The organism is Methanomassiliicoccus luminyensis B10 (assembly GCF_000308215.1).
Lineage (GTDB): Archaea > Thermoplasmatota > Thermoplasmata > Methanomassiliicoccales > Methanomassiliicoccaceae > Methanomassiliicoccus > Methanomassiliicoccus luminyensis.
In genome coordinates this window covers 1-53,083 of sequence record NZ_CAJE01000019.1, presented here as the reverse complement: position 1 = coordinate 53,083, position 53,083 = coordinate 1, and the positions used below count along the sequence as shown (strand labels likewise).

The following is a 53,083-nucleotide window of genomic DNA, read 5'->3' as shown; positions in this document are numbered from 1 at the left end:
TTTCTGCACCTGGGGTGGACCTGTGGATATCGGACTACGCCCAGGTGCAGTACAGCGAGATCGTGCTGCTCATCAACTACCTGGACACGCCGGTAGTTCTGCAACTCCGAGAGGCAGCTAGCGGAGAGAACGTCACCACGTACACGCTGGCCCCAGGATCTAGCGAGGTCTACGAGCTGGTCTACCCTAATCTGGGCCAGTATACTGTGGTGGTCGGCGATCTCTCCGCCGCGCTCATCGAGCTGCCGAGGGAGCGGCCGGCCACGTACCTGCCGCCGCCCAGGGATAGCGGATGGAGCTGGACGCGTCCTGACAGCTCGGAGCCGAAGATCTACACCGCGGCCGATGTCGCGGAGATGATCGCAGACACCATCTCCCGCATCACCATGGAGGTCTGGATACTCACGTTCATCACCGCCATAGGCGGATTCGCGGCCGGCGCGGCGGTCAAGAGGTCCACCCTGTTCCTGGTGCCGGCCGATGTGATCTCCATCTTCATCTACGCATTCGTGGCCACCGATCTGCTGTTCGACTGGACCGGCCTGGGCATCGGCCTGTACTACGTTCCGTTCATCGCTGGCTACCTGATCGGGTTCTTCGTCGCACATGTCACCTATGTAATGGTGCAGCAGGACGATCTTGGGAACAAAACGAGCACCAAGCGGCCGGTGGTCCTGTACTCGCCCAACGAAGAGATCGGGTACTGCATTCAGCAGCAAAGCAACAAGGCCCTGATCAAGCGGTGGATGGGATACCATCACCGCCTGGGCACCGACGCCGGCCTAGCCCCGGACTGGGCAGACTCCACCAAGTACCCATACTTTCCGAAGTTCCGCCGCATGGTGATCATGGTGGAGGAATCGGTCACGGAGTATGAGGATAAACCGTTCATGAAGTGGTTCACCGTCCGGACCTACACGACATACTGGCAATTGTCCAACGCCAGCAAGTTCCCCAAGGGGATGTGGAAGAAGAGCAGCGCGGCGATCATCTGGGCCAGGGACCTAATCAACAGGCTGTACGGGGACCTCATCACCGAGCGGCAGAAGGGGCAGATGGTGGCCACGCAGGTGGCTGCCGAGATGCATACCTACACGATCGGCAGGTCGACGCACCGCGCAATATTCGACCAGTTCACCGGCGCGGTTCCACCGCTCAACATCCCGGAGACACAAGAGAACGTGATGAGGCCGGTCACCAGGGCGACGGCAGCGCCGCAGCGCATGCCAGAGGACGTCGAGCCGGAGCAGACCGAGAGGGAGGACAAGGACGAACTGGAAGAGGAATCGGAACCGACAATGGAAAAGAAGAATCGGAGGAAGAATTAATGGCAACGGGAGAGACAGGACTAAAGGCCAGGGTACTGGAGGTAGTGAGGTCGACCAAGGCCCAGCGCGAACCGCTGTTGACCGGCTCGCAGTACAGCGATACGAAGAAAGTCATCCAGCATTATGAAGAGCAGCGCAAGTACCTGCTGGACCGCCTCGCGGAAGCAGAGGGTGAGCTGGAGGCGTGCAAGGGGGTGAGCCGCCAGGGCATGATCGTGAAGGAGGGCTTCCAGGTCAAGGGCTACGGGCTCCTGGTGCCGCTCCGGGACGACCTGGACATATGCGCAGAGCTGGACAAGGCCATCAATTCGATGCAGCACGCCTATGGCCTGGGCCTCTACATGGAGGGCGCGCACGAGGGCAAGATCGTGCTGTATCCCTACCAGGTGCGGGAGCTGTCGCTGTGGTTCCCTGAACCATTGATCTACGACCTGACGGCCGAGATGGCCACGTGGAAGAGGTCCTTCAAGGCCGCGTACGCGGTGCAGGTGTACGCCGGCGCGGTGAAGAGCGTCGAGCAGGCGATACGCTGGGAAGAGAATGCCGCCACGATCGTGGGGAACGTCGAGCTAGCCGAACGCCTGAAGGAGAGCGATACCACGCTGCTGGTGTCCCTCGCCGCGGCGGCTCAGGCCGATGAAGAGAAGCGTACGGCGGCCAAGCTGCCGGCCGAACCTACCCTTGCTGAGGTGGAGAAGACCATCCAGGAGATGGCGGCCGGCGACCTGGAGATAAGAACCCCCTCGGCCATCGCCGGGGGCTCGCCGCTCGACGCGAAGGACCAGCTCACCGGGATCGACGTGGTGAACACCAAGAGCCCCCGGAAGAAGATCAAGAGCGGCGAGAGGGCCAAGCCCCGGAAGAAGGGGAGCAACGCGTGAACGGCGATCTGCTGACCGGGGGGTTCACGGCCGGCCTGCTCTCCACCAGGGCTATGTGCCATCCGTGGGAGCGGGCCGACCTCACCGACCTAACGTATCAGTACCTGCTCCCGCCGCTGAAGGCCGGCAAGGTGGCCTTACGCCACGGGGCGGTGGTCGCTCTTCCGGAGGCCGGCAAGACCGAGATGATCAACGATGTGGCCTATCACGTCCGGGACTTCTATGGCGAGGATGCCGTCAATATCGTATTCGTTGACTGGCTCCAGGATGCCCTGGACAACATGGACGATAGGCCGGTGCAGCTCCTCCTGGTGGACGATGCGGTGAAGAAGGCCAACTCCCGGAAGAGCGGCGGCAATGCCGATGACGCTGCCGACTACTTCGAGATACGCCACCAGTTCGAACGGCTCGCCCGCACCAGGACGGGGGTGATCATCCTGATCTACGTGACCCAGCGGTTCAAGTCCCTGGACATTGTGTTCAGGAACGCCATGTACCTCTGGTTCAAAACCAGCACCATCGACCCGGACGATCGGGACATCATCAAGAAGTATATCGGGGCCCAGGCATACAACGACCTAGAGGATGTATCCGCGAGGATCTACTACCATCACGATGACGAGGCCAAGGGCAGGAGCATCATCCATCTGCCCCTGGAGCGCCGCACCGGGTGGTTCCGCAGCACCATGCGCCCGCGCATCATTCACCTGGTGGGGGAGCAGGAAGCGCGGAGGCCGCCCGCGGAGATCTTCACCTTCGACCGGATGAAGGTCCTGGAGGATCTAGCCAAGGAACCGGAGTGGAAGAAGAAGGTCTTGGTCTACACACTGGCTGATAACGGGCTCACGTACGATCAGATCGGCGAGCACCCCGATGTGCAGCTGAAGAAGGCCCGCATCTCCACAGTGATCAACCAGGTGAGGGGAAAGCTCAGCGAGCTGTCCGGGCCGGCGTACGAGAGGTGGAAGGCCGCACAGCTCGCCAAAGAGGGATGGGAGGTAAAGCGCGACGGGCGGCGCGGCAAGCCTGACCTGGTGGCCACCATGGAGGAGGATGCCTTTGTGATCAACTGCAAGTGCTGCGAGTACCGTCGCCCGCTGATCATCGACCGGAGGGACCTCCGGCCAGAGATCGAGAAGGCGTTGCAGCTGAGGTCTTCCAATCCTAACGTGCGGGTATCGGTCAGCGTGTGGAACCTCTGGGACATGAGGGAGCAGAAGAAGACCTTCGACCCGGCCATTGTTCCGGAGCGGATCGAGTTCCTGCCCCAAACTAAGTGAAAAATCGGGGGCTCAGACACCACAAATCCCCCGATTTTGATGTGTTTCTCAAACTTCCCATGGCCAGCGGAGCGAGCGAACGGGACGGGGTGTTCGTGCCCGCCCCCGTTCTCTCTAGGAAAAATAGGATAATGTTTGTACTATTGGGCTACAAGCGGTCAGGGACAGGGGTGATAGTAATTATCATTGCCCAAATAGTACGTAGGTAGCTCCAGAAGGTTGTTCTCATCGAAGCGGTCTCCACGGGTTCTTAGGTATTCACCTCTCCTAGCGTCGTTGATGACCTCGACCTCCACTCGAGTGTAGGTCACTACCTGTCTTCCCCTGTAGACGTATGACCAGAACTTGTCGCCGCTTTTTATTCTAGAGATTACCCAGGCAGACGAGTAGATCTTGTTGTCCGGAGATGCTGTCTTCAGATGTGTGATTGGGGAATCGCTATCACACACTTTTTCCCTAACCGTTCCATCAACTTGATAGTCGCTCATATGGAAACGATTGAAAGGTTAGATTATAAACGCTACTTCCGGGTGATTGAAAGTACCACCAATATTTTTACATCCAGCAATTATCCATCAACTGAAAACACAACTAGGCTCACCAACGTGGTGATCGCCGCCATGGCGGCGATCACCGGGCAGGTTCTTCACCACCGTGTTCTTCACCACCGTGTTCTTCACCACCGTGTTCTTCACCACCTCGGTCATGCCCAAAATATGAAAACTCGAGTTTTCATAATTGGTCAATTTGAATTTTCAAAAATAATCGAAAAATCGATGAAACATCTGGGAGTGCTGGCTCATATTTTGTGCTAATTTTGCTCTGAGCATGTGCCCGGTGCCGGCGTCGAGGGACCCGGAGGGGGACCTGCTCGGCTGCCGCACCGGCGTCCGTCGATAAAGCGGTGGTCGACGTTAGTAGTCGCTCCGGAAACCTATCGATGTAAGGAGTTCAATCGTCTTCTTCCCCTGCCCCTCTGTCATCCTAATCCGCTGCTTACCGTGGTCGATGGAGACGCTGTAACATAATAATTTTGTAGGGCTATTTTTACGTTACAACTCCCTATTTTTCATCTATTTTCTTCCCTGTCATGCGCTTTAAACCGACCATTATTATTTACCGGCCGGGGAGAACATGACGGATTCGAACATCGATGCTCAGCAAGAGCCTAACCCTAAAGAGTCGTGGTGGAAAAGGAACGCGCACCCTATATGGAGCAAGAAGCTTTCGAAGAGGTCCCGGAACCTGTCCATTTTGACCATGATCATCTGCGCTGTGTTGGTCGTGGTAATGGTCTCAACCCTATTGGGGCAGGGAATATTCTTCCGCTCCGCGACGGTGTATGTGAACGCTCAGAGCAGCCACATAACCAACACCGTGACCCTTACTATCGAGGTGAACGACATTGAGATCTACAACGGGCCTCTCGGGCCTCTGGAGAAGAAAACGGTCGAATATGCACCCTTTTTCACAGCAGATAGTAAGGAGATAACCATCACATACCGGACCAGCGGCGGGGGCCTAGGGCCCACAGATGGAACCAAGACGATCACCATAGAACAGGGGGAGACAGTGAACATCAACCTCCTGGTGTGAGACACTTTCGGAGCCTGGAAAACAGTGTTATCTAAAATGACACTTCGGTGATTTCGTCGCGGCCAGGCTCCAATCTATTTTCTCTATTGTTTTTCGTCCCTCATCAGCGTTGATTTCCGGGCACCCCAGAAGCCAGCTTATAACGTCTGATAGTATAGCGCGAAATCCACAAAGGTGAGGGAGAATAGTGAAATATTGGTCCGATCTAGAAGTCAAACTGTTGTTGGAACATCTGTACACTAGGCAATCCGCCTACGTGTTGCCTGAGAAGAGAAGCAAATCCTGCTTGCTCAAGGAAACCTCCGACCTGATCATCGAGATGAATGAAAAGAGCCTCGATGAAATTGCCAGGCAGAGGGGCAAGGACATTCCCAGGATCTTGAACCAATGTGACGGTGATTGCTCTAACTGCGATCGCCAGAATTAACTATTTCCTTAATTTCGGCCAGCTTGGTGGCCACATTCTTTCCCTTTTTCGTCAGAGTGTATTTGTAGGTCAGGTATGGTTTCTCGATGATTGTTAGCTCTAACAACTTATTCTCAACCAATTCCGCTAAAACAACATCCCTGAGCCTGTAATAGTTACCAGGAACTTCTTTCACGTCCGAGCGGGCGATCTCTTTGTTTTTGAGCACGAGCAAAAGGACGTCAACAGCACCTTTGTCCGCGAACACATCATAGTCCTTCTTCTCATTGCTCAATGGTAATCCTCAATCAGAAATCAGTATTCTTTTATTGAACAATCGTATTTCTATTGCCTATTGTCAAATGCAAATCATTTTATAAATCACAGCGTGTTGCACCCTCAACCGATTGTCAATTGACAACCGGAATACGTCACTACCAGGCCAGGTCGTATTGAGTACCGACAAGCGACCCAGTAAGGAGAACAGACCATTCAACTGACAATGCCAGGGAGGCTCAACGCTTCTCTGTTCTCCACGGGCTGGTAACCCGCTCCCTGGCACCTAACGGAGGTATGAGCATGGAGGCCAACAACGAAACAATCTGCGCCTGTAACGGCGTGTGCCAGGCATTAGCGAACGCCATGATCGTGGACAAGAGCCCCGATGCCTACGTTGATCAGCGTATCAGCGTGCTGCTCGAGTGGATCGAGGCCGTGGGCATCGAGGAAGCTCTACAGGCCATTGAGCTGGAGGCCGGCCGGAAGATCATGATCGCCGGGAAGGACGGTATGTTCCTGGCCACCGGGCCCGGAGTGGTGTTCATCACCATACTGCCCCTGGAGGCATTCCAGGGACTGCGGAGGGCATGATCATGTCCCGCGACGCACCGAAAGACCCCCGCCTGGCCATCCCCGAATTCCGGGCGGCGCACAAGGTCCTTTGCACCGTCGTGCACGAGATCGACAAGACCCCGTACAAGAGGATCCCGCAGCTGAGGGAGGCTGCGAGGGACGGCGACCAGACGGCCGCCGCGCTGCTAGCCCGGTACGAGAAAGCCCTCGCCGATCGGCGCGCGACCACCAAGAGGGGGGCCTGAGAATGGACGACGCTCGGATTAAGGAGGAGATGTTCGCCCGCTGGAAAGAAGAGCGCTGCATCGTCTGCGGCAACAGCCCTGGGCTACTCCCGAACGGCTTCGGCATCGAGATCCCGTTAGAGAACGGCAAGAGGTTCACTGGCCTGAAGGTGTGTGACGGATGCCGCGATCACATCCTCGAAATCTGGGGGGCCTGAGCACATGCAAGGCCAGTTTTACGAGAACGGAACCCCGAACTCCGATCGGAAGATCACCGTTTCCCCGTCGGACTACGACGAGATGATCATGTTCAGCGCCCAGCGGTATGACGATGAGAAAGGCTGCGATGCGTGGATCGGCCTGGACCTGACATACGACGAAGCCGAACTGCTGGGCGAGACCGTGCTGCTCATGGTCGAGCAGATGAGGGGCAAGAAGCGGAAGGAGGCATTGATCGTATGAGTATAGAGCAGCACCTGACCTTCGATGACTCTGACGGAGCCATTGCCGAGGCCTTCAGACAGCGGGATCGAGGGAACGAGGGAGTGAGGATCAGTCGGGATCCCAAACCACCGCACAAGTGGCATGTGTGGGTGCCTGAGCAGGCCGCCGCGCAGGGGGCATGATCGTGGTCTACACTCCGATTAAAGATAAAGTGCCCACCATCACCGAGCGCACCAAGTTCCGGACCGGGAATGCCTTCTACCGTGAGACGGTGACGTTCCTAAGCGCGGAAGGCGATGTTTCCAAAACCATCTGTACGGCACTGTCCTATGGCGACTATCCTTGCTGGACCAGTGACGGGCGGCAGATCATAGCCAGCCTGGTCGAGTGTTCGGAGGGAGATTGCCGCAGGTGCGTCCTGGTGACGCCTGTCGCGGGGGAGTGCTGACCATGCCCGAGCCCATTTACATCCTCAAATGCAGGGGAGGCCTGAGATGAGTGCCGGATGCTCAACGGTATCGGTCGGAGCTGGTGGACGCTTACCTCGACAAGAAGGTGGAACACGGGCGGCTGTCCAGGAAAAACGCGGACAACTATCGCCCAAGGCTGCTGATGGCCCTGGACTCCCTGGAGGAGTGGGGGTTGGCCTACACTCCAGACAAGATTGGGGAAGCGGAGATTCTTCACCTCTTGAACGTGACATTTGCGCACGAGAAGGTCAGCTCACGGCGGTGGGACATGTCCATTGTGAGCGGGTTCCTGGAGGCCCACGACAACAAGATCATAAAGAAGATGGAGCTGGTGTGGCCGCAGGATGCCAGGGTACATGTGGACTGGCTCACCCCGGAGGAAGCGGTGGCCATGCTGGAGGCCGCCCGGCCGGGCGTGGAACGGCTGGTCATCCATCTAGAGCTACGGCTATGGCTCCGGCGCGTGGAGGTCAGGAGGCTCAGGCCGGAGGACGTGCAGCCAATCAGAATGCTGGACCCCATGACGGACCAGGTGTTCGAGGGTGTGGTAGACGTCCACGGCAAGGGGCGCGGCGGCGGGAAGTGGCGGACCTTGGCCTGGGCTCCGGAGTCGAAGGAGGTCCTGGAGGAGTACGATCGACAACGCGCGGCCATGATCGCCAGGGCCAGGCAGAAAAATCCCCAGGTGGAGGTCCCGCAGGAATATGTGATCTACGAGAAGAACGGGAAGCTGTCCGGCTACTCGGATTCGGGGCTGGACACGATAGTCATGCGGGTAGCGAAGAGGGCAGGCATCGTCAGGAAGATCCTGAACCACACGCTCCGCAGGACAGGAGCCAGGATGGCCTACTTCGCGAGGGTGCTGCTCGTGGAAATCATGGAGGGCCTGGGGCATTCGTCGGAGAAGGAGACGATCAAGTACCTGGGGCTGACGGTGCACGAGCTGGGTCGGGCGCAGGCGAAGATTCACAGCTTCCTGCAAGGAGTGAAGGAGCGCATGAAGAAGGGGCAGGGCCCGCAGGAACCGTCCGGTGCGTCGAGGGTGTCCAGTTGAACATTTCAAAAAATATTGAAGGGCAAAATTATGAGGTAGCCAGATGTATGGAGTGGGCCCACCCGGATTTGAACCGGGGACCTTCGCCGTGTAAGGGCAACGTCATAACCGCTAGACCATAGGCCCGTTGGAGGTCTCGTATGGATAAAACGTATTAAAAGCTAGTTATCATGGTGGCGCGCCGTTCTGGTCCTGGGGAGGCTTCTTGGCCGTGGCGATGATGGTCCTGGAGATCAGCTCTATGCCCTCGGCGGCCCTCCCTCCCTCCAGCTCCTGAACGACGTCCGCCTTCAGGCACTCCCGCAGGTCCGGGGGCATGAACCGCAGGAAGTTACCGAACGAGCTGGCATCATAGAACTCCATGAGGTCCTCCGCCGACGGGTGCAGCCGCTTCTTCTCCCTGACCTCCACCGACGGCTTGCAGAACCCCGCCTGAACGAGGAGCGATCCAAGCTTCTCCGCGTCGATCTTGCTGTTGCGCACGGTCCGGTCCACATGGCTGGCGTATGGCGGCCTCGATGCCACCCTCACGATGGCCGCTCTCAGGATGGCCATGCTCCCTGGGGCGGGCATGGTTATGCCGATGCGTCCGCCGGGCCGGAGGACCCTATGTGCCTCCTCCAGCGCCCTGTCCTTGTCCCTGACCCAGTGGAGGACCGAGGAGAGGTACACGCCGTCGAAGGAGGCGTTCGGGAACTGGCCGAGGTCCTCCGCCGCGCCGATGGAGAACTGCAAGTTGGAGCTTGTGCCGTCCGATAGCTTTCTGCTAGCCACCTCGATGCGGTGCGGCGAGGGGTCCACTCCCACAACCTTCCCGGACGGGCCCACCGAATTCGACACGCTAAGGGCCAACCGCCCGGTGCCGCAACCGATGTCCAGTATGACCTCCCCCTCCTTTACGTCCATCCGCTCGACGAGGTGGAGGCCCAGTGTGTATTGGGCGTTGCTGATCCGGTCATAGCGCTCCGCCAACTCCTCGGTGTCGCTCGTCACGTCGCTCAATGGTGCCCCCCTGGTCCGGTCGATTCATCGTTCATTATATCTCTGTTGCGAGAGATGGTTCAAGATCGCCCGCGTACCGGCGCTGGCCCGAAACATCGATATGCCACGACCTCAAAAGAAGGGACCGCTGGTGTGAAAAAGTGGTCAATGACGACGGGTTCATGAGCCGCATGAGGGCGGTGCTCGATGAGCCGGGAACGGGCCCCACCCTCCGCCGCTTCTTCGTGAACACCATATTCGACAGCACCTTCGTCATCCTGGGCATCTTAATAGCCTCGGCGTTCTCCAGCGAGCCGAACCTCCGCCTGGTCATCGTGACCATCACCACCAGCAGCGTCGCGCTGGGGATCTCGACCGGCATCTCGGTGTTCGAGGCGGAGACCATGGAGCAGGCCATCAAGATGAAGGACATGGAGAGGGCCATGCTCACCTCGCTGGAGGACACTCATATCTCCAAGGTGTCCAGGCTGACCATCATCCTGATCTCGGCGGTGAACTTCACCGCGCCCATCATCGCGGGGGCGATCACCCTGGCGCCGTTCCTCCTGGTGGGGAGCGAGGACATCAGGACCGCCGCGTACGTGAGCCTGGCCTTGGCCATAGCCATCCTCTTCGTGGTGGGGGCCGTCATGGGCCGGGCAGGGGAGAGGAACCCCCTGGCACAGGGGGCGCGCATGGCCGTGGCCGGCATCGGCGCGTTCATCGTCTGCTACTGGATTGAGTCGCTGCTGTGATCAGCAGATGCGGGGGACCGGGTCTCCCACGGGCGGTTCGAGTATCCTGTGCCCGCCGACCTCGGTGTGGAGGACGACCCTCTCGAAGCGCTTGGTGGCCTTGCCCACGATGGCGGCGTTCTTGCCCAGCGGGCTCTTCCTCAGTGCCTTGAGAATCTCCTCGGCCATCTCCGGAACGCACCCTATGACCGCCTTCCCCTCGTTCCCGATGGTCAGGGGGTCGAGGCCGAGCAGCTCGCAGGCGTTCCGCACCGGCTCGGAGATGGGCACGGCGGTCTCCTCGATCACCACGCCGACCCTGGACTTGAAGGACCATTCATTGATGGCGTTGGCGAACCCGCCCCGGGTGGGGTCCTTCATGCTCACCGCGCCGCCGACCTTCAGCACATCCTCGATGAGCTTGTTGAGCGGCGCCACGTCGCTCTTGACCTCCGTCTCGAAGCCATAGCCCTCGCGGAACGACAGCAGGGCGATCCCGTGATCGCCCAGGGTGCCGGTGACGATGATGGCGTCGCCGTCCTGTATATTGTCGTCGGTGAGCCACTTGGAGGTCACCGGACGGTACTCCCTCGCCACCTGCAGGTTGTGGTCCATGTAGGGGCTCCTCTTCCCTATGGCCGAGGTCGTGACCACCATGCTGTCCACCGCGCCGGGCTCCAAGACCTTGGTATCGCCCGTCACCACGGGAACGCCGGCCAGCTCGGAGTACTGGCCGATCGACTTCACCACTTTCTCCAGGACATCGATGTCCAGCCCCTCCTCGAGGATCAAGGACAACGCCATGGCCAGCGGGGTGGCGCCCATGACCGAGATGTCGTTCACGGTTCCGCACACCGACAGGGAGCCGATGTCCCCCCCGGGGAAGAACAGCGGCTTGACGGTATGGCCGTCGGTGGTGAAGACGACATCGTCCACGACCGCGGAGTCGTCGAAAGAGCGAAGCGGGACCTCTACGGGGAATTGAGGAAGGAAGGGGATGATGTGCAGGGACAGCAGCTCGTGCATGAGCTCGCCCCCGGCGCCGTGCCCCATGGTGACCCTGTTCATGCCCAGTGATTCTCAGGCCCCGGTTTAAAACCTTCCACACCTGTGTCGGTAGCCCTAAAGGTGCATTTCGGCGCAATTCTGGTCGAGGCGGCCCCGCCACGGAGGAAAAGCGTGCGGACCACTCCAACTGGACCGTCAGCGGTCGCTCAGGCCGAAGAGGGCGCGGGCAAGGTCCCACAGTCTCTCCCGGGACCGGGCGTTCGCGGCGTCCTGGCCCCTATCGGATCACTGCATCATGATCAGCGGCAGCTGCTTCGTATGTATCTGCTTATGGCATCGTTCGCATACCACCATCAGGTTCTTGGGATGGTCGGACCCGTTGTGGCATTTCCAGACGATGTGATGGACCTGAAGGTCCTCGGTCTCCTCGCCGCACACCTGGCAGACACGATTGTCCCGCTCTATCACATAGCTCCGGATGCGATGCCACATCCAGTCCCTTATCCATTCGTCCACACCCATGTATGGGTCCACGCGGCTGCCCCTGGGCGACCACTCCGTGTTGGAGCTCAAAATACGATCCAGGAGCACCATCCCTTCGTGCTCTATCATCTCCGCGACCAATCATCTCACCAACGATGGTCCTCGAGACCAATCTGAATAACATCCCGCAAATATAATATATGCACTCTCTGTCCGTAGAAAAAGGAGAATATGGACGTGCCCGCATGGGATGGCCTCCGGACCGTCCAGTAAATACAATTAAATGCGCGCATCACTTCGCGTGGTGCGGGCGGGAAGCGTTCAGCGACCTCCCAGCGGGCCCTTAGGGTAGTCTGGATCATCCTTCTGGCCTTCGAAGCCGGAGACCCGGGTTCGAATCCCGGGGGGCCCGCCACACGTTACAGCCAGTAATCTCTTCTACGGGCCAATAGACCTTAGATCAGGACCAGCCGGAGAACTGGGCCAGGTCTTCTCTCCTCGGATCCTCTTATGCATTATACTAACTACTTGCTATGTCCAGAAAGATAAGATCGGACGGCTCGCCGAGAGATCGAACGTCGTGAAGCCGCGCTGACCATGCACCATCGGAAGGAGGAAAGAACTCTGCTGGTGAATACGATCGGCAGGTCCATCGGTTCTTGAGGCGGGCCCTACCGGTCAGCTATTAATGGCATATGCAGATTGCGGGTGGTCTGGCAAATGACCTACATCATTGTTAGCATAGGCATCAAGCACCGGGATTGCTGGCATGCCAACCTCTCTAGGGCGCTGGAGGCGACGATAATCATCAACTATGTTTACACGCTTCCGAACGGACAGCTCTACAGCAACCAGACCATAATGTGCAAGAGGACCGAGGAGATCGAGCCTTTGCTTCGTCAAATGCCTGAGGTTCAAAAATTCCTCACACTCTCCCGCTCACATGGGAAAGCGGAAGTGATCACGTGGGCCGAGCAAAGCTCTGTCATGGACATCATCACCAGGGCGAATTGCGTGTTCGTTGGACCGATCGTCGTTGAGAATGGTGTGGAGAATTGGCATGTCATCGCGCCTACCCAGAAAGAACTGCAAGAGGCCATCCATGATCTGGAACAATGCGCTGACATCGCGTATATCCGGCATGGCTATATGTCCATCCACAAGAACGATCTGACGGAACGGCAGCTCGTTGCTCTTCAGGCCGCAACCGAGATGGGTTACTTCGATACGCCTCGGCGGGCCTCCATCAGGGAAGTGGCCGCCAGGATGCGGATATCCACATCCACCGCGAGCGAACATCTTCGCAAAGCGGAAGAGAAGATACTGAAGGGCCACGTCCAAGAGGTCATGAGGTTCCGGTAACGATAAAGGGGGCTTTTTGGTCCCAGAGGGACCTTGATGCCGAAAGCGGAATGGGCCGTTCATTCCATATGCAAGCGACCGTCGGTCTTTTCCCGAGCAGATCGAGGCTTTATATATTCAGGGCCGCACTCGGCCGGTATATGAATTTAATAGCAAATCGAAGTTAAGATGAATCCGCGCGAGGCACGTCATAGGTCCCGATCACCATGCACCATGATAAGAAAAGAGCACGCCGACCCGTGATGATCGGCGCCATTCTCGGCAACTCATCGCTGATGATGTTCGCCGCATTGGTCTTAGCCCTCTCCTTCGGAGGCTTCCCAGCGGACCTTCCGCTGAAGAGCGGCGACATCTCGATGATATCCCTGGTGGTGATGCTGACCCTCTCGCTCTCCTCGCTGGACCTGAAGAGGATGAGGATCGGTCCGCACGTGAAGGGCATCAGGAACGCTCTGCTGCTGTCATTCGTTCTGTCGACCGGCATCACCCTGGCCATGGCCTTCCTGTTCGATGGGGACCTGCGCCAGGGATGGATACTGGAGGCGTCCGTTCCGGCGGCCGTCTCCGTCATCACTTTCTCGTACCTGTGGGGCGGGAACACTGAGTCGTCGGCCGTATCCCTGGTGGTGATGTACTTCGTCTCGCTGGCATTTACCCCGCTGGTGACCCTGGCGTTCACGGGCGAGGCGGTCAGCGAGGTCACCCTGCTCTACTACATCGGCATGCTCATCGTCCTGCCCATGGCCTTCTCTCAGCTGGTGAAGCGTTTCATCACCTCCACCGCTCTCAGGGGCATGCTCATCAATATCGCCTTCTTCGTCCTGGTGGTGGCGGTGGCGGGAGCGAACCGGGACGTGCTTCTCGATGTCAACCCGGTGCTGCTGGCCCTGATCGCCGCCGCGTTCGTCAGGATCTTCGGCGTCGGCCTCGTGTTCTACTACTGTTGCAAAAGAAAAGGCATCGCCCGAAAGGACCTTGTCACCGGGACCCTGTTCGCTACATACAAGAACACCGGCATGGCGGCCTCGCTGGCGCTGGTGCTGATAGGGCCGGAGGCTGCCGTACCGGCGGCGGTGTGCATGGTGGTCGAGGTGTTCTGGCTGATATTCGCCGGCAAGGTCCTGTTCTCCGACGGCTACCTCATCGCGAAGGACCAGAAGCTGGTGGAATCGGGCGATCCGTGACCTGAGGGGGGAAAAGGGCCGCGGAGCTTGCGCCGCCCTGCCAGGGCCCCTGTTCGTCCTCTTTGTGGTATTCCAGGGCGGGGACCTGAAGGGATGCACCGGCAACCCGCGGTGGTGGGTTCCCGGGGGCCCCCGCCCCTTTAGGGCGGCCTCATGTTCCCGTGTAGGGGTAGTTGGGGGTGCCGGTCAGCACCATTGATGTGATGGCCTGCCCTCCGTTAGCGTAAATGGCCTGCTCGGCGAAGGTGTACCTGACCAGCGGGTACACCGAATTGTTGGCCAGCTCTCCCCAGTAAAGGGGCTTGTTGTTTCTCCTGGCCCACTGCTCGGGGCCGATGAAATTGTTGGCGTCATGGTTCGACGCGTAATAGTGGCGCGATGCGATCTCGAACGGCACCCTGCCGGCGCACAGGTCGAAGTCCTCCTGGCCCCACCCGAACATGTTGCCCAGCCCGGCCACCCCCATGGTCCGGGGGTGATCGCTGGCCCCTGTGGTGTCGGCGGCCACCCCGGATGCCCAGGAGAAGAAGGCGTCCTTGCCCCCGTGGCCCTGCCACCAGCCGGCGTGCGCGCTGTTGTGATCAGGCTCGTTGAACAGGTCGTACCATGCGATGCCCCGGCGGCCGCTCAGCGATGCCATAGCCGACCGCGCATAGGCGATGTAGCCGTCATATGCGCTGGTGCGCGCGTCGAACACCGATCCGGTGCCGCCGAAGGCGTACATGGGGTGCTCAGCCGAACCGGCTAGGGTGAGGACGACCCACACGCCGTGGGCCTCCGCCCTTGCCTCCATGGTCCTGAGGAGGTCCGTGAACTCGGAGCGGCGGTCGAGCCAGGCGTCGTGCATGATCCCGGTGCCCCAGGAGTCCCCGGCGCCGATCCGGACAAGGTTGCAGCGGTAGTAGCTTAGGAGGGAGAAGTACCGGTCCCAGAACTCCTCGGGAGCGGCGTTCGGCGCCACCCTGGTCTGGCCGGGATCGGTGTCCGGCCCGTTGAACAGCGAACTCTTGCCGGCGTATGGGGTCTCGCCCCGGATGTAGGCCAGGATGGCGAACGGCAGCGCGGTGGGGTCCACCGCCCCGAAGAACTTCTCAGAGGGCATTCTCCCGTTCACCAGGATGCTGGGGCCCTGGACGGTGACCCTGCCATAGGCTGATGCCGCCTCGTTCAGGGGTGTTTCCAGCATGGCCCGGGGCCCCGACAGGAGAAGGGTCGGTATCGAGAGCATTGCTGCCGTCCTCATTGCTTTTCCGCGCATTCCGGATCCCGCCCATCGAGCTTGCGCTCGGCATCGGAAAGATATATGGCTAGTGTCCCGTCCTGTGGACAGGGACGCTCAGCTTTCCTTGCTTGTTCGATTTATTCTCAACGTAGATAATGTCTCCCCCTCTATGAAAATGGGAATATGTTAATCCGTCTGATAGAACGGGAGCTCCGGAGTTCACTTGCTCTTCCTCTCGATCTTCCAGGTCTCCACCAGCCGGGAGATGAAGATGGCGAGATAGAACACCCCGAACAGCATCTCAAGGCCCGCCAGGTTCCTCGCCTCGGGGGTGAGGGGGTGAATGTCCCCATAGCCCACCGTGGTCAGGGTCACGAAACTATAGTAAATGAACGCCGAGAGGTCCAGGGCCGCCCCGGGGTTGGCGCGATCGGCAAAAGAGCCGGGGAACGCGGTGTTGACGAACATGAACAGGTTGGCCCAGGCCAGGCCGGTCAGAAGGTACAGCGTCATGCCCTGCCAGATGGTCTCGGTGGTGACCTTTCTCCTCCTGAACAGCAGAGTGTATATCATGGCCGAGATGAACGTCAGGGCCATCGCAGAGGAGAGGAACGACACCGATGTGAGCCCGCTCCCCCCGATGGTGTGGGAGAGGAGCCTGAGGGCCGCCGTGATCAGCACGAGCGCCACCGCCGTGATCAGCACCCTGTATCTCCCCCTGATCAGGATCAGGGACGAGAGCAGCAGGAGGGCGTATATGACCGTGAGAACGATGGAGCCCTCGGTGCTCTGTGACAGGGCGGGGGCGACCATCATCAGGACGAAGAAGGAGGCCCACAGCAGCAGATATGCCGTGCTCGGCGTGGACCAGTGATCTCTCTCGTCCCTCTTCCTGTCGGTCAAGCTCCCACCGTGCCCGGCCCCCCTCCCCGGTGGCCCGGAACGTGAGGCCCCGGGCACGGACGTTACTATGGCAGCCGCTCGGGATATGAGTTTATGCCTGGCAGCGGAAGCTGGCTTACCGGCCGGATGAGCGGTCGGTGAAGGTCCGGGGCCTCATCATTTTATCGGCCAGATGATGCGGGTCATCAATTTTTCGGGCGGGACCTCCTGGGGCGAGTTCAGGTAGAACTCCCACATGTACGGGGCCAGCTCCATCCCCTTTTCGCCTACGTACTTCTCAACCTTGGTGTAGGTTTCCACGATGGTCCCGTATGGGCCGACATGCACGGTCGCCGCCGCCTTGACCGCGGGCAGTGTCAACGACTTGACGTTGCCCTCACCGCTCGATGGGCCGGCGGAGGGGAACCCGCACTCCATGTCAACATCCTGGTCCGACCAGGAATGGTAGAGCGCGAACGGCGGCCCCGCCATCTGGACATTGTTCCTCTGCATGCATCCCGCGACCTCTCCGAACATGCGGCCGATGGCCGCAGACATGTCCGCGACCTTGACCCTCTCCCTGACAGAAAGGGCGGGCTGGGCTACGGTGTTGACGATCTCGATATCCCCGCTCATGGTGATCGCTTTGCTATCAGGCGAATATTATAAAAAAGCAGCCTAGGGGGTGGACGAAAGTAGTGGTGCGGGAGCGCGGTCCCAGGCGCCGAAGGGTGCGCCGAAATCGCCCCCGTTTCCGACCGGGAAGGACAAATATTTCCGCGTGAGCGGCCATCCCCGGCCCATGACCATCAAGGACACCGTAAGGACGGTAGGCGACCTCATGGAGCTGGCCGCCCGGACCGCCCCCAAGGGATTGGGGCAGGATTTCATCGAGATCAAGGTGCTGACCGACGAGGAGCGCATCGCCCTCGGCAACGACATGCTGGAGATATCCAAGGAGAGGAGCAACTACGGCTTCGAGAGGGACGGGAGGAACGTTCTGGGCTCCGATGCGGTCGTCCTCATCGGCCTGCTGCCGCACAAGGGCGCCGGACTGAACTGCCAGGCCTGCGGGTTCGCCTCCTGCGCCGAGTTCAACGAGAGGTCGTCCCACGGGGAGTTCGACGGCCCCAACTGCGCCATCCGGCTCCTCGACCTCGGCATCGCTCTGGGCTCAGCGGCCAAGATCGCCTCCGATCTCAACGTGGACAACCGCATCATGTACCGCATCGGCGTGCCGGCCAAGCGCCTCGGCATCAGCAAGGCCAACATCAGCCACGGCATCCCGCTGTCCGCCACGGGGAAGAACATTTACTTCGACCGGTCGAAGAAGTGAGCGGCCGGAACGTCACTTTCGCGCCTTGGCCATGGACTTGATCTTCGGGTCGACGGCTGCCTTGGCATCGTCCGGTATATCGTCCATGTCATGGGCCATCTTCATGTGCTCCCTCAGGTCGTCCATGGCATCCTCGGCCTTCTCTGCCGTCGTGTAATATTCGCACCCCGCTTGGGGACATCTGACCTTCCTGCTCATCCTCAGCCCTCGGCTCGACGTTCCAGCCGGTGGCATAAGTAGATTGCCTGTCGGGCTCGGCCGCCGAAAGACCTAACCCATATATATCGCCGGGTCCCAAAAAAGTAAAGTGGACGGCGACGGCATGAGGAAGGACCGCCAAGAAGGCACGGGACGGGCATGATGCTGCCGGACCTCGGCGCCTATCCCGCCCAGATATTGTGGGGCATCAATGCCATCGGTGCGGTCGCCATCATACACTTCGAGCGGGGCCGGCCGCGGTCGGCCATTTTGTGGCTCCTGCTGATGCTCCTGATACCGTTCTTCGGGATCCTGGTGTACATCTTCTTCGGGCACAGCATCCACTGGGTCCGGCCGTCCCTGAAGAGGAAGGAGGAGGGGGACATGCTGCGCATGGACCCCATCTCCCGCGGCCGCAAGATAGCGGACCCTCAGGCCGTCCTGCCCTGCCTCGGCATCTCCGAGTACCGCGGGCTGGCGGAGATGATCCAGAGCACCGGGTCCAACCTCACCGAGGGGAACAACATCACCCAGTTCAACTGGGGCAAGGAAAAGTTCGACAGCCTCTTCAAGGACATCCAGGAGGCCAAGGACCACGTGCACGTGCAGTACTACATCATCCGCAACGACAAGCTGGCCGGGAGGTTCGTGGACCTCCTGATCTCCAAGGCCCGGGAGGGAGTGAAGGTGCGCTTCCTCATCGACGACCTGGGGAACAAGCTGCCCGCCAAGACCGTAAAGCGCATGCGCGACGCGGGGGTGGAGGTGGACACCTTCTTCCCGTCCCTGCTGAAGCATATCCCTTTCCTCAACCTGCACGTCAACCACCGCAACCACCGCAAGATAGTGATCATCGACGGCCGCATCGGGTACGTCGGCGGGTACAACATCGGCGACGAGTACCTCGGCGAGGGAAAGCTCGGCCAGTGGCGCGACACCCACCTCCGGGTGGAGGGGCAGGCCGTCCTGGACCTGCAGTCGCGCTTCCTCCTGGACTGGGACTTCGCGTCGCCCCGGAAGCTGGACGTGCTGCCGCGCTACTTCCCCGACCTCCCCGCGATGGGCGAGGTGCCGCTGCAGATAATCTCGGACGGGCCGGACAAGAGGCTGGACCTCATCCAGGAAGCGTACCTGAAGATGATCGGGACGGCCCAGTCCAAGATATACCTCCAGACCCCCTACTTCATACCGGACCAGAGCATCCTGGACGCGCTGAAGGTCGCAGCGCTCTCCGGCGTGGACGTCCGGGTCATGATCCCGATGAAGCCGGACCACCCGCTGGTGCACTGGGCCAACCTCTCCTTCCTGAGCGAGCTGCTGAAATGCGGGGTGAAGGGGTACCTCTTTGAGCAGGGCTTCCTGCACGCCAAGACCATCGTGGTGGACGGGTCGGTCGCTTCCATCGGCAGCGCCAACTGGGACATCCGGAGCCTGGAGCTGAACTTCGAGACCAACGCCATGATCTACTGCCCCCGGGCGGCCCAGAAGCAGGAGGATGCGTTCCTGGAGGACATCGGGCGGAGCCAGGAATGGTCCTACGAGGCCAGCCTGCTGATGCCCCTCGGCCAGAAGCTCAAGTGCGGCTTCTCCCGCGTCTTCTCCCCGCTGCTGTGAATCACTTGCGCACCCGCTCCACCGCGCGCCGGCAGGCCCTCCGCACCCGGGGCATGTTCTGCTCATAATGGATGCGCAGCGACGGCACGGTGTACCGGATGTACTTGGTCATCACCACCGTCCCCATAGTGGCCTTCTTGAGGGCGTTCTTCTCCCTGCCCATGGCCACGGTGCGGCGCTCCACCACGTCGCCGAGGAAGCCCTCCACGTCATCGGACGGACCGACCGTGACAACGTTCCCGAGGTCGCCCAGCAGGTGGCCGTCGGTGCCGGCGGTCCGCGCCTTGGTGAACTTCTCGGCGAGCTTGCCGGCCTTGACGTTCAGCGACCTGGTCATCCCGCCGCAGATGACCTCGACACCCTCGAACGATTCCAGGATCTCCTGCTCCAGGTACTGGGCGTCGATGCACTTCTGCAGCCCCTTGTTAAACAGAAGGTACCCGTAGGGGTGGGCGGCCACGCGCACGCAGTCGTACCCGGAGGCGCGGTCAACGATCTCCTGGCTGTCCAGCTTGATGGCCAGGTAGGGGCTCTTGCTCTTGTACGGCTTAACGTGGCGCTCGTAGTGCTCCACCATGGCCCCCAGGTCGTAGAAGTACAGCAGGATGTGCGGCCCGTCAGCGGCGGAGACCTCCATCCCCGGGATGATGAGCACGTCGCTCTTGGCCTTGTACGCTTCCAGCACTCCCGAGATCTGGTTGTGGTCCGTTATCGCCACCCCGGTCCCCAGCTTGTGGGCGTACCGGAGGAGGGAGCGTATGGTGGTGGGCGAGTCCGAATGGTTGGTGTGGAAGTGCATGTCCACTGCGGTCTGCCCCTCCTCCCTGAGCTTCTTCCATGGGACCGGCCCGAACCGCACTCCTTCTACAGCTTCGGCCATGTAATGGTAACATCATCTGGACCCATGGGGATATGAAGGTTATCGACGCATGCCGCCGGGAGGGCGATGGGAGCCGTTTTCGACAGAGTGAAATACGTCGGGCTGGGTAGAAATACGGGGTGAGAGGGACTTGCCGTCACCGACCATGCAGCGCGAGATCGGAGCACTGAAGGTGGGCGTGGAGATCGGAGGCCTGGACCGGGAGGAGACCTGCGATGGACAGGGCTTCTCGCCGCTGGTGAGGCTGGAGGGCCTGAGGTCCCCGTACCTGGCCCTGATCATGGAGGACGCGGGGCCGCCCCACAGCACTTATTGGATGCTGTGGAACGTCCCTCGGCAGGAGGAGATCCCCCGCCGCCTTCCTCCCTCGGCCGAGCTGGAGGAACCCATCGTCGGCCGCCAGGGAAGGAATGCCCGGGGCGGGTTCGGGTACGCGGCGCCCTGCCCGTCGGACCGGGAGGGCCGCTATGTCCTCAGGGCCTATGGCCTGGACAGGGAGCTGGACCTGGACTGCGGGACCGCCACGCGCGAGGACCTCGTCAGAGCGGCGGAGGAGCACGCCCGCGAGTATGGCGAGGACGTGCTGACCTACTCCAAGAAGCACCGGTGGTCGTCGAGCGCGGACTGGTGATCACAGCTCGATGACCATGCCGTCGTAGGCCGCTTCCACTTTCGCACGCCCGCTGAGCGCCTCGATATGCTTCACCGATTCCTCGATGTCGCGGTAGAACCAGCTGCCGAAGTGCGTGACGACGATCCTCTCCGCCAGCGGGGAGAACAGCTCCACCAGGTCCGGGATGCCGGTGTGGCCGTGCCGCCTGCCCTGCTCGTCCCGGCGCACCAGGCCGCCGCGGCGCATGAAGCTCCCGTCGGCGATCACCAGGTCCAGGTCGGGGATGCGGTCCCGGTATCTCTCCTGCACCGACACCAGGTCGCCGGTGTACATCACCCGGGAGAGGTCCTTCTCCACCATGAAGGCGCAGGAGCGGACGGTGTTGCTGTGCACCGTCGGGATGGGAGTGATGCGGAATCCGTCCAGCTCCACGGTGCTCCGGGCCTGCGTCACCTTCGACGGCGGGCCCCTGGCCTGAGGCCCGAACATGGGGATGTCGATGGCCGCGTCCTTCTCCACGAAGAAGGCGTGGTCGGCGTGCAGGTGGGTTAGGAAGACCGCCCGAGGCCTCCTGTCCAGGTACGACCTCTCCCCCAGGTCGAACAGCAGGTCGTCGATCATCACTCCGGAGTGGAGGGCATGGCCCGGGGCGGATGGTTCGATGTGCCCCCTGGTGCCCAGTATCTCGATCCTCATTCCGTCCCCGAATTCCGCCGGACCGGCAAAAAGGTGGCGGTGCTACTTCAGTTCCTGGCACATCGGGCAGAGGTAGGCGGTCCGGCCGCCGATTGTCATAGTGGTCATCCGCCCCCCGCACTGGGGGCACGCCGCCCCTTTCCTTCGGTAGCGCAGCAGGAAGTCTTCCGGCAACCGGTCGAACTCGGTCCCCACCTCGATGGACGCCCTCAGCACCTTCCCGATGTTGCGGTGGATGGTCCCCAACTCCTTTCGGTCGAGCTTGCTCACGTCGGTCCGCGGATCGATGCGGCTCTGGAACAGGACCTCGTCCGAGTAGATGTTCCCGATCCCGGCGATCTTGTGCTGGTCCATCAGCGCGGGCTTCACCGCACCCCTGGTCCCCTCGAACCTCTCCACGAAGTCCTTCCTGCTGATGAGCAGGGCGTCCGGCCCGAGCCTCCTGGCCTTGACGAACTCCTCGACGGAGCTCGCCACCCCGATTCGCCCCAGCATGCGGGGGTCGTCGAAGGCGAGGCGCCCGCGGTCGAAGGCGAAGCTGACGCGCTCGAAGCGCGGTGCCTCCTCCCCGTCGCCATAGTACACCGGCTCCCCGGTCATCCCGAAGTGCCAGGTGAGGAACCCTCCTTTACTGAGTTCAAGGAACAGCTGCTTGCCGTGCCTCCGCGCCGATCCGAACGAGGAGCCTTCCGTCGCCCTCTTTATCTCCTCGGCGGGGGTCTTTCCGAGGACCACATGGTTCCTTACTTCGACCTCTCTGACGGGACGGCGCAGGGAGGTCCGCTCGATGTAGCGTCGGAAGGTCTCCACCTCGGGAAGCTCGGGCATGCGTCCAGAATACTCCTGTCCCTGGATATCTTTTGCTCCCTAGCTCATGGGCATATCGATGAGCACGAGGTCGCTGTCCCCGTCCGTCGATATCCTCAGCGGTCCGCGCCCCTCGACCCGGGCCTGGTCCCCCTCCCGGAGGGCATGGCCGTCGACGCGCAGCGAGCCGGAGGTGACGTAGATGAAGATCAGCCGGCCGGCGGCGTCGTGGACGATCTCCGTCCCCCCGTCCAGGGCCGCCCGGTACAGCGTGGCGGGCGAGTTGATATGCAGCACGCCCTCCCTCCCCTCCCCCGATGCCAGGGGCACCAGGGAGTTCCTCCTCCCCTCCATGGGGAAGCTGGCCTGGGCGTAGGACGGGCGGACCTCGTTGCGGTCCGGCAGAAACCACATTTGATAGAGATGCACCGGTCTCTTGCCCTGGTTCATCTCCGAGTGCAGGACCCCGGTGCCGGCGGACATGGCCTGGGCATCGTCGGCCTTGAGCATGCCCTCGTTCCCGGCGCTGTCGCGGTGCGTCAGCGCGCCGTCGAGCACCAGCGTCACGATCTCCATCTCGCTGTGCCGGTGCGCGGGGAACCCCTTGCCGGGGGCCACGACATCGTCATTGAACACCCTCAGCTCCCCGAACCCCATGTTGTCGGGGTCGAAGTAATCGTCGAAGGAGAACAGCCAGCTCGTCCTCAGCCACCCTTGGTCCTGGGTGTGCCTCTTCGCCGAGGGGACGATGTTGACGAGGTTCTCCACGGGCATCGCGTGATTAATCGCAGGACCGCCGTTAATTAGTTTTTCACGAACTGCAACGATAATATTGATTGGTCCTCGGGGAGAAGGCAATCTATATGTTGTGGGGGCGTCCAAACCCACCATATGGCCCGGGAACTGAGATGCAGGGTGTGCGGGGCGGCGATCCCGCGACGAGTTCCGATGCTGTACCTTACCTGGATCTTGGGGGGCCTCACCGCCATCATGCTGCTCATAATCCCCTTCATCGTGGGCCTCGCCACCATCGTGGGAGGGGTGGCCATCATCATCGGGATCTTCGTGGGCTTGGTGGCCCTTTATCTGTACATCAAGACCGAGGATACCTGCGAGGCCTGCCGGGCGGAGGGGAAAACCAGATGATGGGACCGGGCAGATCGCCCGACGTTCAGATCAGGGAGAGAACGGCCAGCACTGTCAGGACTGCCGCCTCGGCGACGCTGACGTACCCGCTCAGGCGAGCCGCTATCTCCACGCCGTGGCCCCGGGCCAGCCGATAATTCTTGTATGACAGCGCCGCCCCCGCCCACAGGATGACCATGGATGCTATGTACAGCGGCGGGGCATAGTCTGAGAGGCTCAGGCCGAACAGGAACAGGATTAGGCCCAGGTTGTTGCAGGCCAGGACCGCCAGGCGGGTCTTGTTGTATTGCCTTAGAAACGGGTTCGTCGAATGGGGCATCGGCTCTGTGCATGCTCGAACTGATATTAGTAATGTGAACAACGGACCGCAGCCGGGACTTCAAGGCGAAGGGGGCTGCGGGCGCTCTCATGCTCCCGCAAAGGAAAAGGAACGAGGCCGGGCCTCACCGGAACGGCCTGAGGAGGCCCAGGCGGGGCATCCGGGTGCGAAGCTGGGACACCCTGTCATAGACCCGATCGTACAGGCCGAGCTCGTGCTCGCTGAACCTCTCCACCAGCAGATAGGAGGCGGTGAAGCTGAAGTAGGGCAGGAAGTACATCCAGGGAAACACTCCCGCGAGCACCATGGCCAGGAGAGCGAGGTCGCTGAACGGGCGGTAGTTCAGGAAGATCCGCCACGCGCCGTGGACATCGTACTTGTCCACCATGCCGTCGGCCACCTCGTCAACGAACCCGGCCACCAGGAACACCACGACCGGCGCGATGAGCCAGACCACCCCGCTGCTAGAGTACATGGCCGCGAAGGTCGCCACTGCCAGGACCGTCCCGGTGGCGAAGGCGAAGTTATCGATCTTACGAGCCAGGACCAGCGAGATAAGCATCGCCGCGTAGAACGCGGTGGAGAACGGACTGTCCTGGGCCATCAGGTAGCCCATGAGCGCTCCCGAAAGGACCGCCAGGACCTTCGCCGAACGTATGGAGAACGCCTTTTCGTCGTAAGCCTGGTCGATGAACTTAATCGATCCGCCGAGAAAAGCATAGAACACTATCAAATGGACTAGGTCAACCATAACATCCCTGCCTGATCATAGATCTTCAGCAGCTACTGTCAGTTCTATTCCCATCCCCGATAAGGCAGAACTCTCTCACTATCAACCGAACGTCTATAAAAAAGTTAAGCGTGTAATTTCTCCCGCGCGGCAGCATCTACTGGACGTATTTTCCCGGGGCGATCTGGCCAATTTTTGGCCCCGACCCTCCCCCCGGAGGCGTCTTGTCCCCATCTCCCCGCGCCGGGGGCTTCGCGAGGACGGCCGCGAGCGTCGCCCTTCCCGGATTATCGTTCGTAAACATCTTGAGGTCGGACCGCGGCGTTAGGCAGATTTCTCTAGCCAGATAGTCACGGATGTAACTAATATCTGGCATGATTTTAACAGTCCAGTCATCGGGGTTGACCGACGTGTCAACGGCAAGATTGAGTATATGAGCCATGCACCCTTCATCAAGAACCATGGGTTCGCCGTCCCCGTCCGCCGCCAAAGCCTCCGCCTCACGCGAGGGAGAAGGCACTGTCACCGATGACGTCGAGGTGCGAGGTTTCAAGGCCCGGGAAAGCGTGGTAGAATCCGGTAAGACCATGAGGGTCGAATTGGACAAGCGGTCGCTATTCACCCTGGCATCGGAAACGCGCTTGGACATCCTCAAATCATTGCGGTCCAGCCGGAGGACGGTGTCCCAGCTGGCCGAGCTGCTGAGCATAGACAAGGCCGCGGTGCACCGTCACCTCAAGAAGCTGGAGGAGGGGGGTTTCGTCCACCGGGAGAAAGACCATGGCTTCGTCTACTACGGTCTCACCTGGAAGTCCCGGGGGATACTGTCCCCCACGGAGAACACCAGGATCGTGTTCCTCCTGTCGATGTCGATACTATGCCTGCTGGCGATCACCGTACTGATCATAACTTCCTCGGCTCCCGCGATGGAAGCGGTGCCGGGGATCGCGCTGACGTCCTCCGTCTTCGCCGACGGCACCAAGCCATCGTCGCTCACCGAGGCCCTCTATCCCGCCGCACCGATAGCCGTGTTCGGCGTGGCCGCCTTTGCCCTGCTGTATTCCGCATACCTATGCTGGAAGAAGCCTCGCCAGAAGCAGGAGGGCGCGGACGAGGCCGGCGAGGACCTACCCCCTGTCGGCGGCCCCCGGTCGGCGTGAAGGCCGGGGCCCATTCGAAATAATAAATTTTAAAATTTAAATAAGTCTACTTTAATATCCATCGCATCATGCCGCCGAAGGCGATCAAGATGCTCCTGATCGACGATGAGCCGGACGTTCTGGACGTGGCCCGTCAGTTCCTGGAAGGAACGGGCGGTTTCGAGGTGCATGCCTGCCGCTCCGGGCGGGAGGCCCTGGCCGCCCTCGATGCCGGCAGCTATGAGGCGGTGGTCGCGGACTATGCCATGCCTGACATGGACGGCCTTGATCTCCTGCGGGAAGTGCGGGCCTCCTTCGGCCGGATGCCCTTCATACTGCTGACCGGCAAGGGCCGGGAGGATGTGGCGATAGACGCCCTGAACAACGGGGCTGACTTCTACCTCCGGAAGGGCGGGGACCCCTCCTTGATGTTCGCCGACCTGGCCCGCAAGGTGCAGCAGGCGGCGGGAAGGCGGAACGCCGAGGAAGCGCTCCGCGGCATCGAGGAACGCTACCGGCTCATCACCGACAACACTGCCGACGGCATCTGGATGACGGACATGGACCTGAACGTCACCTACGCCAGCCGGTCCATACTGGCGATGCGGGGATGTTCCGAGGCCGAGCTCAAGAGCATGAAGCTGTCCGACCACCTGACCCCCCGGTCACATGAGAAGGCCATGAAGGCACTAGGGGATGAGCTGGCCCCGGAGCGGCTGAGCGATCCCTCCCTGAGGCCGTCCAAGGTCATCGAGCTGGAGTTCAAGCACCGCGACGGCACGGTGCACCTGAGCGAGGAGAGGATAACCCTCATAAGGGACGCCGAGGGGAGCCCCCTGGGCCTGCTGGGGGTGGGAAGGATTATCAGCGGCCGGGCGGCGCGGCGCAATGGGTTCGACGGTGAGGGACAGGATGGAACGGCCCCGGCAAGGACGGAGGCCGACCGCAGGATGGGCATATTGAGCGATATAACCAGGCATGATATCCTCAACCAGCTGACGGTGATAGGGCTGACCGCGAACATCCTCAAGCAGCGGGCCGGCGATGACCGGACCCTCCGCCAGCTGGAGATACTGGAGGGCGCGGCCGAGAACATCCATCAGCAGATCAAGTTCTGCCGCGAGTACGAGAAGGTGGGCTCCTCGGCCCCTTGCTGGCAATCCCTCGCCGAGGTCGCCCGGCACGCCCTGGGGGCTGCCGAGGAGCGGGACGTGGGAACGGCCGCCTCCCTGGGGCGATGGGAACTGTTCGCGGACCCCATGTTGGGAAAGGTCTTCGACAACCTCGTGGACAATTCCCTCCGCCACGGTGAAAAGGTCGGCAGGATCGCCATAGATGCGGTCCTGGAGGGAGGGGACCTCATGGTCGACTACACCGATGACGGCGTGGGGATAGCGGAGCGGGAAAAGGGCAGCCTGTTCACCAAAGGGTACGGGAAGAACAACGGCCTGGGCCTGTTCATGGTGAAGGAGATACTGGGCATCACCGGGATCGGGATCTCCGAGGACGGCGTCCCGGGCCAGGGGGTCAGGTTCAGGATCAGGGCCCCTCTCGGGAAGCACCGCGAGAGATCGGGTTGACCTGCCGCCCTCTCCCCACCTACGGCGGCGGGTTAGGATTATAAGACCCGCCGGGAGATGGGCGGGGACACTGGAGGATGAGCATGCGAGCACAGCCCCGAGGGGCCGAATGGATCGAGGAGCCCGGCAACTACATCGTGAAGCTGTTCCCGGCGGGGACGCCCAGGGAAGCGGTCGACAACGAGGTCGAGAGGACCGGCCTGGCGAGGCAGTACGGGCTGGAGGCGCCGCTGGTGCGCGAGGTGGTGGAGCGCGGCGGCCGCTTGGGCATCAGGTTCGACAAGGCATTCGGTCCTACTTTCACCCAGTGGATGCTGGAGCACCTCGACTCCATGGTCCGCCTCACCGCCTTCTTCGCCCACGAGCACCACGAGATACACCTGCACAAGGTGCCCGAGCTCCCGTCCCTCAAGGAGGCCCTGGCGAAGAGGATCGGGAGCAGCGACGGGGACCACGAGTCCAAGGCCGCTGCCTTGAAGAAGCTGGGCGAGATGCCCGACGGCGACTGGGCCCTTCACTGGAACTACACCCCCGAGGATATGATCAGCACCAAGGACGGTCCCGTGATCTTCAATTGGGGCGAAGCGATGAGGGGCGATATCATGGCCGACGTGGCGAGGACGGCCATGCTCCTGGAGCGGTGGGAGCCCCGGCCGGAGGGGAGGGAGCAGGCGGACATGGTCCGGGACCGCATCTACCATGACTACATCATCGAGTACCTCAAGATCAGCGGCCGGTGGGAGGACGAGCTGGAGGCGTGGAAGGAACTGCTGGCCTACTGGTGAGATGCGTAGCGGGGGCAGGGAGGCGTGATTATGTACACGGCGCTGCCTAGTCCACGTGATGTGCCGCCTGTTCGCCATCGTCGCCGAGCAGCCCAAGAGCCCCGAGCTCCCGGAGATCATGGCCCCATTCCGGGCCCTCTCCAGGCAGCACCCCCATGGCTGGGGCATCGCGTGGTATTTCCAGGGGGGAGCGCAGGTGGAGAAGAGCCCCACCCCGGCGTTCGAGGACCCCCGCTTCATGACCACCTGCGCCTCCGCCGACTCCAACATGGTCCTGGCGCACTTGCGCAGGATGAGCGCCGGCGTTCCGTCGCCGGCGAACACCCAGCCCTTCACCTATGGCAACTACGTGTTCGCGCATGACGGCACGGTGCGGACCCGGGAGGGGCTGGAGAGCCTGCTGCCGCCGGAGTACCGCGGCCGGCTCCGGGGGCAGACCGACTCGGAGCAGCTGTTCCACCTGATACTGTACAGTATCGACAAGGGTAGCTGCCAGTACAAGGTGGACTGCATCCGCGACGCCGTCTCTGCCGTCAAGGAGAACCTGGGGCCGGGGACCACCAGCTTCAATTTCGTCATGAGCGACGGGGAAAGGGTGTACGCGTACCGCTCGGTGCTGGAGGACCCCGACCGCTTCAGCCTCATGTACCGCGTCAGGGGACCGACCGACAAGTACCCCGGGCGGTCGGTGATCATATCCTCGCAGCGGCTGGGCAGGGGGAACTGGAACATGATCGAGGACGGCACCATGCTGACGGTGGACCGGTTCCTTAACATCGAGAGCTACTCGCTCTGACAACGTGCCGCGGCGGTCTACGTGACCTCTTTCTCCCGTCTTAAAATACATGTACCACTTTGCGGTAGCCCGATGTGCCGTCTGTTCGCTTTGGTCGACGGGACCCCTGACAAGTTCTCTGACCTCATGGTCCCCTTCCGCGCGCTGTCCTCCGAGCACGCCCACGGGTGGGGCGTGGCATGGTATGATGGCTCGGGGCTTCGTCTGGAAAGGTCGCCCCTGAAGGCCTCGGACGACCCTCGGTTCCTGGAGGCATCGGCAATGGCCGAGGGGAGGATCATCATGAGCCACATCCGCAAGAGCACCCGCGGCACCAGGACCGTCGAGAACACCCACCCCTTCCCGTTCGGCAGATGGGTGTTCGGGCACAACGGGACCATCGAGGGGTACGCTCGCATCCTCGACGGCCTCCCGCCGGAGTACCGCGCCCGGCTGAAGGGCCGCACCGACTCGGAGATGCTGTTCCAGTGGCTGCTGTGGCACATGGAGTCCAGAGGCGACGAGGTCGAAGGGCTGCGCGACGGCATCGCCGCGGTGCGCCCGCTGCTGGCGAAAGGGACCACTGCCATCAACTTTACCCTGAGCGACGGCCAGCGGCTGTACGCGTACAGGGAATCGCTCACCCGCCACGGCATCTATGATCTCCGCTACCTCGACGGGGACGGCGGCCTGGCGGTGTGCTCGGAGCCCCTGGGGTCCGGGGAGTGGGCCGCGGTGGACAACGGAGAGCTGCTCATCGCCTCTCCCGGGGGCCGGGCGGAGAAGCTCGACCTCTTCGGCCTGGCCTCCGTCGCCGAGGGCCAGTCACTGAAAAAATAGAACTAAATACTCGGTGCTGAATCACCGCATAAATCCGCCTCGATGCGTCATGAACCGACACCATCACCCGGCATCCGCCAACGGGCCTTCTTTCGCCCGCATCAGGGGGCGCCCTGAAGAGGTTAAACCATGAACCAGTTCACTTATGACCTTCTGACCAAGATCTGCATGAAGTGCGGCGGCCGCTGCTGCTATTACGCCAGGCCGCCCCTGACCGAGGAGCGCATCTCCATTTTGTTAGAGAACGGCATGACCTTTGACGACATCGTCTTCGGCTCGTACCGCAAGCTTGACTGCAAGCCCACCGGCTTCTGCGTGGGCTACCGGGACGGCAAGTGCCGCGTGCAGGGAGTGAAGCCAGAGACCTGCGTGGCCGGCCCCTTCACCTTCGACGTCCGCGAGGACAAGCTGGAGATCTACCTCAAGAAGGAGCGCATGTGCGACCTGGTCGCTTTCCTCCGGAACAACCCCGAGGTGTACCAGGAGCAGTACGACCTCGCGGTGCAGAACATCCAGAACCTGGTGAAGAACCTCCCCCGCGAAGAGCTGGAAGAGGTCTGCAAGGTCGAGGAGCCGGACACCGTGAAGGTGGGGGAGTACCCCCTTTCCGAGGTGTTGGCGAACGACTATCGGAACTGAGCACGAGTACTCCGTCAACGACCCCGAGCTGGCGCCGCTGCCGATAGTGGACTCCATAATCGGGGCACTGAACGGCGAGATCGTCAACGACCTCCCCTTCGGCGACGTGATCCTGGGCAAGGAGCTGCAGAAGAACGTCATCGAGTTCGTCCCCGCGGTGCCGCAGACCTCCATAGCCAACATGGAGCGGGTCCTCTGCGACGGCATGCTGCGCTTCCATCGGGCCACCGGCGATAGGTATGCCCTGATGGGCCTGGGCATGCACCCGCTGCTGACGCTGGACCAGACCTCGTACTGGGACCACGAGGACAAGGAGATCTACGACGAATATAACAGGCTCTTCGACCTCCGGCAGCACGGGTGGCTGAACATACAGGCCCTGCAGGTCAACGTGCACTACGACGCCGAGGAGGAGATGGTCCGGAACTTCAATCGGATGCGCTCCCTCATCCCCTACCTCGTGGCGGTGACCGCTTCCTCTCCTTTCGTGGAGGGCCGCGCCACCGGCGCGATGGACAACCGCCTCCTGTACTATCGTAAGAACCAGGAGCGGGTGCCGCTCATCTGCAACAACATCGTGCCGGAGAAGCTGAGGAGCGGGAAGCACCACGACGAGATCATCGAGTCCATTTTCACGGAGCTGCGGAAGATCGACGGGGAGGCGCTGTGCCAGGAGTGGATCGACTCCCGCGGGGTCATCATCCGCTACCACCGCCAGTGCCTCGAGCTCAAGGTGCCCGACGAACAGGAGTGCCTGCGCTCCGATATGGCCGTCACCGCGTTCGTGCTCGCCCTGCTGCGCGCCGACCTGGATCTGGAGGAGGACCACGACGCCCTTCTGGAGATGAACGAGGCCGCCATTGCCAAAGGCACCGCGGCGTTCCGCCCGGAGCTGCTGCGCCTGTACGAAAGCGCGCTCCGGACCGCAACGGCCGAGGAGCGCGCCTACCTGCCGCTGGTCAGGAAGCGCATCGAGACCGGCAGCCTCGCCGAGATAATGAGCCGGCGCGTGCGGGGCGGCGAGAGCGTCAGGGACGTGGCCAAGGACATGGCCTCGCGCCTCCGCGACAACCGGCCCTGCTGATGCACTATCTCGTGCAAACCGTTATATGCCTATGGCCGGCCTAGTCACGTCATCATGGCCTCGGAACTGACCTTTGACAGGGACATCAGCATGGCCAAGCGGAGCATAGCCGAGATCACCGGGGACACCGGGCCGGAGGTCCTCAGGTACGGCTTCGACCACGGGTCCATCATCTTCACCTTCCGCACCCGCATCGGTGTGTTCTCCACCGCCATCGGCATGGACGGGAGCATCACCGAGCGGCGGGAGGAGCCCCGGTCGTTCCTTCCGACGGTGACCGCCGAGCCCGGGGAGGACAACGGCAGCGAGCGCCGCGTCGCCGCCATGGAGCGGGCGCTGCGCTTCACCGGGGAAGGCTACATACGCTCGGTGGAGGGCCGCGAGGGCGGCTTCATCGTGGAGATCGGCCGCCCCCGTGCCGCGCCGGTGCGGGTGTTCGTCGACCGCCAGGGAGCGGTCCGCGAGAGCGAGCGCCCCGGGGTGGCGGTGCGGCTGGACATCAGGTGACCATCACTCTGCCGGCTCCAGGTGGATGGTCACGCTGTCCACGTCGGAGTGATTGGAGCGTATGTGGCCCTCCAGCCGGGTGGCGATCTCGTGGGCCTTGTGCACCGTGAGCGAAGGGTCGAACAGGCAGTCCATGCACACCTTCAGGCCGCCCCGGGTGCGGTACACCCTCACGTGCTCGCAGGACACCACCTCCGGGAAGAGGCCGTGGATGCGCTCTATCGTCTCCAGCAGGCTGCTCTTGTCGAAGACCGATTCCTCGGCCGGGCACATCGGCCCCCCCGCCGGCTCCACGTGGGACGCCACCGAGGTTATGCACAGGTCGAGGCTCCGCACCCTGTCCTCCAGCCGGGTCGCCAGCTCGTGGGCCTCTCTCACCGACAGGGCGCCGTCCATCTCCACGTGGAAGTCCACCAGGCGGCCCTGCTCGTTGTCCGCGATGATGATGTTGTGAATGTCCTTGACCTCAGGCATGTCCGCCGCTTCCGCCCTTATGCGGTCCTCCAGGTTGAAGTCGTCCCGGCATACCGGCTCGGCGTGCACTATGACGTCGGCGTCCGGAACGGCCTCCCTTATCCTGTCCTCCACCTGGTCCATGATGCGGTGCCCCTGCTCCAGGGGGATCATCTTGTCAATGAGCACAGTGAGCTCGATGTAGGTGGTCGGCCCCGACTCCCTCACTCTGACCTTGCTCACCCTGCGGATCCCCTCCACTTTCATGGCCTCCGCCTCCGCGGTCTGTGAGATGCCCCTCGGCGCCGCGTCGGTCAGGGTGCCCACTGACCTCTTCAGCAGCCGGTACCCGATGATGGCGGTGATGAACGCCACCCCCAGCGCGGCGATGGCGTCGAAGGATGGGAAGCCCAGCATGGTCATGATGATGCCCAGGATGACCACGGCCGAGGAGATGAGGTCGGTGGAGAAATGCACGGCGTCGGCCTCCAGCGCCTGGCTCTTGTACTTCACCGCGGCGCGGTGGAGCACCCTGGAGCGGGTGAAGTCAACGACCATGGAGAGGACCATGATCCCGAGGGCGACGAAGCCCACCTCGACCTCGGGGGCGTGCCCCAGGAACAGGCGGCTCACCGCCTCGTACAATATCCAGATGCAGGTGACGAACAGGAGTATGGTCTCGCCGAGGCTGGAGAGGGCCTCTACCTTCTCGTGCCCGTACATGTGCTCCTCGTCGGGCGGACGGGCCGCTGCCCTTACCGCGTACAGGGTCATAGCCGCAGCTATCAGGTCTATGCCGGAGTGAAGGGCCTCGGACATAATGCCCAGGCTGTTGGTGAGGACGCCGACGGTCAGCTTGGTGGCGACCAGAAGCACGGCCGCGAGGACCGATACCAGGGCCACTTTTTCTTTGGTGTGGATGCGAAGGTCCCCCTGCCCTTTCGCCTATAAGGTCTCGAATAATAAGGTTAACTCCGGACCGTCTGGCTGGTTTAGGGCCGCCTACAATCCCCGTCGATGATGGCGCGCATCCTCTTCACCACGTCCTGCGGGAAGATGGCCCCGCCGCAGCGGCGGCAGCGGGCGACGCCGCCCATCGTCGGGAGCGTCACGTCGGCGCCGCACTTCGGGCACCTCGCCGAGGGTATGGAGATCCCCGCCCGGTCCGCCTTGGCCTTCAGGACTGAGTAGTCCACCATCTGCTCCCCGCCCGCCCCGTGCGAACTCCACCAGCCGAACAGCCCTTTCAGATCGGCGTACAGGTCCGCCGTCCCCAGATGCTGCACGCTCTTCAGGGTGTTCCATTCCACCGCGGAGGCGTCCATGAACCGGGGGGTGAGGGCATTCTCCTCCTTCAGCGGTACCTGGACCTCGTTGCTCCTTGTCTCCAGTCCGCGCATCGAGCTATAGGGAATGTTCTCCAGGACCTCGTACCCGGTGGTGCGCAGGGCGCCCTTCTCGTGAACGTAGAGGAGGCGGTGGTTGGTGGCGATCAGCAGCCCCTTCCCCGATTCCCGCAGTCCGTCCATCCCTTCTTCCAGCTCCCTCGCCCCGTAGTTCAGGTAGCGGGTCCGCCACAGGCGGACGGCCTTCTCGCCCGGCAGCGGCTCGATGACCCCGGCCAGCTGCGGCGGGAACGCCGGAGGCTCCGCCGGAGGAGGGAGGGGGGCCTGCGGCACCTCCGCTCTTGATGCGGGGCGCTCCGCCACGTCCACGGCTCGTCCGCATTGGGAGCAGAACTTGTGGCCCTCTTTCACGGAGGCGCCGCATTGGGTGCAGTACGTCATCGCTTTCCCCTAAGCCCTGCATAAGCAGGTTCGAGAAGTAATGTGGGACCGCCATCGGAATAAAGATTGTGGGGGGCGGGCGCCCGGAACTCTTTGGTCCCAGGTCTGGGGCCGGGGCCCGCCGAAGACAGTTAGTGGGGTTTACCAGACACGCGTCCTGGTGGTCTTGTTCCGGTTCAGCATCATCACGGTGATGCCGAAGTAGAACAGGAACACGGCGATGAACGCGGGTATGAGATTGGCGTCCTTGAGCTGGTCATATATGATCCACATGATGCCGACCACGATGACCATGCTCGACCAGAACATGGTGTAGGTGGAGTCGTTGCCCCAGCGCCCGGAGGTGGAGGAGCCGCGCATCTGAGGCGACAGAGCGATCGCCATCCCATAGATGCCGACCTCGAGCATCACCACGGGGATGATGAGCCATATGTTGTCCCTGATCAGGTACGCTCCGATCAGTATCGCAAATCCGACCGCGATCGAGACCACGCCAAGGCTTTGGCCGTTGATCGCGTTATCCTTGAATGTCTTCCCATCCTGAGACATGATTCATGCAATGGACTAGCGATTATTTAAATCTTGTCTGACAAATTGATGACAACTTGACCACCTGCGTCAGACCTGCGCCTTGGCGCCGCAGCGCTTGCAGAAGCTGGAATCGCGGTCCAGCTCGAGGCCGCAGTTGCCGCACCGCGCTCCCGAGTACGGCGCGGAAGAGGAACCCAGATATTTCCAGAAGGACCACGCGAAGGTGTCCGCGTCGCGCTGGTAGTCCAGATAGCTCACCGCGCCGACCGCGACGGTCAGGGGGAGCCACACCAGCGCTCCTACCAGTCCGACCACCGCCTCCCCGTCGCCGAGGGTGGCGGAGAAGTCCATGGTGACAGTGACGTTCCCGCCGTCCTCCTGGAACCACAGGTCCACCACCCGGCGCAGGCCCAGCTTTTGATAGTACTGCTCGGCGTGGAGCTGGGTGGGGGAGACGTGCTCGACGCGGAACTGGGACTGCCCCAGGAAAGTATCCGCTCTTCCAACGATCTCTCCCATGGCCGCGCCGGGATAGGTCCTCCGGTCGCGGCGAGCGAACAGGCGCTGAATCGGCATGTGATGTTGATGGGGGCGGCGGGTATTCAGGATTTGCCCAATACAATTATGAAAAGGCTGGACGAGTTGTATAGACATGAACGGGAGGATGTTGGCCCCGGCACTGGTGGTGATGGTGGCGCTGGCCGCGGTGCCCCTGCCCTTCTCCGAGGAGGCGGAGGTCGCGCTCGGCCCGGGAGAGATCCTGACCTATCGGTTCGATATCCCCTCGCCGGCCCGGGTCACCTTCATCATCGGTTCCGACGAGCCGGTGGAGGTGACCCTGGTAGACCTGAGCCCTGCGTCGGACGGCACCCCCCGGAGCGAGGTGATGCCCGGCTCCGCGGAACAGGTCACCACCGTTCACTGGACCGAGCAGATGTCCCCGGGGTCGTACCAGCTCGTGCTGAGGAACGGGTCTCCCAACGAGACCGAGGTCTATTATCAGGTCCACTTTGACTACAAAGTGGTGGGCGAGCTGACCGCCAAGAACCTCATGGCCCTGTCCCTTGCCGTGGCGGTGGCGGTCGTGGCGGCGTTCCTGTACTGGCCGCGGCGCCACTTTCAATGAAGTGGCCGTGTCAACTTATATACGCGGTCGGCCGGTCCCGGCCCGGGAATGGGATGAAGTGGAAGAGCCATACCGCCATCGCCCGGGCCATCGCCGAGGAGATGGGCCTGCCTGACGATCTGGAGGAGGAGCTCTGTGAAGGATCGGTGGACCCCGACAGGAGGCCGGACGCGGCGATGAAGGTCGACCGGATGGGGAGGACGTTCATCGGCAGGGCGCCCCATCACGATCCTCCTGCGGGCATAATCATGGGCCATGCCTGGAGGTCCCGGGAGGCGTACCTTCGAGGGGACGATCGCCAGGCGGTGCGGTGCCTGGGCAGGGCCCTGCATTACATTCAGGACAAGTCGGTGTCGCCCGGCCTCTTGGACCGAAGCCACGACCTCCGGGAGGAGGATATCGCCGACCTGGTGCCGCCCCGCGAGGCGGTGAGGAAAGGGATCGACATGGCGGTGTGCTCGCCCCTCTTCGTTCGCGAGTGCGTAAGGGCGGTCCGGCCGCGCCAGGACCCCCGGGAAGCGATGTACCAGGCCACCCTGTTCTCGGCGGCCATCTTCGCCTCGGTGCTGGGGCCTCCCGACTCGGAGGGCCGCTTCATCTCCGACTACGGCAAAGCGCGCCGGAACAGGCGGTGCCGCTACGCCGCCGCGGGGATGGCGGCGGCGAGCTCCATCTTGATCTCCCTCCTTCTGACGCAGCCCCTGGCCCTTATCGCTGGCGCGGCAGCGGTCCTTGCCGCCGTCCTCCTCGATCATGGCTACCATGATCTCAGGGAAGAGGCGGAGTGGTTCGGGATAAGGCCCCGGTGATTAGGTGGGGCAGGGTCAGATGATGAGCGCCCTGGAGGCCCGGAAGGCAAGCGGGCGGGAGACGGTCGCAGCGGACCGCCGGCAGTTCCTGGATAAGAGGTATGCGTCCACCGTGGCGAGATCGATGCCCGCCTGGAAGAATGAAAAAGGAGCAAGGCCGAGATCGATTTCACAGCCTCCGGCCGATGATCATGGCCTCGTTGAGGGCGCGCATCATCTCTCCTATCCCGCCGACGCCGGCCAGCGGCGCCCTCACCCTCTTCCCGGGGAACGCATCTTCAACCAGTATGATGAACCGTCGCCCTCCGAGCACGGTGATGCGCTCGTACTGGTCCAGCTTGCGCTTCCTGACCCGGACCTTCAGCTCGTCGAGGGTGAGCGGCTCGGTCCACGGTTGGTACAGGCAGGCCGAATGCGCTTTCCTGATGACCTCGTCGGGGAACATGAAGCCATGCCGGGCGTCGAGCACGCACCACGCGCCTGGATAGAAGCGCTCCGCGTAGGCCTGGCACTTCCGGGAGAAGCATCCGGTGTAGGCGTCGCCGGCCCGGGTGGGTCTGAAATCACCCTTGTCCCACGCTCTCCGGCAGGACGGGGTGACCAGGCAGAGCTCCCTTCCCGGCCTCCGGAGCGCCGGGGAGATGTCCGGGGACGCCCCGGCAGCGATCAATAGATCAGTATCGGCGTCATCGCCGGAGATATTCACTTTTGATGTGCTCACGGCCGGCGACGTCCCGTTCACGTCCTTAACCGTTGCGCCGAGGGTCCCGAAAATTCACGTTTGTCGTTTTGGGTTGATGGTTTCAGCAGCCAGCCAGTCATGCGGACCAATGCCTTTATCAATCGTTCTCCATATTATGCTCCGATAATATGGCCGCGCTCGTCAAGGATTACATGACCCAGAAGAAAGAAGTAGTCTCTCCCGAAGACTCCGTCTCTAGCGCAGTGGAGCTCATGGTGGACCATGATCAGGGGAGCGTGATCGTTGTGGATGACAATGAGAAGGTCCTGGGGATCTTCACCGAGCGCGATGTGCTGCGCCATTTCCTGAGCAACCAGTCCAAGTTCCTCCGCCTGAAGGTGTCCGAGGTAATGAGCAAGCCGGTCATCACGGTAACGGAGAACTCCAAGGTCTCCGACGCCCTGAAGCTGATGAACGAGAAGAACATCCGCCGCCTTCCCGTAGTGAACAAGGACGGCAAGATGGTCGGGTTCGTGTCGTGGAAGGAGCTCTTCACCAAAGTGCCGAAGGACCTGCTCTGAAGAACTACTGTCCGAGGCCGACCCCGGTCGGCTACTTTTCCATTTTTCATCCCAAAGTTTTCTCAAATAATCTTTGACGTAAGGGCACCAGCTAATACATTCCTTACAATAAAAATACCTGGTCCGCAGGCGCAGTATCATTTACGTACTACGTTTGCAATTTAGTTTTTGGATGCCAACGAGCCGCCAAGCACTACTCTTCGAGGAAAAAGTGTCAAGGGATTTTTTAATAAAAACATTCAATAGAACTGGTAGATATGCTAAGGTAGAGTGTTGGGGAGATATCCTTTTAGCCATCCTCTTTCTGTCAATGGCAATATTTTTCTTCGCAGAGTCGATTAATCAGCCAGCAGCAGCAATAATCGGGATATTGCTGCTATTGGCAACGGCGGGCTTCTTCATTTCGTCTAAAATGTCTGGTCTATTATGTTTATCTGCGACGCCAATGCGCGTATATGCAGACGGGGTCCAAATATCACAAAGCATGATGAATAACATTCGTGGCTCTGAGCGATTCATTCCGGTTGACAGGATCCAACATGTCTCTGTCAAAAGGGGAGGCGATGGATCGAGAGGCTGGTTCGTAAATAATTTTTGGAAAAAACACGGACTGATTGAAATTGAGATCATTACGACGGACGGTAGATCGTATCGATCAGGCGCTAAACCGCCGTCGACCATAGATTCGTTGATAAATAGTATAGATAAATATAAAAAATAAAAAAGGGAGATTTGCAAAAGGTTTTTACTCTTCCAGCGTGGAGAGGTCGCCCAGCGGCTGCCCCAGCTCCTTCGCTTTCAGGACCCGCCTCATGATCTTCCCGGACCTGGTCTTCGGCAGGGAATCGACGAACTCGATCTCCCGTGGATACGCGTAATACGCCAGTCGGGTCTTCACGAAGTTGGTGATCTCCTCCTTGAGCTTGTCCGAGGGGTGGTGCCCGGGACGCAGGGAGATGAACGCCTTGACGATCTCGCCCCTCAGCTCGTCGGGCTTGCCGATGACACCGGCCTCAGCGACGGCGGGATGCTCGATCAGAGCGGACTCCACCTCGAACGGTCCCAGCCTCTCCCCGGAGGTCTTGATTACGTCATCCGCCCGACCAAGGAACCAGAAATATCCCTCCTCGTCCTTGTAGGCCTGGTCCCCGGCGATGTACCAGCCCGGGATCCTGAAGTACTCCTTGAACTTGGGGGTGTTCCTCCAGATGCCGATCATCATGGACGGCCAGCCAGGGCGGAGCGCCAGGAACCCCTCCTTCTTCGGCGGCACCTCGTTGCCCTCCTCGTCGACCACGGCGGCGATGACGCCGGGGATGGGCTTGCCCATAGAGCCGGGCTTGATGGTCATGGATGGATAGTTGCAGATGAGCTGGGCACCCGTCTCGGTTTGCCACCAGGTGTCATGGATCCTCTTTCCGTACACTTTCATGGCCCACCTGACCACTTCAGCGTTCAGGGGCTCGCCCACCGAGCAGATGTGCCTGAGCCGAGAGAAGTCGAACTCCTTAACGACATCGTCACCGGCCCTCATGAGCATCCTCAGGGCGGTGGGGGCGGTGTACCACACCGTGACGCCGTACCTCTCGAGGATGCCGTACCATATCTTGGCGTCGAACCTGCCCTCGTAGGAGATGAGAGTGGTGCCGAGGAACCATGGCCCGAATATGCCGTAAACGGTTCCGGTGACCCAGCCGGGGTCGGCGGTGCACCAGTAGGTATCCTCTTCCTTGAGATCGAGGACGTTCTTGGAGGTGAAGAGCTGCTGGACCATGGCCTTGTGGCCGTGCATCACTCCCTTGGGCTTTCCCGTCGAACCGGAAGTGTAGATGATGATGTAGGGGTCCGAGGGGTTCATGCTCTCGACCTGGTAGTTGGGGTCGCCCGAGGCCAGGATGTCGTCGAACTTGACGGTGTTGTCCCCAAGTCCGGCGTTGTCGCCCACGATGATGTATTTCTGCACGTCAACGAGGTCGTCCCTGATGGGCTCGAGCCTCTTGTACAGGTAAGGCGAGGTGATGACGTACTTGGCACCGCAGTCCAGGGCGCGGTCCTTCACCGCCTCGGGGCCGAGGGCCGAGAACAGGGGGCCGGCGATGGCACCCATCTTTGCGATGCCCACCATGGAAATGTACAGCTCCGATGTACGGTCCAGGAAGACGAACACGCGGTCCCCCTTCTCGGCGCCAAGCTTGACCAGCCCGGAAGCGAGCTTGTTGGTGAGTTCCGACATCTCGCCGAAGGTGTACTTGCGCACATCGTTGTCCGCGGTGATCGAGTACAGAGCGATCTTGTTCCTTCTCCAGTTCTGGGCGTGCCGGTCCACGGCCTCATGGGCGACGTTGTAGATGCCACCGTTGGACCAATCGAACTCCTTGTCCACCGATGCCCAGGTGAACTCTCGGCACGCCTTCTCATAGTCCTGGAGATTTCCAGGGTTCTTGGGTGGAATGGTATCCTCCATGCCTATTCTCCCTCTTACTACAGGATTGAGGAAATAAGAATCGATATATAGCATTATCGAACATCGACCTCGACAATCGTAGATGCACTATGTTATCTTTTAAGAATACTACGAATATACGTTGTGAAATCCGGTAATTCGAAGGGAATCATCGAAAACCTGAGCACATCGCGAGAAGGCCGCTCGCCCACTTTCCGGCAAGTATCTAAATATAATATTTGCGGCATGAGCGGCCGGGCCCCTTCCCCGCTGGGCCGATACCGCTATATGTCATGCCGGGATTAGACGGATCCATGGCCGGGATGACCTTTGCCCAGCGCGTCCTTTCGAGAGCGAGCGGTATGGACGCCCGCACCGGGGACATCGTGAACGCGAAAGTGGACCTGGCAATGTCGCACGAGAACGCCGCGCTCGTTCTAAAGGCCTTCCGCGAGATCGGGGCGGAGAGGATGTGGGACCCCCGCAAGGTGGTCCTGCTGTTCGACCACCGCGTCCCCGCCAATACAGTGAAGACCGCGGAGGGGCACCGCGAGGTCAGGACGTTCGCCCGCGAGGAGCGCATACCCTTCTTCTATGACATGGGCGAGGGCATCTGCCACCAGGTGCTGCCGGAGAAAGGGCACGCGCTGCCCGGCCGGCTCATCGTCGGCACCGACTCTCACACCACCACCTACGGCGCCTTGGGCGCGTTCTCCACCGGCATCGGCGCCACGGAGATGGCCTCGGTGTGGGCCACCGGGGAGATATGGCTGCGAGTGCCGGAGACCCTGCGGATCCACGTGAGCGGCCAGCTCGCCCCTCATGTGGCATCGAAGGACGTCATCCTACACATCATCGGCGAGCTCGGCGCCGACGGCGCGGACTATAAGTGCGTGGAGTACGTCGGCAGCGCCATCGACCGCATGAGCGTGGCCTCTCGCATGGTGCTGAGCAACATGGCCATCGAGATGGGTGCCAAGGCCGGGGTGTGCTTCCCCGACCGGAAGACCAAGGAGTTCCTCGCCGGCCGCACCGAGCAGAGGTGGGACGAGCGGGAATGGCAGATGAGCGGCGACGCCGACCAGGAGCTGAAGGTCGACGCGGGGGCCATAGCGCCGAAGGTGGCCTGCCCCCACCTCGTCGATAACGTCGTGGACGTCGGCGAGGTCGAAGGAACGAAAATAGACCAGGCGGTGCTGGGCTCCTGCACCAACGGAAGGCTGGAGGACCTTGCCGCCGCCGAAGCCCTCCTCCGGGGCAAGAGGGTGAGCAAGGACGTCCGCTTCATCGTCGTCCCCGCGTCGCGCGAGGTGTACATCGAGGCATCGGAGAACGGAATACTAGCTTCCCTCGCCCGCTCCGGCGCGGTCATCACCAACCCCGGATGCGGCCCCTGCCTGGGCGGCCACCAAGGCCTCCTCGCCGCCGGCGAGAGGTGCATCTCCACCACCAACCGCAACTTCCGCGGGAGGATGGGGTCGCCCGACGCCGAGGTGTACCTGGCGTCGCCGGAAACGGTAGCGGCGAGCGCGTTAAAGGGCGAGATCACCGATCCGAGGAGGGCGTGACATGATCTCCGGAAAGGTATGGAAGTACGGCGACCACGTCAACACCGATCTCATCATCCCCGGCCGGTACCTCGACGACTACAATGTCCAGAATCTGGCCAAGCATGCCATGGAGGACATAGATCCGACCTTCGCCGCCGGCGTGAGGAAGGGCGACATCATCGTGGCGGCCCGCAACTTCGGCTGCGGCTCGTCGCGTGAGCAGGCGCCCCTGGCCCTCAAGGCCGCGGGGGTCGGGGCCGTGATCGCGGGCAGCGCGGCGCGCATCTTCTACCGCAACTCCATCAATGTGGGGCTTCCCATAGTCATCTGCCCTCAGGCCGCAGGCATGTTCGAGGGCGGGGACCCCGCGGAGGTCGACCTGGAGGCGGGGACGGTCCGCAACGCCCGCACCGGGAGCTGCGTCAACTTCAACCCCCCGCCGGAGTTCCTCCTGGACATCTTGAACGATGGCGGGCTCGTCCCCCACATGAGGAAGAAGCTGGGCACGAAGTGATCTCAGTGGCCGACCAGCCTCACTTCCTGGGGCGGGGCGGGAGCGGACGCCAGCCTCCACTTGCCGTTAGGCACCGCCATCTCGAACCGCGCTCCCTGTCCCAGCTCCCCCGTTTCCCTGACCGTCATCCCCGTCACCTCCAGCACCTGCCGGGCGAGGAACAACCCCAGTCCGCTGTCCCTGCCGAAGCCCTGCTCGAAGATGCGCTCCTTTTCCTTGGGATGTATGCCGACCCCGTCGTCCTCATAGACGATGGTGAGGATCTCGCCAGCCACCACATGCCACACCTTGACCCGCGTGGCCCTTTCCCCGTGCCTCTTGGTATTGTCTAGCAGGATGCTGAACACCCTGTCCACCAGGGGGTCGGCGAAGATCTCCAGGTCGTTGAGGTACAACTCCGCCTCCAGCCCCTCGGCGAGGCCTAGGGCGAAAGCCCGCTCGAATATGGCGGAGGCGCTATGCCAGGCCGGTGCGTTCACCCCCAGGCTCTGGTAGCTCTTGGCGAACAGGAACTGCTTCTCGATGAACTTGACCGCCGCGACGATACGCTCCCCGTACTTCCTCTGGTCCCCCTCCTCCAGCGTCCGTTCCATCATGATCTCCGCGTAGCCCTGGATCACCGTAACCTGGTTCAGGGTGTCGTGCCTGGTGATACTTGACAGGAGGTTGAGCTTGACGTTCGCCTCCCGCAGCGCCTCGGCGATCTGCTTCTCCTCGGTGATATCCCTCAGGGTGAGCAGCACGCTGGTGGTGGTGCCTCCGCTGTCGACGATATCGTCGACGCCGAGCTGGAAAACCCGCTCGTTTGGCTCCCGGCCCAGCTTCACCTCCACCAGGTCCCCCCTCCGGGCCCGCTCCACGCTCCCCCGGGACAGGCCGGGCGATATGGCCTCCACCGGCCGGGCGTACACGTCCCTATCCTGGCACCCCATCCTCCTCATTACGTTCTGGTTGGCGAACAGCACATGCCCGGCGGTGTCGACGACGATGACGCCGTCGTCCACGGTGTCGATGATGTTGGACAGCGCCAGCGGCACCACGTCGAACAGCTCGTACATGAACGTGCCCAGGAATATCAGCACCCCCGCGGCGAGGAACCCGATCACCATGAAGTAGGTGAGGCTCACGGGGAACGCCCTGGAGAGGCCCAGGAGCAGGCAGAACAAGGGGATGAACGCGGCCACGAGGACCAGCCGGACCTGCTTCCGATGCATCCTCGACGATTGAAGGAAGGAGACGGCCAGCATGGCTACCCCCGTCACCAGCAGCAGCAGGGAGTAAGCGGTGTGGACGGCGAAGCCGATATTGTAGTCGGGGATGAGGGTGGAGTACCTGCTCGCCGTATCCAGGCTGACCTGGGTGTAGAACAGGTGGTGATAGTCGTTGCTCCACAGCAGGAGCAACGTCATCGCGGGGACGGCGAACAGCAGAACGGTGGACAGGGCGGTGGCGGGCTTCCTGCCAAGGAAGTTGAGGGTGAACAGCAGGAAGACCGGCGGCATGGTGGCGACGGCGAGGTACTCGATGTTGTTGCAGAGCACCTTTCCCGGCAGGTCCGGGACGTACAGCTCCATGCAGGCGAAGGCGGCGAGGAAGGCCAGTTGCAGGGTCAGGACCACGAACAGGGTCCTTGCGCGGAGGCTGCTCCGCGTCCACCCATATAATGCCAGTCCGAGGGACACGGCGATGGTGGCGACCAGGGGGGCGAAGAGCAGGACCACGTTCACCATGCTTCATTTCTTTTGAGCACGACGAATATAGAATGTTGCCACCTCGAACGGGGGCCCGGGAACACCTCTAGAGCGGCCCCGCAGGCGGCCCGCCGCCAAAGCGTTTAAATCAATCCTGTATTATGGCATAAGCACCAAAACCCTAGTCACAACCCAGAACTAGGACAAGGTGATGCCAAAAGAGGATGAATGAAGAAGTATGGCCTTGAGACGTCTGGCTGTCGATTTGCGGCCTTGCATTGCTTGCAAAAAGTTTATAAGTGGACTGTTAATATCAGGCCACTCCCGCGTGGTGTGAGAGCATGAAATACACTAGATTTGAAAAGGCGCGTATCATTGGTGCCCGGTCTTTGCAGGTTTCCTTGGGTGCGCCGGTTCTCATCGACATCCCTCAGGGGATGATCGACCCCGTCGAGATTGCCATGCTTGAGTACGATAGGGGAGCCATCCCTATCACTGTTAAAAGAGACGCATGAGGTTTTAAGATGAGCGAGGAAACTAAGACCGATCTTCTGGTGCCTGAGGACGTATACCTTACCTCCGGTGTCCATATCGGTACCCAGCAGAAGAGCGCCGACATGAAGAAGTTCATCTTCAAGGTCAGGTCGGACGGATTGTACGTAATGGATGTCAAGCAGACCGACGCCCGCATCAGGGCGACGGCCAAGTTCCTGGCCAGGTTCGCTCCTGACCGCATCGTGGTCTCCTCGGCCAGGCAGTACGGCCAGAAGCCGGCCAAGATGTTCGGAAAGACCCTTGGGTGCAAGATCTTCGCTGGCAGGTTCGTCCCCGGCACCATGACCAACCCCGAGATCCCCGAGTTCCTGGAGCCCGAAGTGCTCCTCGTCACCGACCCCGCCGCCGACCAGCAGGCTGTCGCCGAGGCTCTTAACGTGGGCATCCCCATCGTCGCGTTGTGCGACGCCAACAACGAGACCAGGAACGTTGACCTCGTCATCCCTACCAACAACAAGGGCCGCCGCGCCCTCGCCTGTGTCTACTGGCTCCTTACCAGGGAGATCCTGAAGGAGCGGGGCGTCATAAAGAGCGACGACGAGTTCAAGCTCACCATGGACGACTTCGAAGCCAGCCTTTGAGCTGTCTTCGTTCAATCTCTTACGGGCGCGCCGCGTCCGGTCCAGTCCTTTATTTTCTCTCATCCAGATATGAGCTCGCGCTGCGGACAAATTGTAAATATCATACCAGCGCATTTTCTGCTCGACCATGAGACGTCCGGCGGTAGCGGGAAAGTTCTATGCAGGGGGCGAGCGCGCCGTTCGCGCGGAGATAGAGAAAGCGTTCCTCTCCCCCCTCGGCCCGGGTGAGATCCCCGAGCTCAACAAGAACGGGCCGCGCAGCATCGTGGGAGCGGTCGCCCCTCATGCCGGGTACGTGTACTCCGGACCGGTGGCCGCCCACACCTACGGCGCTCTCGCCAGGGACGGGTTTCCTGAAACGTTCGTCATCATGGGTCCCAACCACCACGCCATGGGCGCCCCGGTGGCCATGAGCACAGAGGACTTCTCCACGCCCCTGGGAGTGGTGAAGATCGACGAGGACATCGCCGGCAGGATGGGGCGGCTGGTGGTCGACGACCCGTCCGCGCATCGCTACGAGCACTCTATCGAGGTGCAGCTGCCGTTCATACAATACTTCAGCGACAAAGCGAAGATAGTCCCCATCTCCATGGCCGCCCAGGACTACGAGACCGCGGTGGAGGTGGCCGAGGAGCTGAGGCGGGCGTGCCAGGGCAAGGACGTGGTGTTCATAGCCTCCACCGACTTCTCGCACTACGTCCCGGCCCAGGAGGCGGAGAGGCAGGACCATGCGGTCATTGACAAGATCCTCGCCGCTGACCCTGAGGGTGTGTACGACACGGTGGTGCGCAGGGATGTGTCCATGTGCGGCTACGGTCCGGTCATGACCATGATGCTGGCGTCCGGCGGCAAGAAGGCCGAGCTGCTGAAGTACGGAAGCTCCGGGGACGTGACGCCCATGGACGAGGTGGTGGGGTACGTGTCTATGGTCGTCCGGAGCTGAGCATAATAATATATCGAGATTGCGATAATCTATCATCGGAGCATCGAGCATGAGCGCTGAAACAGGAAAATGCCCCCGCTGCGGCGCGGAGTCGCGGCCGGGCAACAGGTACTGCGCCGGATGCGGCTATGACCTCACCTCGCCGATGTCGGAGCCGGTCCGCCAGTCGGCATCATGGCAATCCTCGGAAGGGGCCAAGGCCAGGATCGCGGACATAATCCGGAGAAGGGGGCAGAGCGATGAGGTCCTCTCCGACATGTGGATACTCCTGCCCATACTCGCATTGGGCGTGAGCATCGTGGCGGTCGTCGCGATGGGCCTGAGGATGGCGACGGCGTTCTCGGAAGGCTTCGATCCCAACAGCGGGCTGGGGCCGTTCTGGGCAGACATCGCCGTGCTGGCGATCGCCAGCCTGGTATCCATGGTGCTGTTCCTGGTGCTCAACTACAAGCTGCTGAAGCGGCAGTATGAGCACATCGCCCGGGAGGCCGCCCTCCGACGGGCCCTCATAGACTTCCTCCGGGCCAAGGGCGAGGAGAGGGGCGCCGGCCAGAACGTGTACCAGTACGTCCAGGCGATGGAGGCGATCGACCGCGAGGGAGTGTTCAACGAGAAGCAGAGGGACCCCCTCCTTTGGACCCTGGCGCCGCTCATTCCCATCGTCGGCGGCATCTTGTGGTACTACTCCATGTGGTTCCTGACCGAGTACACCCCGCACCACGACCGCCGCTGGGTCGCCTTCGCCCAGAACGCCCAGTACGCCGGCTCGCAGGTGGGGATGGAGCTGAGCCCTCCCCGGCCGGCCGTCCCCGAGCGGAGCACCGTGCTCTATCTCATCCTGACGTTCCTGTTCGGCGTTTTCGCCGTCTACTGGTATTGGGTCATCATCAAGGACTACAACGAGCACTTCAGGGCAGAGTGGGAGTTCGAGGACCGGCTGCTGGGGGAGATCCAGAGGTTCTGAGGCCTCTCTCATCCCTCCCCTCGGCCGCTCACCTTTCCGCCCCTATCCAGGCCCGTATCCTCTCGGGGATGTCGAGCAGCCGGACCTCTTTGCTCTTCAGGAAGCCCATGACGCTATCCATGATGAGCAGGAGGACGATGACGACGATAGCCGCCGTCACCCCGCTGGCCAGGATAGCGTCCAGGGTGCCGGCCGAGACCTCGAAGAGACCTTCCAGGCGGTCTATGAACGCCGGGTTCCACAGCCCCCGGTCCGTCAGCATAATACAGGCCAGGAGTCCGTTCCCGAGGTTGACCAAGGTGTTCGCTCCTGCCAGCGGCAGCGTCCACCGGCCGGCCACGATCTTGCAGACCGATAGGCCGAAGCTCATTACCGCCAGGACCACGATCGCCGGGATGTACGCCTGCAGCCGGTCGAGATCGAACAGGGTGGCGACCTGCAGGCCGCCGTCCGCTTGATCGTACCAGCCGATCAGCTCCGGCCGGAGCACGAAGATGGACATGAACGCGACGATGAAGATGATGGCCACCACCTCCCCGGCGCGGTCGATCTTGCTCCGGGGGTTCTGGACCGCCGGCGGGAGATCGTCCACCGTCCAGTCCTTATGGCCGAAGGGCAGACTGCCCTCGTCCACCCCTGCCCTCTCCAGTATAGCGAAGACCAGGGTGACCCAGATGAACGCCTGTACGGCGCCCTCGAAGGCCCCTCCGATGGCCGCGGCGATGACGTCCACGGCGCTGCCGCCGTCCAGCACGGCCCCGGCGAGGGACAGGAACGCTATTGCCACCGGCGCGATGCACAGCACGATCTTCAGCACGAAGACGTAGGTGTCGTACAGTCCCGGCCCGATGAGGTACCTCTTGGACTGCCGGTACTCATTGGCCAGGGCCGCGGGGCTCCCCATCTTCTCCAGGACCTTCCGGACGTCCTGCTCGGTGGCGCCGTCCGGCAGCATGTCCTCAATGTTGGCTCGAAGCTCCCGCGCCACATCGCTCCTGGTGTCCTCGGGCAGCCGCTCCGCCACCGCTCGGACGTACCGCTCAATCAGTTCCATCGTTGCCGCCTCCCGTCAGGACCTCGAGCTGCTTGGAGAGACCCTTCCACTCCTCCTTCAGGCGCTCGTACACTTCTTTTCCCTCCTCGCTAAGTTCGTAATACTTTCTCGGCCGGTTTTCCGAGGTGTCCCATCGGCTTACCAGCAGGTTCTGCTTCTCCAACCTCCGGAGCAGGGGGTACAGCGTACCCGGCTCGATCACCGCGTCCTTCTCCTCGAGCTTCTGCACCAGAGAGTAGCCGTACTCCGGGCGCTCCAGCTGGCTGAGGACCGACAGCACCAGGGTCCCTCTTCTCAGTTCGACCACCAGCGATTCGATCAGCTCTTCCGTGGAACCCGTTCTCATCACCTCAGCATATACTGTGCGACATACAGTATTGTAATATCAATAATATTATAAGAACGTTAGCTTCGCTCGAAAGCTGCCGCTCTGACCCAAGAATGGAACGAAAAAAGTAAGGTGGGGCGGAGCCCCGTTCGCTCAGATGCGCTTCATCTTGCCGATGGTAGGCTCGTAGATGAGGCCCTTGTCCAGCAGGGAATTGTTGATCTCCTCCAGCTCGCTCTCGCCGATGCCGAGCTTGGCCGCCTCTTTGATGAGTTCGGACAGCGCCGCCCCCTTCTTGTTCTTGTCCAGGGCGTCAATGAGCTTGAGCACGATCTCTTCCTTGTCCTGGTCGTCCTGCTCTTCCTCGTCCTCGATCTCGTCGGGGGCCGAGGACGGCAGCTCCGGAGGTATGGGAAGATCGGACGAGCGCTCCGGCAGCAGCTGCTCCAGCGCTTCCAGCACCATCCCGCGGTAGCGGTTGATGTCCAGGTCGGTGTAGTGCGGGGAGGCCCTGGACACCCCGTCAGCCAGCGGGGGGCTGAAGCCCAGCTTCACCAGCTCCTCGGCGGTGGGGCACTCCATCTCCCGGGCCTCATCCACCGCCTCGATCCGGCGCATGGTGGCCTTGGCGGTCTCCAGTATCCAATGGTCCCGGATGTGCTGGTCCACCTCGACGATCTTCTCCGGCCGCACCGACATGTACATGGTGCCCTCCTGCGGAGAGTACGTCCGGCTCTTGCCGATGACGGCCACGAAAGCGGGCGGCTCTATCTTGGAAAGAGCGAGCGTCGCCTCCGGCGCGTACTTGCCGGCGTACACGTAGAACTTGTCGGTGCCGTCGGAAACGAGGGCCCGCCACAGCGGCTCCGCCTCGGTGCCAATGTTCTGCCGGTCCGTCATCACGCCGACGATGAATATGCGGTTCACCATCGCTCCCAGGGGGGTGATGACGTACGACGGGGCCTTCTCCCCCTCGCCCTTCAGCTCCAGGGATGAGGCGTTGTACTCAGAAGCGAACACCCTCCAGGCCACTTCCCTGGTGATCATTGCGCTCCCTCCGCCTTGGCCAGGAGGGCCTCGGCCTCGCTCTTCACATCGAGAGCGGCCAGTTTGGCCTCGGTAACGATCATCATCAGCCCGTACTCGTCCGAGGTGACATTGCCGCGTACCTCTATCGGCTTGGCCAGCAGTTTCTCCTCGACGTGCGTGCCCACGATGTCGGGGTTCATGGTGTCGCGGGCCTCATCGAGGGCCTCCTTGAGCGCTATGCCAGTGAGCAGCTCGGTGACATCCTTCTTCATGATCGCGGTCATGGCTGCGGAGCCGTCGTCCACCACCGCCTTGATGCGGAGGTCGGGCACTTGCTGCACCTTTCCGTGCACCTGGCATACCCCCTTCTGCACCACCCGGTGGCACTCGGGGCAGCGGAAGATCAGGCCAGAGCCTTTCTTCACGTCCACGATGGTGCCGGTGACCGTTACGTCCGCGGCGCCGCCTACCCGCTCGATCTCTTCAATGGTGCGCCTGGTCGCCACGTCCAGCTCGCTTTCGGAGGGGAACTTGATCTTGGGTCTGTCGACATTGGCCCTCTCCCCGAAGGTGAGGCGGGGGATGCCCCTCCACCCCTTCACGTAGGCGTTGGAGATGGTGACGATCTCCTTGTCCTTGAGGCCGAAGTCGTGCCAGGCCGAGAACTCTACCTTCCCGGTCTCGTCGGCGATCACGCCGGAGAACACCGTCTTCTTGCCAGACGGTGCCTCCACGTCCTTCCTGCTGAGGGAAAGGATCCTCCCGGTGAGGGTGAGGTTGTTCATGTTCTCCCTGAGGTCGATGACCTTGACCACCGACGGCACCGAGAACGAGCCGGACGAGCCCTCCGAAACGCACGTCCCCTCAGGCAGCGTGACCGAGTCGGAGGCTTGCTCCTCCACAGTGGCTCGGTTGCCCAGGTTCACCTTGGGCTGGCCGCTCCATTCCTTGGTGTAGGCGTTCCGGATAAGGTATACCTCCCCCAGCTTCAGGTCGAACTTGGTGGTGTCCCACACCGTGAACGGTACCGTGCCGCTCTCGTCGGCCAGTACACCGGTCTGGATGGGCTTGGAGATGCCATCCACCAAGACCTCGCGCATGCTCGAAGATATCACCTTTACCAGAAGATCGGCGCTCTGCTCGCTGGTGCCCAGCTGAGAGATCATCTTCCGCACGCCCTTGGTGAGGGCGTTGGGATCGCCGCCGTACTTGCGCACGATGTGGCGCTTGGAGGCCTCCAGGGACATCCTGTACACGTTCAGGTAGTTGTCCAGGTCCTTCTCGATATCCTGCTCCGATACTTTTCCTTCCAGCACCCTGACCATTTCCATTACATGGGGTGCGAGCTCTTCCTTGTTCATCATGTTCTTACCTCGCTTGATGAAGTTTCGTGCAATCGTATATCATAATGTATTAAAAGCATTCTACACGGCGCACCGAAAGTGAACCGGGCAAGTCCCGAGCCAGCATATCGAACTTGGCCGTTCCCGACCGAAAGTGAAAATCCAGAAAATCAGCTGGCGGCCGGGGGCGGGGCGGTTCGGCCCCGCCGGGCCGGGGGACCTCACTCCGTGAAGGTCTCGCCCTTCTCGAAGTTCTCCTTGAGAGCGGCGATGAGCACTTCGCGGTTGTGGCGGAGATGGCTCTCGAACCATGCCTTGATCACCACGCCTATCCTATCGTGGATGGCGTCGACGTCGACCTCTCTCAGGGGCACGTCGTAGACCACGAACTGGCCGAACACCCTCTTCCATCCGGCATACTTGTAATAGTGCTCACCTTCGCAGTACTCGAAGATCGTGCGCAGGCGCATTACGCCGTTGTCGTTGTAGTACCACACCTTCAGGGAGTCGCCCATGCGTCCCTGCTCCTGGGTGCGGTCAATGAGCTGGATGTTGCGGACATCCTGGAACCTGAAGTCGGGCCTGAACTCCCACTTCTCCAGGGTGTCGTCCTGGTGAGCGTAGAGGGTCCTCTGCGGCTCCATGGTCAGATAGATCCTCTGCTTGTCGAACCTTTCCTTGATCTTGTCGAAGTCGGAAAGAAGAATCCTGTTCACGGAGATCAACTGGCTTTGCAGCTCCGCCGCATCGCTCAAGATAGTCTGGGTCTGCTCTTCCAACTCGGCGTCCAACTGTTTTATCCAGTCGTCCTTCCCATCGTTTAAGCTCACCATAATCGGTCCCTGCAGGTGTAATTAGTTATCTCCCATAAAAATATTACCTAGTGAGAATTTTGTCTGGCAACTTGGGACCCCCGTGGCAAAAGGATTTCTAGGGGTACGGAATACAAGGCCCGAATGGACGTAGGCGCTATCTTCGACGGCCTTATGCATTATCTGGAGGCGGTCTCCTCCGACCCGGTGGTATATAGCATCGTCTTCTTCGTCTACGTCGTGCTGGCGACCGTCATCCTGCCGATACCGGTGGAGGTGGGCCTGTTCTTCAGCCTGGACGCCATCCCCTTCTGGGGCAAGGCCCTCATCATGGGCCTGGGCAAAGCGGTAGGCGCGTTCCTGGTGTTCCACATCGGCCTGAAGGTCGGCGACACCGTAAAGGGCTGGTCCACCAGATGGGGCTGGTTCAATTGGCTGGTGAGGGGATGCGAGTGGCTGGTGGCCAAGCTCGGGTACTTCGGCCTGTACCTCATCCTCAGCATCCCCATCATGACCGATACCGTCCCGCTCTACATATTCACGGTGTTCAACGAGCGTGGGGTCCTCGAGCCCAAATGGTTCACCTTAGTGTGCTTCCTGTCAGGGGTCACGCGGGCGATGGTGGTCTATGCCTTCTTCTACCTCTTGGGCATCAAGCTGGTCTGAGGGTGCAAGGATTTAACATGTCCTTCGCATATGGGGCAACGTAATGGACCTCCTGAACGGCCTGCAGATATTCCTGGAGGGCTTGGCCCATGACCCGGTAGCCTACAGTGTGGTTCTGTTCGTTTACACCGTCGCGGCGACGGTGTTCCTGCCCTTCCCGGTCGAGGTCGCGCTCCTGGGCAGCGGGCAGACCCCCGTTGCGGTGGTGGCCCTAGTGCTGGGGGCCGGGAAGGCCGTAGGATCGGTGATAGTGTTCTACCTCGGCGACAAGGTCGGCGGGGGCCTGGAGAAATGGATAGGGACTTCCAAGGTCTTCAAAGGGCTGGAGACGTTTGTGGAGAAGACCCGCTACTTCGGCATGTACATCCTCCTGAGCATACCGGGCATGCTCGACACCGTGCCGCTGTACTTGTTCGCCCTGTTCAACCGCAGGGGGGTGATGCATCTGCGCCAGTTCGCCCTGGTCAACTTCCTGGCCGGCATCACCCGGGCGAGCATAGTCCTCGCGCTCTTCCATCTGTTCAACATCCGCCTGGTGTGAAGCTCCGGGGAGATGCGGTGG

65 protein-coding genes and 2 tRNA genes (1 of these 67 cut by a window edge) are annotated in these 53,083 nt (G+C 61.5%); 37 read left to right on the top strand and 30 right to left on the bottom strand.

All coding sequences use genetic code 11. The annotated features are described in order from the left end of the window. The 3 genes in view from WYS_RS10930 to WYS_RS10920 are tightly spaced (each overlapping or abutting the next) and all read left to right on the top strand, a layout consistent with a single transcriptional unit that may run on beyond the window. Positions 1-1,328, top strand: partial view of a hypothetical protein gene (locus WYS_RS10930; protein ID WP_019178213.1) — the 3' portion only. It extends 100 nt beyond the left edge of the window; only the last 1,328 of its 1,428 coding nucleotides appear in the window; the start codon falls outside the window, past its left edge; its stop codon occupies positions 1,326-1,328. After that, positions 1,328-2,209 (top strand): hypothetical protein, encoded by an 882-nt coding sequence (locus tag WYS_RS10925; protein ID WP_019178212.1) that lies wholly within the window; start codon positions 1,328-1,330, stop codon positions 2,207-2,209. The genes WYS_RS10930 and WYS_RS10925 overlap by 1 nt, the downstream gene beginning before the upstream one ends. Continuing rightward, positions 2,206-3,489: a hypothetical protein gene (locus WYS_RS10920; protein WP_019178211.1), complete on the top strand. Its 1,284-nt coding sequence runs from the start codon at positions 2,206-2,208 to the stop codon at positions 3,487-3,489. Before WYS_RS10925 ends, WYS_RS10920 begins: the two co-directional genes overlap by 4 nt. Before the next feature lie 158 nt (positions 3,490-3,647). Here the strand turns inward: WYS_RS10920 and WYS_RS10915 are convergent, their stop codons facing one another. Together WYS_RS10915 and WYS_RS16530 are read right to left on the bottom strand one after the other, a co-directional pair. Next, entirely contained in the window at positions 3,648-3,977 is a 330-nt protein-coding gene (locus tag WYS_RS10915; protein ID WP_019178210.1) for a DUF3892 domain-containing protein, read from the bottom strand. 87 nt (positions 3,978-4,064) lie between these two features. Next, positions 4,065-4,196 (bottom strand): hypothetical protein, encoded by a 132-nt coding sequence (locus WYS_RS16530; protein WP_019178209.1) that lies wholly within the window; start codon positions 4,194-4,196, stop codon positions 4,065-4,067. A 427-nt stretch (positions 4,197-4,623) separates the two neighbouring features. Between WYS_RS16530 and WYS_RS10905 the strand changes: the two genes are divergently transcribed. Next, positions 4,624-5,085 carry a hypothetical protein gene (locus WYS_RS10905; protein ID WP_019178208.1) on the top strand — a complete coding sequence of 154 codons (462 nt, stop codon included), beginning with the start codon at positions 4,624-4,626 and terminating at the stop codon, positions 5,083-5,085. A 404-nt stretch (positions 5,086-5,489) separates the two neighbouring features. Here the strand turns inward: WYS_RS10905 and WYS_RS10895 are convergent, their stop codons facing one another. Next, entirely contained in the window at positions 5,490-5,786 is a 297-nt protein-coding gene (locus WYS_RS10895; RefSeq protein WP_019178206.1) for a hypothetical protein, read from the bottom strand. A gap of 284 nt (positions 5,787-6,070) precedes the next feature. On the opposite strand from WYS_RS10895, the gene WYS_RS10890 reads away from it, so the two are divergent. From WYS_RS10890 to WYS_RS10860, 6 genes are all read left to right on the top strand, one after another. After that, on the top strand, positions 6,071-6,361 hold the full coding sequence (locus WYS_RS10890) for a hypothetical protein (protein WP_147654288.1): 291 nt from the start codon (positions 6,071-6,073) through the stop codon (positions 6,359-6,361). A 2-nt stretch (positions 6,362-6,363) separates the two neighbouring features. Next, the gene (locus WYS_RS10885) at positions 6,364-6,588 is read left to right on the top strand and encodes a hypothetical protein (protein WP_147654287.1); all 225 of its coding nucleotides are present in this window, start codon (positions 6,364-6,366) and stop codon (positions 6,586-6,588) included. A 2-nt stretch (positions 6,589-6,590) separates the two neighbouring features. Next, positions 6,591-6,785, top strand: coding sequence for a hypothetical protein (locus WYS_RS10880; RefSeq protein WP_019178203.1), 195 nt, complete (start codon positions 6,591-6,593; stop codon positions 6,783-6,785). 4 nt (positions 6,786-6,789) lie between these two features. Then, positions 6,790-7,029, top strand: coding sequence for a hypothetical protein (locus WYS_RS10875; protein WP_019178202.1), 240 nt, complete (start codon positions 6,790-6,792; stop codon positions 7,027-7,029). Between the two features lie 166 nt (positions 7,030-7,195). Continuing rightward, positions 7,196-7,459 carry a hypothetical protein gene (locus WYS_RS10865; protein WP_147654286.1) on the top strand — a complete coding sequence of 88 codons (264 nt, stop codon included), beginning with the start codon at positions 7,196-7,198 and terminating at the stop codon, positions 7,457-7,459. A gap of 50 nt (positions 7,460-7,509) precedes the next feature. Then, the gene (locus tag WYS_RS10860; RefSeq protein ID WP_019178199.1) at positions 7,510-8,535 is read left to right on the top strand and encodes a tyrosine-type recombinase/integrase; all 1,026 of its coding nucleotides are present in this window, start codon (positions 7,510-7,512) and stop codon (positions 8,533-8,535) included. Between the two features lie 53 nt (positions 8,536-8,588). Here the strand turns inward: WYS_RS10860 and WYS_RS10855 are convergent. Together WYS_RS10855 and WYS_RS15165 are read right to left on the bottom strand one after the other, a co-directional pair. Beyond that, a tRNA-Val gene (locus WYS_RS10855) sits at positions 8,589-8,661 on the bottom strand. 42 nt (positions 8,662-8,703) lie between these two features. Next, positions 8,704-9,561 carry a class I SAM-dependent methyltransferase gene (locus WYS_RS15165; RefSeq protein ID WP_081579959.1) on the bottom strand — a complete coding sequence of 286 codons (858 nt, stop codon included), beginning with the start codon at positions 9,559-9,561 and terminating at the stop codon, positions 8,704-8,706. 116 nt (positions 9,562-9,677) lie between these two features. Here WYS_RS15165 and WYS_RS10845 point away from each other — a divergent pair, with 116 nt between their 5' ends. Next, positions 9,678-10,271: a VIT1/CCC1 transporter family protein gene (locus WYS_RS10845; protein WP_026069036.1), complete on the top strand. Its 594-nt coding sequence runs from the start codon at positions 9,678-9,680 to the stop codon at positions 10,269-10,271. Here the strand turns inward: WYS_RS10845 and hypE are convergent, their stop codons facing one another. Then, positions 10,272-11,318, bottom strand: coding sequence for a hydrogenase expression/formation protein HypE (gene hypE, locus WYS_RS10840; protein ID WP_019178196.1), 1,047 nt, complete (start codon positions 11,316-11,318; stop codon positions 10,272-10,274). Positions 11,319-11,543: 225 nt separating this feature from the next. Then, a complete protein-coding gene (locus tag WYS_RS15160) occupies positions 11,544-11,882 on the bottom strand; it encodes an HNH endonuclease (protein ID WP_049796344.1) in 339 nt (112 codons plus the stop codon). A 196-nt stretch (positions 11,883-12,078) separates the two neighbouring features. Between WYS_RS15160 and WYS_RS10830 the strand changes: the two genes are divergently transcribed. The 3 genes from WYS_RS10830 to WYS_RS10820 all read left to right on the top strand — a co-directional run bounded on the left by WYS_RS10830 (position 12,079) and on the right by WYS_RS10820 (position 14,287). After that, positions 12,079-12,156, top strand: a tRNA-Arg gene (locus WYS_RS10830). Positions 12,157-12,461: 305 nt separating this feature from the next. After that, on the top strand, positions 12,462-13,103 hold the full coding sequence (locus WYS_RS10825; RefSeq protein ID WP_019178194.1) for a helix-turn-helix domain-containing protein: 642 nt from the start codon (positions 12,462-12,464) through the stop codon (positions 13,101-13,103). 242 nt (positions 13,104-13,345) lie between these two features. Then, entirely contained in the window at positions 13,346-14,287 is a 942-nt protein-coding gene (locus WYS_RS10820; RefSeq protein ID WP_019178193.1) for a hypothetical protein, read from the top strand. Positions 14,288-14,438: 151 nt separating this feature from the next. On the opposite strand, the gene WYS_RS10815 is transcribed toward WYS_RS10820, so the two are convergent. The 3 genes from WYS_RS10815 to WYS_RS10805 all read right to left on the bottom strand — a co-directional run bounded on the left by WYS_RS10815 (position 14,439) and on the right by WYS_RS10805 (position 17,027). Further along, on the bottom strand, positions 14,439-15,545 hold the full coding sequence (locus WYS_RS10815; protein ID WP_147654284.1) for a hypothetical protein: 1,107 nt from the start codon (positions 15,543-15,545) through the stop codon (positions 14,439-14,441). A gap of 183 nt (positions 15,546-15,728) precedes the next feature. Then, entirely contained in the window at positions 15,729-16,412 is a 684-nt protein-coding gene (locus WYS_RS15155; protein WP_049796343.1) for a potassium channel family protein, read from the bottom strand. Positions 16,413-16,568: 156 nt separating this feature from the next. After that, positions 16,569-17,027: a GyrI-like domain-containing protein gene (locus WYS_RS10805; protein WP_019178189.1), complete on the bottom strand. Its 459-nt coding sequence runs from the start codon at positions 17,025-17,027 to the stop codon at positions 16,569-16,571. Positions 17,028-17,193: 166 nt separating this feature from the next. Between WYS_RS10805 and WYS_RS10800 the strand changes: the two genes are divergently transcribed. After that, entirely contained in the window at positions 17,194-17,727 is a 534-nt protein-coding gene (locus WYS_RS10800) for a ferredoxin domain-containing protein (protein ID WP_019178188.1), read from the top strand. Positions 17,728-17,739: 12 nt separating this feature from the next. On the opposite strand, the gene WYS_RS15715 is transcribed toward WYS_RS10800, so the two are convergent. Then, the gene (locus WYS_RS15715) at positions 17,740-17,925 is read right to left on the bottom strand and encodes a DUF1059 domain-containing protein (protein WP_019178187.1); all 186 of its coding nucleotides are present in this window, start codon (positions 17,923-17,925) and stop codon (positions 17,740-17,742) included. A 159-nt stretch (positions 17,926-18,084) separates the two neighbouring features. On the opposite strand from WYS_RS15715, the gene cls reads away from it, so the two are divergent. Further along, positions 18,085-19,539 (top strand): cardiolipin synthase, encoded by a 1,455-nt coding sequence (gene cls, locus WYS_RS10790; RefSeq protein WP_019178186.1) that lies wholly within the window; start codon positions 18,085-18,087, stop codon positions 19,537-19,539. A 1-nt stretch (position 19,540) separates the two neighbouring features. On the opposite strand, the gene WYS_RS10785 is transcribed toward cls, so the two are convergent. Continuing rightward, positions 19,541-20,419 carry a PHP domain-containing protein gene (locus tag WYS_RS10785; protein ID WP_019178185.1) on the bottom strand — a complete coding sequence of 293 codons (879 nt, stop codon included), beginning with the start codon at positions 20,417-20,419 and terminating at the stop codon, positions 19,541-19,543. 145 nt (positions 20,420-20,564) lie between these two features. On the opposite strand from WYS_RS10785, the gene WYS_RS10780 reads away from it, so the two are divergent. Further along, positions 20,565-21,050: a YbhB/YbcL family Raf kinase inhibitor-like protein gene (locus WYS_RS10780; RefSeq protein WP_019178184.1), complete on the top strand. Its 486-nt coding sequence runs from the start codon at positions 20,565-20,567 to the stop codon at positions 21,048-21,050. On the opposite strand, the gene WYS_RS15150 is transcribed toward WYS_RS10780, so the two are convergent. The 3 genes from WYS_RS15150 to WYS_RS10765 are packed head-to-tail and all read right to left on the bottom strand — an operon-like array spanning position 21,051 to position 23,309. Beyond that, positions 21,051-21,728, bottom strand: coding sequence for an MBL fold metallo-hydrolase (locus WYS_RS15150; protein WP_019178183.1), 678 nt, complete (start codon positions 21,726-21,728; stop codon positions 21,051-21,053). Between the two features lie 42 nt (positions 21,729-21,770). Next, the gene (locus WYS_RS10770; RefSeq protein ID WP_019178182.1) at positions 21,771-22,556 is read right to left on the bottom strand and encodes an Fpg/Nei family DNA glycosylase; all 786 of its coding nucleotides are present in this window, start codon (positions 22,554-22,556) and stop codon (positions 21,771-21,773) included. Positions 22,557-22,595: 39 nt separating this feature from the next. Then, complete coding sequence (locus WYS_RS10765) at positions 22,596-23,309, bottom strand: pirin family protein (protein ID WP_019178181.1); 714 nt, start codon at positions 23,307-23,309, stop codon at positions 22,596-22,598. Positions 23,310-23,426: 117 nt separating this feature from the next. On the opposite strand from WYS_RS10765, the gene WYS_RS10760 reads away from it, so the two are divergent. After that, positions 23,427-23,681 carry a hypothetical protein gene (locus tag WYS_RS10760; RefSeq protein WP_026069032.1) on the top strand — a complete coding sequence of 85 codons (255 nt, stop codon included), beginning with the start codon at positions 23,427-23,429 and terminating at the stop codon, positions 23,679-23,681. Between the two features lie 25 nt (positions 23,682-23,706). Here WYS_RS10760 and WYS_RS10755 read toward each other — a convergent pair whose 3' ends face one another. The 3 genes from WYS_RS10755 to WYS_RS10745 form a co-directional block, all read right to left on the bottom strand. Next, a complete protein-coding gene (locus WYS_RS10755; protein ID WP_019178179.1) occupies positions 23,707-24,000 on the bottom strand; it encodes a hypothetical protein in 294 nt (97 codons plus the stop codon). Between the two features lie 124 nt (positions 24,001-24,124). Then, entirely contained in the window at positions 24,125-24,751 is a 627-nt protein-coding gene (locus WYS_RS10750) for a hypothetical protein (RefSeq protein ID WP_049796342.1), read from the bottom strand. 136 nt (positions 24,752-24,887) lie between these two features. After that, positions 24,888-25,193 (bottom strand): hypothetical protein, encoded by a 306-nt coding sequence (locus WYS_RS10745; protein WP_147654282.1) that lies wholly within the window; start codon positions 25,191-25,193, stop codon positions 24,888-24,890. On the opposite strand from WYS_RS10745, the gene WYS_RS15145 reads away from it, so the two are divergent. The 8 genes from WYS_RS15145 to WYS_RS10705 all read left to right on the top strand — a co-directional run bounded on the left by WYS_RS15145 (position 25,192) and on the right by WYS_RS10705 (position 32,079). Continuing rightward, positions 25,192-25,890 carry a winged helix-turn-helix domain-containing protein gene (locus tag WYS_RS15145; RefSeq protein WP_019178176.1) on the top strand — a complete coding sequence of 233 codons (699 nt, stop codon included), beginning with the start codon at positions 25,192-25,194 and terminating at the stop codon, positions 25,888-25,890. The genes WYS_RS10745 and WYS_RS15145 overlap by 2 nt on opposite strands. Positions 25,891-25,958: 68 nt before the next feature. Further along, on the top strand, positions 25,959-27,449 hold the full coding sequence (locus tag WYS_RS15140) for a hybrid sensor histidine kinase/response regulator (RefSeq protein ID WP_019178175.1): 1,491 nt from the start codon (positions 25,959-25,961) through the stop codon (positions 27,447-27,449). An 83-nt stretch (positions 27,450-27,532) separates the two neighbouring features. Then, positions 27,533-28,234, top strand: coding sequence for a hypothetical protein (locus tag WYS_RS10730; RefSeq protein WP_147654281.1), 702 nt, complete (start codon positions 27,533-27,535; stop codon positions 28,232-28,234). 58 nt (positions 28,235-28,292) lie between these two features. Then, complete coding sequence (locus WYS_RS15135; protein ID WP_019178173.1) at positions 28,293-29,030, top strand: class II glutamine amidotransferase; 738 nt, start codon at positions 28,293-28,295, stop codon at positions 29,028-29,030. 72 nt (positions 29,031-29,102) lie between these two features. After that, positions 29,103-29,849, top strand: a complete 747-nt coding sequence (locus tag WYS_RS15130) for a class II glutamine amidotransferase (protein ID WP_019178172.1) — start codon at positions 29,103-29,105, stop codon at positions 29,847-29,849. A gap of 129 nt (positions 29,850-29,978) precedes the next feature. Then, entirely contained in the window at positions 29,979-30,488 is a 510-nt protein-coding gene (locus WYS_RS10715) for a YkgJ family cysteine cluster protein (protein ID WP_019178171.1), read from the top strand. Beyond that, the gene (locus tag WYS_RS10710) at positions 30,478-31,572 is read left to right on the top strand and encodes a glutamate-cysteine ligase family protein (RefSeq protein ID WP_026069031.1); all 1,095 of its coding nucleotides are present in this window, start codon (positions 30,478-30,480) and stop codon (positions 31,570-31,572) included. The genes WYS_RS10715 and WYS_RS10710 overlap by 11 nt, the downstream gene beginning before the upstream one ends. A 54-nt stretch (positions 31,573-31,626) precedes the next feature. Further along, positions 31,627-32,079: a hypothetical protein gene (locus tag WYS_RS10705; RefSeq protein ID WP_019178169.1), complete on the top strand. Its 453-nt coding sequence runs from the start codon at positions 31,627-31,629 to the stop codon at positions 32,077-32,079. Positions 32,080-32,082: 3 nt separating this feature from the next. Here the strand turns inward: WYS_RS10705 and WYS_RS10700 are convergent, their stop codons facing one another. The 4 genes from WYS_RS10700 to WYS_RS10685 form a co-directional block, all read right to left on the bottom strand. Next, complete coding sequence (locus WYS_RS10700) at positions 32,083-33,435, bottom strand: cation-efflux pump (RefSeq protein ID WP_019178168.1); 1,353 nt, start codon at positions 33,433-33,435, stop codon at positions 32,083-32,085. An 89-nt stretch (positions 33,436-33,524) separates the two neighbouring features. After that, complete coding sequence (locus tag WYS_RS16395; protein ID WP_019178167.1) at positions 33,525-34,319, bottom strand: zinc-ribbon domain-containing protein; 795 nt, start codon at positions 34,317-34,319, stop codon at positions 33,525-33,527. A gap of 141 nt (positions 34,320-34,460) precedes the next feature. Beyond that, entirely contained in the window at positions 34,461-34,868 is a 408-nt protein-coding gene (locus tag WYS_RS10690; RefSeq protein ID WP_019178166.1) for a hypothetical protein, read from the bottom strand. 69 nt (positions 34,869-34,937) lie between these two features. After that, a complete protein-coding gene (locus tag WYS_RS10685; RefSeq protein WP_019178165.1) occupies positions 34,938-35,426 on the bottom strand; it encodes a zinc ribbon domain-containing protein in 489 nt (162 codons plus the stop codon). Between the two features lie 76 nt (positions 35,427-35,502). Between WYS_RS10685 and WYS_RS10680 the strand changes: the two genes are divergently transcribed. Together WYS_RS10680 and WYS_RS10675 are read left to right on the top strand one after the other, a co-directional pair. Then, positions 35,503-35,976, top strand: coding sequence for a hypothetical protein (locus WYS_RS10680; RefSeq protein WP_019178164.1), 474 nt, complete (start codon positions 35,503-35,505; stop codon positions 35,974-35,976). A gap of 53 nt (positions 35,977-36,029) precedes the next feature. Further along, positions 36,030-36,785, top strand: a complete 756-nt coding sequence (locus tag WYS_RS10675; RefSeq protein WP_019178163.1) for a hypothetical protein — start codon at positions 36,030-36,032, stop codon at positions 36,783-36,785. Between the two features lie 169 nt (positions 36,786-36,954). Here WYS_RS10675 and WYS_RS15125 read toward each other — a convergent pair whose 3' ends face one another. Continuing rightward, positions 36,955-37,506, bottom strand: a complete 552-nt coding sequence (locus tag WYS_RS15125; protein ID WP_147654280.1) for a DUF6884 domain-containing protein — start codon at positions 37,504-37,506, stop codon at positions 36,955-36,957. A gap of 149 nt (positions 37,507-37,655) precedes the next feature. Between WYS_RS15125 and WYS_RS10665 the strand changes: the two genes are divergently transcribed. Beyond that, positions 37,656-38,048 (top strand): CBS domain-containing protein, encoded by a 393-nt coding sequence (locus WYS_RS10665; RefSeq protein ID WP_019178161.1) that lies wholly within the window; start codon positions 37,656-37,658, stop codon positions 38,046-38,048. A 745-nt stretch (positions 38,049-38,793) separates the two neighbouring features. Here WYS_RS10665 and acsA read toward each other — a convergent pair. Further along, entirely contained in the window at positions 38,794-40,512 is a 1,719-nt protein-coding gene (gene acsA / locus WYS_RS10660; protein ID WP_019178160.1) for an acetate--CoA ligase, read from the bottom strand. 293 nt (positions 40,513-40,805) lie between these two features. On the opposite strand from acsA, the gene WYS_RS10655 reads away from it, so the two are divergent. Together WYS_RS10655 and WYS_RS10650 are read left to right on the top strand one after the other, a co-directional pair. Beyond that, positions 40,806-42,059, top strand: a complete 1,254-nt coding sequence (locus tag WYS_RS10655; protein ID WP_019178159.1) for a 3-isopropylmalate dehydratase large subunit — start codon at positions 40,806-40,808, stop codon at positions 42,057-42,059. Between the two features lies 1 nt (position 42,060). Further along, entirely contained in the window at positions 42,061-42,555 is a 495-nt protein-coding gene (locus WYS_RS10650; protein WP_019178158.1) for a 3-isopropylmalate dehydratase small subunit, read from the top strand. A gap of 2 nt (positions 42,556-42,557) precedes the next feature. Here the strand turns inward: WYS_RS10650 and WYS_RS10645 are convergent, their stop codons facing one another. Beyond that, positions 42,558-44,285 carry a histidine kinase N-terminal 7TM domain-containing protein gene (locus WYS_RS10645; RefSeq protein WP_019178157.1) on the bottom strand — a complete coding sequence of 576 codons (1,728 nt, stop codon included), beginning with the start codon at positions 44,283-44,285 and terminating at the stop codon, positions 42,558-42,560. Positions 44,286-44,587: 302 nt separating this feature from the next. On the opposite strand from WYS_RS10645, the gene WYS_RS10640 reads away from it, so the two are divergent. From WYS_RS10640 to WYS_RS10625, 4 genes are all read left to right on the top strand, one after another. Continuing rightward, positions 44,588-44,761 carry a DNA-directed RNA polymerase subunit K gene (locus WYS_RS10640; RefSeq protein ID WP_019178156.1) on the top strand — a complete coding sequence of 58 codons (174 nt, stop codon included), beginning with the start codon at positions 44,588-44,590 and terminating at the stop codon, positions 44,759-44,761. A 9-nt stretch (positions 44,762-44,770) separates the two neighbouring features. Next, positions 44,771-45,382 carry a 30S ribosomal protein S2 gene (rpsB, locus tag WYS_RS10635; protein WP_019178155.1) on the top strand — a complete coding sequence of 204 codons (612 nt, stop codon included), beginning with the start codon at positions 44,771-44,773 and terminating at the stop codon, positions 45,380-45,382. A 127-nt stretch (positions 45,383-45,509) separates the two neighbouring features. Continuing rightward, positions 45,510-46,325 (top strand): MEMO1 family protein, encoded by an 816-nt coding sequence (locus WYS_RS10630; protein ID WP_019178154.1) that lies wholly within the window; start codon positions 45,510-45,512, stop codon positions 46,323-46,325. Between the two features lie 49 nt (positions 46,326-46,374). Beyond that, the gene (locus tag WYS_RS10625; protein ID WP_019178153.1) at positions 46,375-47,289 is read left to right on the top strand and encodes a zinc ribbon domain-containing protein; all 915 of its coding nucleotides are present in this window, start codon (positions 46,375-46,377) and stop codon (positions 47,287-47,289) included. 28 nt (positions 47,290-47,317) lie between these two features. Here the strand turns inward: WYS_RS10625 and WYS_RS10620 are convergent, their stop codons facing one another. The 5 genes from WYS_RS10620 to WYS_RS10600 form a co-directional block, all read right to left on the bottom strand. After that, the gene (locus WYS_RS10620; RefSeq protein ID WP_026069029.1) at positions 47,318-48,343 is read right to left on the bottom strand and encodes an HAAS signaling domain-containing protein; all 1,026 of its coding nucleotides are present in this window, start codon (positions 48,341-48,343) and stop codon (positions 47,318-47,320) included. Continuing rightward, the gene (locus tag WYS_RS10615; protein ID WP_019178151.1) at positions 48,330-48,689 is read right to left on the bottom strand and encodes a PadR family transcriptional regulator; all 360 of its coding nucleotides are present in this window, start codon (positions 48,687-48,689) and stop codon (positions 48,330-48,332) included. The genes WYS_RS10620 and WYS_RS10615 overlap by 14 nt, the downstream gene beginning before the upstream one ends. 135 nt (positions 48,690-48,824) lie before the next feature. Further along, on the bottom strand, positions 48,825-49,718 hold the full coding sequence (locus WYS_RS10610; RefSeq protein WP_019178150.1) for an RPA family protein: 894 nt from the start codon (positions 49,716-49,718) through the stop codon (positions 48,825-48,827). Then, complete coding sequence (locus WYS_RS10605) at positions 49,715-51,064, bottom strand: hypothetical protein (protein WP_019178149.1); 1,350 nt, start codon at positions 51,062-51,064, stop codon at positions 49,715-49,717. Before WYS_RS10605 ends, WYS_RS10610 begins: the two co-directional genes overlap by 4 nt. 200 nt (positions 51,065-51,264) lie before the next feature. Continuing rightward, a complete protein-coding gene (locus WYS_RS10600) occupies positions 51,265-51,876 on the bottom strand; it encodes a hypothetical protein (RefSeq protein ID WP_019178148.1) in 612 nt (203 codons plus the stop codon). Positions 51,877-51,999: 123 nt separating this feature from the next. Here WYS_RS10600 and WYS_RS10595 point away from each other — a divergent pair, with 123 nt between their 5' ends. Together WYS_RS10595 and WYS_RS10590 are read left to right on the top strand one after the other, a co-directional pair. Then, on the top strand, positions 52,000-52,521 hold the full coding sequence (locus WYS_RS10595) for a hypothetical protein (RefSeq protein ID WP_019178147.1): 522 nt from the start codon (positions 52,000-52,002) through the stop codon (positions 52,519-52,521). 43 nt (positions 52,522-52,564) lie between these two features. Next, a complete protein-coding gene (locus tag WYS_RS10590; RefSeq protein WP_019178146.1) occupies positions 52,565-53,062 on the top strand; it encodes a hypothetical protein in 498 nt (165 codons plus the stop codon). Positions 53,063-53,083 lie beyond the last annotated feature (21 nt).

Coding starts and splice junctions, on each gene's coding strand:
- WYS_RS10680 (WP_019178164.1), top strand. CDS start 35,503: ATGAACGGGAGGATGTTGGCCCCGGCACTGGTGGTGATGGTGGCGCTG.
- WYS_RS10640 (WP_019178156.1), top strand. CDS start 44,588: ATGAAATACACTAGATTTGAAAAGGCGCGTATCATTGGTGCCCGGTCT.
- WYS_RS15715 (WP_019178187.1), bottom strand. CDS start 17,925: ATGAGCAGGAAGGTCAGATGTCCCCAAGCGGGGTGCGAATATTACACG.
- WYS_RS10690 (WP_019178166.1), bottom strand. CDS start 34,868: ATGTCTCAGGATGGGAAGACATTCAAGGATAACGCGATCAACGGCCAA.
- WYS_RS10780 (WP_019178184.1), top strand. CDS start 20,565: ATGCAGCGCGAGATCGGAGCACTGAAGGTGGGCGTGGAGATCGGAGGC.
- WYS_RS10650 (WP_019178158.1), top strand. CDS start 42,061: ATGATCTCCGGAAAGGTATGGAAGTACGGCGACCACGTCAACACCGAT.
- WYS_RS15145 (WP_019178176.1), top strand. CDS start 25,192: ATGGGTTCGCCGTCCCCGTCCGCCGCCAAAGCCTCCGCCTCACGCGAG.
- WYS_RS10805 (WP_019178189.1), bottom strand. CDS start 17,027: ATGAGCGGGGATATCGAGATCGTCAACACCGTAGCCCAGCCCGCCCTT.
- WYS_RS10760 (WP_026069032.1), top strand. CDS start 23,427: ATGGCCCGGGAACTGAGATGCAGGGTGTGCGGGGCGGCGATCCCGCGA.
- WYS_RS10615 (WP_019178151.1), bottom strand. CDS start 48,689: ATGAGAACGGGTTCCACGGAAGAGCTGATCGAATCGCTGGTGGTCGAA.
- WYS_RS10645 (WP_019178157.1), bottom strand. CDS start 44,285: ATGGTGAACGTGGTCCTGCTCTTCGCCCCCCTGGTCGCCACCATCGCC.
- WYS_RS10905 (WP_019178208.1), top strand. CDS start 4,624: ATGACGGATTCGAACATCGATGCTCAGCAAGAGCCTAACCCTAAAGAG.
- WYS_RS10880 (WP_019178203.1), top strand. CDS start 6,591: ATGGACGACGCTCGGATTAAGGAGGAGATGTTCGCCCGCTGGAAAGAA.
- WYS_RS10625 (WP_019178153.1), top strand. CDS start 46,375: ATGAGCGCTGAAACAGGAAAATGCCCCCGCTGCGGCGCGGAGTCGCGG.
- WYS_RS10825 (WP_019178194.1), top strand. CDS start 12,462: ATGACCTACATCATTGTTAGCATAGGCATCAAGCACCGGGATTGCTGG.
- WYS_RS10655 (WP_019178159.1), top strand. CDS start 40,806: ATGGCCGGGATGACCTTTGCCCAGCGCGTCCTTTCGAGAGCGAGCGGT.
- WYS_RS10620 (WP_026069029.1), bottom strand. CDS start 48,343: ATGGAACTGATTGAGCGGTACGTCCGAGCGGTGGCGGAGCGGCTGCCC.
- WYS_RS10610 (WP_019178150.1), bottom strand. CDS start 49,718: ATGATCACCAGGGAAGTGGCCTGGAGGGTGTTCGCTTCTGAGTACAAC.
- WYS_RS10765 (WP_019178181.1), bottom strand. CDS start 23,309: ATGCCCGTGGAGAACCTCGTCAACATCGTCCCCTCGGCGAAGAGGCAC.
- WYS_RS10605 (WP_019178149.1), bottom strand. CDS start 51,064: ATGATGAACAAGGAAGAGCTCGCACCCCATGTAATGGAAATGGTCAGG.
- WYS_RS10715 (WP_019178171.1), top strand. CDS start 29,979: ATGAACCAGTTCACTTATGACCTTCTGACCAAGATCTGCATGAAGTGC.
- WYS_RS10820 (WP_019178193.1), top strand. CDS start 13,346: ATGATCGGCGCCATTCTCGGCAACTCATCGCTGATGATGTTCGCCGCA.
- WYS_RS10750 (WP_049796342.1), bottom strand. CDS start 24,751: ATGGTTGACCTAGTCCATTTGATAGTGTTCTATGCTTTTCTCGGCGGA.
- WYS_RS10675 (WP_019178163.1), top strand. CDS start 36,030: ATGAAGTGGAAGAGCCATACCGCCATCGCCCGGGCCATCGCCGAGGAG.
- WYS_RS10705 (WP_019178169.1), top strand. CDS start 31,627: ATGGCCTCGGAACTGACCTTTGACAGGGACATCAGCATGGCCAAGCGG.
- WYS_RS10665 (WP_019178161.1), top strand. CDS start 37,656: ATGGCCGCGCTCGTCAAGGATTACATGACCCAGAAGAAAGAAGTAGTC.
- WYS_RS15135 (WP_019178173.1), top strand. CDS start 28,293: ATGTGCCGCCTGTTCGCCATCGTCGCCGAGCAGCCCAAGAGCCCCGAG.
- WYS_RS10785 (WP_019178185.1), bottom strand. CDS start 20,419: ATGGCCGAAGCTGTAGAAGGAGTGCGGTTCGGGCCGGTCCCATGGAAG.
- WYS_RS10815 (WP_147654284.1), bottom strand. CDS start 15,545: ATGCGCGGAAAAGCAATGAGGACGGCAGCAATGCTCTCGATACCGACC.
- WYS_RS10745 (WP_147654282.1), bottom strand. CDS start 25,193: ATGGTTCTTGATGAAGGGTGCATGGCTCATATACTCAATCTTGCCGTT.
- WYS_RS10890 (WP_147654288.1), top strand. CDS start 6,071: ATGGAGGCCAACAACGAAACAATCTGCGCCTGTAACGGCGTGTGCCAG.
- WYS_RS10595 (WP_019178147.1), top strand. CDS start 52,000: ATGGACGTAGGCGCTATCTTCGACGGCCTTATGCATTATCTGGAGGCG.
- hypE (WP_019178196.1), bottom strand. CDS start 11,318: ATGAACAGGGTCACCATGGGGCACGGCGCCGGGGGCGAGCTCATGCAC.
- WYS_RS16395 (WP_019178167.1), bottom strand. CDS start 34,319: ATGACGTACTGCACCCAATGCGGCGCCTCCGTGAAAGAGGGCCACAAG.
- rpsB (WP_019178155.1), top strand. CDS start 44,771: ATGAGCGAGGAAACTAAGACCGATCTTCTGGTGCCTGAGGACGTATAC.
- WYS_RS15130 (WP_019178172.1), top strand. CDS start 29,103: ATGTGCCGTCTGTTCGCTTTGGTCGACGGGACCCCTGACAAGTTCTCT.
- WYS_RS10730 (WP_147654281.1), top strand. CDS start 27,533: ATGCGAGCACAGCCCCGAGGGGCCGAATGGATCGAGGAGCCCGGCAAC.
- WYS_RS10685 (WP_019178165.1), bottom strand. CDS start 35,426: ATGCCGATTCAGCGCCTGTTCGCTCGCCGCGACCGGAGGACCTATCCC.
- WYS_RS10875 (WP_019178202.1), top strand. CDS start 6,790: ATGCAAGGCCAGTTTTACGAGAACGGAACCCCGAACTCCGATCGGAAG.
- WYS_RS10630 (WP_019178154.1), top strand. CDS start 45,510: ATGAGACGTCCGGCGGTAGCGGGAAAGTTCTATGCAGGGGGCGAGCGC.
- WYS_RS15140 (WP_019178175.1), top strand. CDS start 25,959: ATGCCGCCGAAGGCGATCAAGATGCTCCTGATCGACGATGAGCCGGAC.
- WYS_RS10590 (WP_019178146.1), top strand. CDS start 52,565: ATGGACCTCCTGAACGGCCTGCAGATATTCCTGGAGGGCTTGGCCCAT.
- WYS_RS10800 (WP_019178188.1), top strand. CDS start 17,194: ATGACCATCAAGGACACCGTAAGGACGGTAGGCGACCTCATGGAGCTG.
- WYS_RS10885 (WP_147654287.1), top strand. CDS start 6,364: ATGTCCCGCGACGCACCGAAAGACCCCCGCCTGGCCATCCCCGAATTC.
- WYS_RS15150 (WP_019178183.1), bottom strand. CDS start 21,728: ATGAGGATCGAGATACTGGGCACCAGGGGGCACATCGAACCATCCGCC.
- WYS_RS10915 (WP_019178210.1), bottom strand. CDS start 3,977: ATGAGCGACTATCAAGTTGATGGAACGGTTAGGGAAAAAGTGTGTGAT.
- WYS_RS10770 (WP_019178182.1), bottom strand. CDS start 22,556: ATGCCCGAGCTTCCCGAGGTGGAGACCTTCCGACGCTACATCGAGCGG.
- WYS_RS10925 (WP_019178212.1), top strand. CDS start 1,328: ATGGCAACGGGAGAGACAGGACTAAAGGCCAGGGTACTGGAGGTAGTG.
- acsA (WP_019178160.1), bottom strand. CDS start 40,512: ATGGAGGATACCATTCCACCCAAGAACCCTGGAAATCTCCAGGACTAT.
- cls (WP_019178186.1), top strand. CDS start 18,085: ATGATGCTGCCGGACCTCGGCGCCTATCCCGCCCAGATATTGTGGGGC.
- WYS_RS10600 (WP_019178148.1), bottom strand. CDS start 51,876: ATGGTGAGCTTAAACGATGGGAAGGACGACTGGATAAAACAGTTGGAC.
- WYS_RS16530 (WP_019178209.1), bottom strand. CDS start 4,196: ATGACCGAGGTGGTGAAGAACACGGTGGTGAAGAACACGGTGGTGAAG.
- WYS_RS10755 (WP_019178179.1), bottom strand. CDS start 24,000: ATGCCCCATTCGACGAACCCGTTTCTAAGGCAATACAACAAGACCCGC.